This is a genomic window from Paenibacillus sp. FSL R7-0312, assembly GCF_038004445.1.
Taxonomy (GTDB): Bacteria; Bacillota; Bacilli; order Paenibacillales; family Paenibacillaceae; genus Paenibacillus_AQ.
The window spans coordinates 1267571-1325241 of sequence record NZ_JBBORE010000001.1; the positions used below are offsets into that span (position 1 = coordinate 1267571).

A 57671-nucleotide genomic window follows, 5' to 3' on the forward strand; every position below is an offset into this window, starting at 1 on the left:
CAGTCAAACTGCCCGCCTGACACGGTCCCCGTACCCGCTTAGGGTACTAGGTTAGAACCTAGATACGATCAGGGTGGTATCCCAACGGCGCCTCCGCAGAAGCTTGCGCTCCTGCCTCAACGGCTCCCACCTATCCTGTACAGATCGTACCCAAATTCAATATCAAGCTGCAGTAAAGCTCCATGGGGTCTTTCCGTCTTGTCGCGGGTAACCTGCATCTTCACAGGTATTAAAATTTCACCGGATCTCTCGTTGAGACAGCGCCCAAGTCGTTACGCCATTCGTGCGGGTCAGAATTTACCTGACAAGGAATTTCGCTACCTTAGGACCGTTATAGTTACGGCCGCCGTTTACTGGGGCTTCGGTTCACAGCTTCGGGTTGCCCCTAACCACTCCCCTTAACCTTCCAGCACCGGGCAGGCGTCAGCCCGTATACTTCGCCTTGCGGCTTCGCACAGACCTGTGTTTTTGCTAAACAGTCGCTTGGGCCTTTTCACTGCGGCCCCCTCGGGCTATTCACCCTACCGAGGCACCTCTTCTCCCGAAGTTACGAGGTCATTTTGCCGAGTTCCTTAACGAGAGTTCTTCCGCGCGCCTTAGAATTCTCTTCTCGCCTACCTGTGTCGGTTTGCGGTACGGGCACCTTCTCCTGGCTAGAGGCTTTTCTTGGCAGTGTGAGATCATGACCTTCGCTACTACAATTTTCGCTCCCCATCACAGCCCAGCCTTATTGATGTGCGGATTTGCCTACACATCAGCCTCACTGCTTAGACGGACACATCCATCAGTCCGCGTCACTACCCTCCTGCGTCACCCCATCGCTCATAGCGGATTACGGTGGTACAGTAATTTCAAACTGTTGTCCTTCGACTACGCCTTTCGGCCTCGCCTTAGGTCCCGACTTACCCTGAGCGGACGAGCCTTCCTCAGGAAACCTTGGGCTTTCGGCGGATCAGATTCTCACTGATCTTTTCGTTACTCATACCGGCATTCTCACTTGTATGCTGTCCAGCGCTCCTTACGGTACACCTTCAACCCACATACAACGCTCCCCTACCCCAGATACAAAGTATCTAGCCATAGCTTCGGTGGTGTGTTTAGCCCCGTTACATTTTCGGCGCAGAGTCACTCGACCAGTGAGCTATTACGCACTCTTTCAATGGTGGCTGCTTCTAAGCCAACATCCTGGTTGTCTGTGCAACTCCACATCCTTTCCCACTTAACACACACTTGGGGACCTTAGCTGATGGTCTGGGCTGTTTCCCTTTTGACAATGGATCTTAGCACTCACTGTCTGACTCCCGGCAAGAAGTTAATGGCATTCGGAGTTTGACTGAGCTTGGTAACCCTTGCGGGCCCCGCACCCAATCAGTGCTCTACCTCCACCACTCCATTCACCGAGGCTAGCCCTAAAGCTATTTCGGGGAGAACCAGCTATCTCCGAGTTCGATTGGAATTTCTCCGCTACCCCCACCTCATCCCCGCATTTTTCAACATGCGTGGGTTCGGGCCTCCAGTGCGTGTTACCGCACCTTCACCCTGGACAGGGGTAGATCACACGGTTTCGGGTCTACGTCCACATACTCATTCGCCCTATTCAGACTCGCTTTCGCTGCGGCTCCGTCTTCTCGACTTAACCTTGCATGTTAAACGTAACTCGCCGGTTCATTCTACAAAAGGCACGCCATCACCCAGTAATAGGGCTCTGACTTTTTGTAAGCACACGGTTTCAGGTTCTATTTCACTCCCCTTCCGGGGTGCTTTTCACCTTTCCCTCACGGTACTGTTTCACTATCGGTCGCCAGGTAGTATTTAGCCTTAGCAGATGGTCCTGCTGGATTCATACGGGGTTTCACGTGCCCCGCACTACTCGGGATCCGTCTCGGAGAGAACACAGTTTAGGCTACAGGGCTTTTACCTCTATCGCGGGCCTTTCCAGACCTCTTCACCTACCATATTCCTTTGTAACTCCATGTGAGACGTCCCACAACCCCAAGAGGCAAGCCCCTTGGTTTAGGCTGTTCCGCGTTCGCTCGCCGCTACTGACGGAATCACTATTGTTTTCTCTTCCTCAGGGTACTTAGATGTTTCAGTTCCCCTGGTCTGCCTCTGCGTATCCTATGTATTCAGATACGAGTAACTGCGAATTACCACAGCTGGGTTTCCCCATTCGGACACCCCCGGATCAAAGCTTGCTTACAGCTCCCCGAGGCAGTTTCGTTGTTCGCCACGTCCTTCGTCGGCTCCTGGCGCCTAGGCATCCTCCGTGTGCTCTTATTAGCTTAACCAATCGCTCCGGTATTGGCTCATTCGCTCATCTTGTTTTAAACAGCGCTTCCGGATGAATCCGTCCGCTAGTCTGTTTAAAGCCAAAAGTCGCTCATAATCCAAAACCATCGCTCAGCATGACTAATAACTATTTCAACTTGCTTATACAAGTTTCAGCTAAAAGATGTTCTAAAACGCAAATTCGTTTCGGTATCCAGTTTTCAAGGATCAAGGTAAAGATGAGAGCTTAAACTCTCAAAACTGACCAACGAGTGAGTGTTTGAACCCTAAGGTTCGTTGTGGAAGCTTTAGCTTCCGATTTGAATGTTTCCGTTGCAGGAAACGATTCTCCATAGAAAGGAGGTGATCCAGCCGCACCTTCCGATACGGCTACCTTGTTACGACTTCACCCCAATCATCTACCCCACCTTCGGCGGCTGGCTCCCTTGCGGGTTACCCCACCGACTTCGGGTGTTGTAAACTCTCGTGGTGTGACGGGCGGTGTGTACAAGACCCGGGAACGTATTCACCGCGGCATGCTGATCCGCGATTACTAGCAATTCCGACTTCATGCAGGCGAGTTGCAGCCTGCAATCCGAACTGAGACCGGCTTTGCTGGGATTGGCTCCACCTCGCGGTTTCGCTTCCCGTTGTACCGGCCATTGTAGTACGTGTGTAGCCCAGGTCATAAGGGGCATGATGATTTGACGTCATCCCCACCTTCCTCCGGTTTGTCACCGGCAGTCACTCTAGAGTGCCCAGCCTTACCTGCTGGCAACTAAAGTCAAGGGTTGCGCTCGTTGCGGGACTTAACCCAACATCTCACGACACGAGCTGACGACAACCATGCACCACCTGTCTCCGATGCTCCGAAGAGGGGCACTATCTCTAATGCTTTCATCGGGATGTCAAGACCTGGTAAGGTTCTTCGCGTTGCTTCGAATTAAACCACATACTCCACTGCTTGTGCGGGTCCCCGTCAATTCCTTTGAGTTTCAGTCTTGCGACCGTACTCCCCAGGCGGAGTGCTTACTGTGTTAACTTCGGCACCAAGGGTATCGAAACCCCTAACACCTAGCACTCATCGTTTACGGCGTGGACTACCAGGGTATCTAATCCTGTTTGCTCCCCACGCTTTCGCGCCTCAGCGTCAGTTACAGCCCAGAAAGTCGCCTTCGCCACTGGTGTTCCTCCACATATCTACGCATTTCACCGCTACACGTGGAATTCCACTTTCCTCTTCTGTACTCAAGTCACCCAGTTTCCAGTGCGACCCCAGGTTGAGCCCAAGGTTTAAACACCAGACTTAAATGACCGCCTGCGCGCGCTTTACGCCCAATAATTCCGGACAACGCTTGCCCCCTACGTATTACCGCGGCTGCTGGCACGTAGTTAGCCGGGGCTTTCTTCTCAGGTACCGTCACTCCGGTAGCAGTTACTCTACCGGACGTTCTTCCCTGGCAACAGAGCTTTACGATCCGAAAACCTTCATCACTCACGCGGCATTGCTCCGTCAGGCTTTCGCCCATTGCGGAAGATTCCCTACTGCTGCCTCCCGTAGGAGTCTGGGCCGTGTCTCAGTCCCAGTGTGGCCGTTCACCCTCTCAGGTCGGCTACGCATCGTCGCCTTGGTGAGCCGTTACCCCACCAACTAGCTAATGCGCCGCAGGCCCATCCCCAAGTGGCAGATTGCTCCGCCTTTCATTCTCTCTTCAGGAGAGGAAAGAAATTATCCGGTATTAGCTACCGTTTCCGGTAGTTATCCCAGTCTTGAGGGCAGGTTGCCTACGTGTTACTCACCCGTCCGCCGCTAAATTCATTTGAAAGCAAGCTTTCAAATGAACTCCGCTCGACTTGCATGTATTAGGCATGCCGCCAGCGTTCGTCCTGAGCCAGGATCAAACTCTCCAAATTGGTTTTAGAAAGAGCGATTGCTCATTTTGAAACATCTGACGAGAATTTTCATTCTCTTTTTTGGATCTCGCCGAAGCGATCTCCCACTCACTCGTTGTTCAGTTTTCAAAGATCAAGCTCGTTGTCAGCGACGACTACCGCGTCACCAGCAACTCTTATAATATATCACATCCAACCGATCAATGCAAGCTCTTTTTTTTAACTTCTTTTCGAGCTCGGCGTTGATGTTTCGCGGCCGGAAATAGAATATATCATGTATAGATTCTTTTTGCAAGCATTTATTTCAATTAACCCTTCAACCATTGTTCCAAGGAAACTGCTTGTGCAGCTCCCTTGGATATTATGGTTAAGAATCAGATAATTATTCAGTCTTTGTTGCGCATATGAGGGAACAGTAGTACATCGCGGATAGACGCGGCATTCGTAAGCAGCATGATGAGACGGTCTACGCCGATTCCCAGTCCGCCTGTAGGCGGCATGCCATATTCCAGTGCACGGATGAAATCATCATCCATCTCATGCGCTTCGTCATTCCCCTGCTCTTTCTCGTGAATCTGTGCCTCGAAGCGCTGACGCTGGTCAATCGGGTCGTTCAGCTCACTGAACGCATTCGCATGCTCACGGGCTACAATAAACAGCTCGAAGCGGTCAGTAAAGCGTGGATCCTGATCATTCTTTTTGGCCAGCGGTGATATTTCTACTGGGTGTCCCATTACGAACGTCGGCTGAATCAATGTTTCCTCTACAAACTGCTCGAAGAATGCGTTAAGAATATGTCCGAAGGTCATATGCTTCTCAACCGGTACACGATGCTCCTTAGCCAGAGCCTGTGCCTCTTCATTCGTCATGTGGACCCCGAAGTCTACGCCTGTTACTTCTTTGACAGCGTCCACCATAGTCACACGGCGCCAGCCTGGAGACAAATCTACTTCTTGCCCCTGGTAGTTAATCACCTGGTTGCCAAGAACCTCCTGAGCGATATGAGCGATCATATTCTCTGTCAGCTGCATGATATCCTTGTAGTCGGCATATGCTTCGTACAGCTCAATCATCGTGAATTCCGGATTGTGGCGTGTAGAGATCCCTTCGTTACGGTATACGCGGCCGATTTCATATACTTTTTCCAAACCGCCTACGATCAGACGTTTCAGGTGAAGCTCGATTGCGATACGCATATACAGCTGCATGTCCAGCGTGTTGTGGTGTGTAATAAACGGACGGGCGGCGGCTCCCCCGGCAATCGTATGCAGTGTTGGAGTCTCTACTTCGAGATAGCCCAATGAGTCCAGATAACGGCGCATCGACTGGATAATCCGTGAACGCGCAATAAATGTCTGCTGTACTTCCGGATTAATAATCAGGTCAACGTAACGCTGACGGTAGCGGAGTTCTACATCCTTCAGTCCATGATATTTCTCTGGAAGCGGAAGCAGGGATTTAGACAGCACCTCAAGGTTATGCACTTTAATAGAGGTTTCACCGGTCTTGGTCTTGAACAGGGTACCGCGGATTCCGATAATATCGCCCAGGTCCAGAATGGTGAAAGCTGCGTACTGGGATTCAGAAATGCTGTCCTGGCGGACATAAATCTGAATTTTACCGCTGAGATCCTGGATGTGCGAGAAGCTCGCTTTGCCCATTACCCGCTTAGCCATAATACGTCCTGCTACACTAACCTCAAGTGCCAGCTCGTCCAGTTCCTCATGGGTTAGTCCGTCATACTTGGCCAGAAGATCGCCAGCCGCTGCTGTACGCTCATATTTCTTGCCGAACGGGTCGATTCCCAGCGCGCGGAGCTCGTCCAGCTTACCCCGGCGGATCTGCAGCAACTCACTTAGTTCACTCTCTGTAGTTTCCACGTTGTTGATTTCTTCCGTCATGTTCTTCATCCTCTCTTACTCACGGTATACAAAAGAAGAAACGGCTCCGCCCTCATACCAAGGGGACAGTCCGTTCCAGTACAAAATATAAGCTGTATGTGTTCACCCATATTTTTCGGTTGTTATACGTTGCGCGAAGCCTATAAATTCTTAACTTTTGAAAAAAGCTCCCCTAAGGAAGCTTTCGGATCCATCTTACTTCATTTTGATATCAAGAATTTTATATTGAATGACGCCTGCAGGGACACTTACATCCACAATGGTACCAATCTTCTTACCAATGATGGCTCTGCCAACCGGGCTCTCATTGGAGATTTTATTATTCAGCGGATCGGATTCGGCGGTTCCGACGATTGTATATTCCATAACGTCTCCGTACTCCATATCCTCAACGTTCACTGTAACCCCGATGCTTACTACATCTGTCACAATCTCATCACTATTAATGATACGCGCGTTGCGTAGCATCTTCTCCAAAGTCAGAACACGTCCTTCGATAAAGGCCTGCTCATTCTTCGCGTCTTCATATTCCGAGTTTTCACTGATATCTCCGTAGCCGATGGCCACTTTAATACGTTCCGCTACCTCGCGGCGTTTTACGGATTTGAGGGTCTCCAGTTCTTCTTCCAGACGCTTAAGTCCGTCCGGTGTAAGGATGACTTCTTTATCGCTCATCTCAACCGATTCTCCTGTCGTATACATTTATTGAAAACACCATACTATATGCGAATCCGGAGGGAACAGAACCCTCCTTCTCCATTGCTCCTGCTGTAACGGCGATTTTATACTGTGAAATTATATTGGAACCGCTACAAAATGTCAATGACGCCCCATATAATGTTTAGCGATATTCAATAATGCAGGCAGGGACGGGTCTGACAACGCGGCAAATCAGGGAATTAAACGGCCGAAAGAGCGATATCTGCGCCTTCTTGCACTTCTTCGTCCTTAAGCTGAACGACAAAATCACTCAAAATCCGCACCATCTCGTCACGTTTCGTTTCTTCCATAATAATGTCCTTCACCCGTGCGGCTGACTTAAGGCCCTTCAAATACCAAGCCAGATGCTTGCGCATTTCGCGGACCGCCACCGCCTCACCCTTAAGGGCGATCAGACGGTCCATGTGAAGAATGGCCACCTTGATTTTCTCTTCAGCGTCCGGTTCAGGTATCAGCTCTCCGGTACTCAAGTACTGAATGGTCCGGTACAGCATCCACGGGTTGCCCAGCGCCCCCCGCCCGATCATTACGCCGTCGCAGCCGGTCTGATCCAGCATCGCCCGCGCATCTTCAGGCGTATTCACATCACCATTGCCGATGACCGGAATGGACACAGCTTCTTTGGCCATCCGGATATACTTCCAGTCGGCATGCCCTGTATAGAGCTGCTCGCGGGTGCGGCCATGAACACTGACTGCCTTGCCTCCGGCACGCTCCACTGCACGTGCATTCTCTTCGACAAAGATATGCTCGCTGTCCCAGCCGATGCGCATCTTCACCGTCACAGGTTTATCCACGGCATCCACAACGGCAGATACCATTTCATAAATCTTGTCCGGATTCAGCAGCCAGCGCGCTCCGGCATCACATTTCGTCACCTTCGGCACCGGACAGCCCATATTAATGTCAATGATATCAGCGTTCGTTTCTTGATCCACGATTCTGGCTGCATCAACCAGCGACTCGCGGTCTCCCCCAAAAATCTGCAGACTCAGCGGTTTCTCGCGCTCATCCACAAACAGCATCTCACGGGTACGCGCATTGCCATGCACAATAGCTTTGCCGCTCACCATTTCGGCACAGACTAGACCCGTCCCGAATTCCTTGGCAATCAGACGAAACGCAGGATTACACACGCCGGCCATAGGGGCCAATACCACCTGGTTCTTCATCTCAATATCACCAATCTTCAACATACGAATCACTTCCTTATATTGTGGATCAGCTTGAGGAGCTCACGTAGCCGGGTTGGCTAGTTCATCGACCGTAACTCCCAGGAAATCCGCAATTTTATTTAAAATTTGATCTTCCAAACGTCTATTACCCCGCTCGACCGCACCAAGCACGGCCAAGGATATTCCGACAGAATCCGCCAACTCCTGCTGAGTGTAGCCCTTCAGCTTTCGGAACGCCCTAACCCGCCGTCCCATACGTTTGTTGTCCACAAGCGAATTCCTTCCTTTCCGTCTATGTCTTGAAGCGCTGTTGTAATTAAGCCGCGGAATCCGGAAGACTCTTCATTCTGCGAAACGATATCACTAAGCGGTAAGAGCACAAACGCACGCTCCAGCATCCGGGGATGCGGCAGCGTTAAGTCCGGTGTATCCAGGCTCAACCCCTCTACCCAAAGCAAATCCAAATCCACCGTTCTCGGCCCATAGCGGATATCACGTACACGGCCTAACCGGGTTTCTGTCTCCAGCATCACATGAAGCAGAGCCTCCGGAGCAAGCGTAGTACGCAGAGCCGCAGCCATATTAAGAAACTGGGGCTGATCCAGATAACCCACCGGCTCGGTCTCGTATACCGATGAGGTGCGTAGAACTTCAATCTCTTCATGCCGGTCCAGCTGGTTCAAAGCTTCTCTCAGCGTTCCTTCGCGGTCGCCCAAATTAGCCCCTAAAGCAATATAAGCCTCTGATGCCTCAGAGGTAGAATGTATATTCATGACTCTGTCTCACTTTCTCGTCCGGCGCAGTTCTACGGTCACTCCCTGAAAATGAATATCGAATGGCGGATGCGGTTTCGTCACCTTGACGGTTACTGCATTGATAACAGTATAAGTGTCCAGTACTGCGGATGCAATATATTCTGCCAAAGCCTCAATCAGCTTGAAGGACTTTGTTTCGACAATTTTTTTGACCAAGAAATGTACTTCGGCATAATTCACGGTTAGCTCCAGATCATCAGAGAGACCCGCTCCCTGCAAATCAAGCTCGAGCTCCAAATCCACATAATAACGCTGGCCCAGCTTGCGCTCCTCTTCAAACACACCGTGATATCCATAGTATTCCATGCGGTGCAGCTTCATTTTATCCATCTAGGGTACCTGCCTTCTCTTGAAAATAGTCTATTCACGCACCACAGGTGCTGCGGCATACAACATGGCATCGCACATATCTACCGTACGTTTGATTAAAGAGACATCATGCACCCGCACGATCTGGCAGCCCTGGGCAATTCCGAAAGCGACCGTAGCAGCGGTCCCTTCCACAACATCATCCGCCGGCAAATCGAGTGCGGTACGGATGAATTTTTTGCGCGAAGTGGCCAGCAGCAGCGGATACCCAAGCTCCCCCAGTACATCCAGGCCCATCATTGCCTGTAGATTCTCCGTATAATCCTTGGCAAAGCCGATTCCGGGATCGAGAATGATATTCTGCGGCTCTACTCCGGCTGTCAGGGCAAGGTTAATACTCGCGGTTAAATCCTCCGTCATATCGCTGATCAATTCCTGATAATTGCGGTCATGGCGGTTATGCATCAGGATAATCGGACAACCCGCCTGTGCGGCAACTGCCGCCATCTGCGGATCTGCTTTGGCTCCCCAGACATCGTTAATGATATGGGCACCTGCCTGAATCGCACGGCGCGCTACTTCCGCTTTGTAGGTGTCTATAGATAGCGGCAGATGAGGCGCGGCACGGTGGATGCTCTCGATAACGGGCAGTACGCGTTCCAACTCATCCTCAACTCCTACCGGCTGATGACCGGGACGCGTTGACTCTCCGCCTATATCAATAATATCGGCACCTTCGGCTGCCATTCGCAGTGCATGCTCTACCGCTCTATCCGGGTCTGTCCATAATCCCCCATCGGAAAAAGAGTCCGGCGTCACATTGAGGATACCCATGATCAGGGTCCGTTCGCCTAAAATCAGCCTGCCGCTTCCGCATCGGTAGGTCCGTTTATATATTACCGGCTTCATTCCAGCCCCCCCGCCCTTTCTCTGTAAAGCTTCAGGATTGCATTTGTCCGTTCTCCGCAGCGCCCGCTGCCTATCTTTATCCGCCGGTCCCCGTTCCAGAGAGCCGTTACCGGTACAATCTCCTGCACCGAATTGGTTAGGAAAATTTCGTCAGCAGCCTCAAGCTGCTCCCAGCGGTAAAAGCCTTGTTCTGGATGGAGCCCTGCGGATGCTGCCAGCTCCAGCACCATTTCCCGGGTAATTCCGGGGAGAATGCCTGTAGCTATATCGGGGGTATAGAGCCGGTTATCTGCGGCGAAAAAGATGTTGCTCACGATTCCCTCGGATATGTCGCCCGCTGCCGTCAGCATCAACCCCTCTGCTCCTCTAGACGAAGACGGGTATCCGGCCAGCTCACGCTTGGCCAGAATGTTGTTCATATAATGCAGCGACTTCAGCCGTACAGGGCCTTCCGGGGTATTCCGCCGGTGATGCAGCAGTTGCAGTTCTTTGCCTTCGCTATACAGGCTGTCCGGCAGTTCCGGCAGCGCTTTGATATACAGCAGCTGATTAGGCTGCTTGTAATCTCCTGCCGGCAGCCCGAGGATATCTTCACCGGCTGTAACTGTATAGCGGACATAAGCCTCGCTAAGCTCATTCTTGTCCATTATAAGCCGAATCCATTCCAGCAGCTGCTGCACATCCGGCGCAAAGGGAATACCCAGCTGCCGGCAGCCCTCTGCCATCCGGTCAAGATGCCTCTGCAGCAGAAAGGGCTCCCCCCCGTAGGTGCGGAAGGTCTCAAACAGACCCATTCCGTACAAAAAGCCGTGATCCAGGGCGGAGACCACGGCGTCTTTGGCGTCGACTGCTTTATTGTTAAGTCCTATATATTTCATGCCGGTTCTCCGGCTCTCCGTTTCAGGAAATTGCGCAGCATCGTATGTCCATGATCGGTAATGATCGACTCGGGATGGAACTGCACGCCTTCGATTGGGTATTCCTTATGGCGCAGGGCCATAATCTCGCCTTCGGCCGTTTCTGCAGTAATCTCCAGGCAATCCGGCAGACTCTCACGTTCTACAATCAAGGAATGATATCGTGTTGCTGTAAACGGGGACTCCAGTCCTTCGAAGACAGAGGTGCCCTTATGGTGAATCGGCGAGGTTTTGCCGTGCATCAGGCGTTCTGCCCGGATCACATTACCGCCGAAGGCTTGTCCGATGGCCTGATGGCCGAGGCATACACCAAAGATCGGGATGACTCCTTTGAAATGCTGCAGCAGCTCCAGACTGATGCCTGCCTCATTGGGTGTACAGGGTCCCGGAGAGATCAAAATATGATCCGGTGCCAGGGCTTCAATCTCCTGAATACTGATCTCATCGTTACGGGATACCTTAACGTCCTCCCCCAGCTCCCCCAGATATTGCACCAGGTTATACGTAAAGGAATCATAATTATCGATGACCAAGATCATTAAAAGCTTCCTCCTTCTGTGCCGGAGGTAGTCCGCAATTCCTGCTCGCGTTCACTGCAGAGAATCGCTTTCACTACCGCTTTGGCTTTGTTGTGGCATTCCCGGTACTCCCGGTAAGGATCCGAATCGATCACAATACCCGCTCCTGTCTGAATGTAGCCGATTCCGTCCTTCACGGCCAGTGTACGTATAATTATATTTAATTCCATATTGCCGTTATAGTCAATCCAGCCCATGGATCCAGTATATGGACCCCGGCGGACCGGCTCCAGCTCTTCAATGATTTCCATGGTGCGCACCTTGGGCGCTCCGGTAATCGTGCCGCCGGGGAATAAGGCGGCAATGACATCGTAAGCATCCTTGCCGGGTGCGGCGATGCCCTCCACCTGCGAGACGAGATGCATCACATGCGAGTATCGCTCCACGGTCAGCAGCTCCGGCACGCTGACCGTCCCATACGCAGCGACACGGCCGATGTCGTTGCGCTCGAGATCGACAAGCATAACATGCTCGGCGATCTCCTTCTCGCTCCCGCGCAGCTCCGCCTCCATGGCGGCATCCTCCGCGGGAGTGTGGCCCCGGCGCCGGGTACCGGCTATGGGGCGGGCGCTGACCTTGTCCCCGTGCAGCTTCACGAGCAGCTCCGGCGAAGCGCTGGAGAGGGCGAAGCCGGGCGTGCGGAGCAGCCCCATGTACGGGGACGGGTTGAGTCTGCGCAGCCACTCGTAGACATCCTCCGGCGAGGACTGCAGCTGCGCCTGCTGGCGCAGCGATAGGTTCACCTGGAAGACATCGCCGGCACGGATGTATTCCTGAACATCCAGCACGGCCTGCTGGAATTGCTCCGGCGAGAAATCCGAGCTCATGCCCGGCCATTCTCCGGTGATACTAGCTTCAGTATCAATCAGGCCGGAAATGTCAGCATACTGGGAGGCAGCAGCTGCTTCAGAAGAAGCAGGTGCCATGATACGCTGCCACTCCTCCAGCATTCGCTCCGCACGGCTCACAGCATCAAGATACATGGCGTGCAGCTCAGCCCTGTTAGCGGATATCACAGCCGGAACAGGTACATGGACTGCACAATACACAATATCCTCGTGATGGTCATAGATCCACAGCTCTTCCAGCCTCATGAACAGATAATCCGGGAAATCGGGATCCCTCTTGGCACAGGACGGCAGCTTCTCCAGAGAGCGGACTACATCATAGCCGAGAAATCCGATACAACCTCCGGTAAAGGGCGGCTGCCCGTCGAACGGTACGCGGGGTGAGACATAATCCTTCATCCACTCCTGCAGCACTTTCAGCGGCTGTCCTTGAAGCAGCTCCGTAGCTTCAGGTTCAGCTTGGGCCTGTCCCACAGCCGCATCAAATAGACTGTAGAGCTCCGCAGTATCTCCAATGCCCTTTATGACTGAAACCGGACGCAAGCCCAGATACGTATACCGTCCGCCCTTACCGCTCTCCAGGACCACGGAATATGGTGAAGCCATCTCCCAGGCTCTCTGCCAGCTGCCCGGCAGTCCCGCTTTCTCCTGCCGTGACTGAAGGACCAGCGGAAGAACGCTCCAGGCTTCGTCCGCCCATTGTTCCCACTCCTGCCAAGCCGTTAAGATCCCCACATTTATCCCCCTAAAGTTTTGTGAAGCCTTTGCTTCTCTAGAATTACTTCGCAACAAAACTCGCTTCGGAAGCATGTGCTAAGTTTTGTGAAGCATAGCCTCGAAAGCATACGCTGGCTTCTACGATAGTTTATTGCCTGTCAGTATACTGTACATCCGGTTACTTTGAAAAGCCTTTAGACCTCATAAATGCTTATTATTCAGAAAAAGAGCCTGCGATATCCCTATGGAAGCGGATCACAGGCTCTTCTGAATTGCTGGTTCTCAGCAATTATACTTCAAAGTTATACAGCGGTGTGCTCAGATAACGTTCGCCGTTACTTGGGATAATAACAACGATCTTTTTACCTGCGCCCAGTTCCTTAGCTACTTTGAGGGCAGCAAATACAGCAGCGCCGGAAGAAATACCGGACAGAACGCCTTCCTCTTTGGCTACGCGGCGGGCTGTTTCAAAGGCTTCGTCATTCTCTACATGAATGATTTCATCATAGATATCCTGGTTCAGGATGTCAGGAACGAAGTTGGCGCCAATCCCCTGGATTTTGTGGGGACCCGGCTTGCCTCCGGCCAGGATTGGGGAAGCTGCAGGTTCTACAGCATAGATCTTCACATCAGGATACTGGCTCTTCAACACTTCACCCGCGCCGCTGATCGTTCCGCCTGTACCGACACCTGCGATGAACGCATCCAGGGGCCCACCAATGGATTCGATTGCTTCCACGATCTCCGGTCCAGTGGTCTCGCGGTGAATCTTCACATTGGCTTTGTTCTTAAACTGCTCTGCAAGGAAGTAATCCGGATTCTCACTGAGGATTTGCTCAGCTTTCTTAACTGCCCCGTTCATCCCCTCGGATCCTGGAGTCAATACCAGCTCAGCACCATAAGCACGCAGCAGGTTGCGGCGCTCAAGGCTCATCGTTTCAGGCATAACAATAATCGCCTTGTAGCCTTTGGCAGCAGCAACAAGCGCCAGGCCAATCCCTGTATTACCGCTGGTCGCTTCTACAATGGTGCCTCCAGGTTTCAGGGAACCGTCCTTCTCAGCTTCTTCCACAATGCTGATAGCGATGCGGTCTTTCACACTCGAACCCGGATTTTGATATTCCAGCTTCAAGTAAATTTCTGCTGAACCTTCCGGAACAATCCGACCCAGACGAACGAGCGGTGTGCCACCGATCAAATCTGTTACACTGTTGACGACTTTAGCCATGAGCAAAAACCTCCTTGGGATGATAGATGAATTGGGTGCGGAACCTGTGACAGTTATGATTCGCATATGTTGTGCCGCTTATTATTTCCGACTAAATCAGTAGGTTTTACATAATTTCATATTATCAATCTTGCAGGCTGTTGTCAATATATATTGCTGTAGCATATTTGGCACGCAAATCGCTTTCCACCTGTTGCAGGGGCGCTGCTTGTTCAAGCGCCAGCTCCTGGCGTATCAGCCCTCGGAGCTCATCCTGATCCGGCTTCCCGGGATCAATAAGCTTCTCCAGCCGGATCACGGCATAGCCGCCTTCGACCTGCAGCGGCCCTGCGATGTCTCCCGCCTCAAGGCCCGCTGCTGTCTTCAGCAGTTCCTCCGGCCAGAACGGATCATTCTCCTCCACTGTTCCGATATTACCGCCATGCTGGCGGCTCTCCTCATCAATGGATACCTCTCTGGCCAGGCCGGCGAAATCCTCTCCCTGCTCCAGGCGGTCCATAACCTGATTAGCCCCGTTATAGGTTGCCAGCTTAATCATAGAGAGCTGCATTTGCTTCCTGGGAGTAAATCTCTCGGCATTTTGGGTCAAATAATCATCAATTTCAATTTCACTAACCGTGATACCGGCGGTGGCTACCGCTTGAAGCGTCAGCCGATACGCGGTCTCGTCGTGCAGCTCCTGGCGGGAAAGACCAAGCTCAGACTGCATCTGATCATAATACTGCTCCTCTGAACCGTAGCCGGACATGCCGCGCTTCAATTCCTGCTCAATCTCCTCATCGGTCACGGTAATACCGAGAGCTTTGGCTTCCTTGCCAACAACGATATGATTAAGCATGCCCAGCAGCACTTCAGCTCCATGCTTTTTTTTGAGTTCATCTATCCATTCCCGGTCCGTGACCGGCTGGCCTCCAGCGGCAGCAATATCCGAAGCCTCCCCGTCTGCAGCCTCTCCCTTAAGCAGGGCCATTGCACGCAGGCTCCAGAATAAAAGACCTCCAAGCATTAAGGTCGCGACGGCGAGTAATATAACGGTATTGCGCAGCGCGCGCTCCTGTCTTGTCATCATCTCATAGCCCTACGATTTCGCTTGATCGAGGATTACCTGCAGTTCATCCTTGTTAAACACATAAGCTTCATTACAGTAATGACATATGACTTCAGCCTGATCATCTTCTTCGATCAGCTGCTCCAGTTCGTGCTGGCCCAGACTGACCAGTGTCTCTTCTATCCGCTCACGCGAGCATTGACAGACAAAAGAGATCTCGAGTTCATCAAGGACTACAGCATCCGGCAGCAGCAAACGAAGCATCTCTTCAGGCTCAAGGCCCTGGTCCAGGATCGCCGTCACTGAAGGCATCGCTCCGACGGCATGCTCAATCTCGGTGATCTCTTCATCTGTCAGGCCGGGAAGCAGTTGAATGATGAACCCTCCGGCAACTCTTACCGAATTATCTGTCTCCACCAATACACCCAGCCCTACAGCAGCAGGTGTTTGTTCCGAAACGGCAAAATAATAAGTGAAATCCTCGCCCAGTTCTCCTGAGACAATAGGCACACTGCCGCGATACGGCTCTTTCATCCCCAGATCCTTGCTGATATCAATGAATCCTTCCGTACCCACAGCACCTGCGACATCCAGCTTGCCAAGGCTATTGCTCGGCAGATGAACATGCGGATTACTCACATAACCGCGAACCTCGCCCAGGGCGTTGGATTCGGCCGTAATCTGTCCGATCGGTCCATTCCCTTTGACCATAATCGCCAGCTTCTCCTGACCCTTGAGCATAGCGCCCATGATGGCTGCGGCGGTTACAGTACGGCCAAGCGCAGCTGTAGCTGTCGGATAGGTATCATGTCTGCGCCGCAATTCGTCGACAAGTTCTGTTGTCCGGACTGCGAACGCTCTGACCTTCCCGTTCATGGCAGTTCCCCGGATAAGCCGATCCTTCTTTTTTTCCATTGGGTGCATACTCCTCCTATCTGTCTGTATAAGGTTTCATTTCATGATTATTTGTTACGATTGTAAATAATACGCAGTCCTTCCAGCGTGAGCATCGGATTAACCTCATCAATGCAATCTGTCTCGCCGGCAATCAGCGGAGCAAGCCCCCCTGTAGCAATAACCTTGAGAACGGGCGCATTCATCTCCAGCTTAATGCGTCTTACAATTCCCTCTACCTGGCCGGCATAGCCAAAAATAATTCCTGCCTGCATCGCGTGAACAGTATTGCGTCCGATCACCTTCTTGGGCTTCTCCAGCTCAATCCGCGGCAGCTTGGATGCCCGTTGATATAAGGCCTCTGTAGAGATTCCGAGACCCGGCACGATTGCCCCGCCAAGATAGTTCGCTCCGGCATCAATACAGTCAAACGTAGTTGCCGTACCAAAATCAACGACCACGAGCGGGCATTTATACTGCTCGATAGCCGCAACGGCATTAACAATCCGGTCTGCCCCCACTTCGCGCGGATTCTCATAACGCAGATTAAGCCCGGTTTTGATTCCGGGGCCTACGAGCAGCGGGTCTTTGCCGATATATTTCACGCACATTTCCACGATAACCTGAACCAGCGGCGGAACAACTGAGGAGATGATGACGCCCTCTACATCTTTAAACGATATATTCGACATGTGGAACAGATTATGAATCAGGACACCATATTCATCCACAGTCGATTGACGCGCTGTGCTAAGCCGGAAATGATGAAGCAGCTCAGGCCCCCGGTAGACTCCAAGCACGATGTTCGTATTCCCGATATCAACGACAAGTATCATTAGAGATTTCCGCCTTTCTTGCCATTCAGATCCAGACTGATATCAAGACTGGCGAAGGAATAGGTAAGCCGGCCTACAGAAATAACATCTACACCCGATTCTGCAATCCCGCGTACCGTTTCCAGAGATACATTGCCTGAAGCCTCGATTTTGACATGCCGCGCTTTGGTTCTGATTCTTCTTACCGCTTCCGTCATCAGCTCAGGAGACATATTATCAAGCATGATAATGTCCGCCCCCGCAGCGAGTGCTTCCTCTACCTGCTCCAGGCTTTCCGTTTCCACTTCGATCGTCATGGTGTGAGGGATATTGGCCCGGGCGCGTCCTACCGCCTGACGAATGCCTCCGGCGCCCTTGATATGATTATCCTTAATCATTACCGCGTCATATAAGCCGAAGCGGTGATTGGCTCCGCCGCCTATGCGCACAGCATACTTCTCCAGCATCCGGTGACCTGGTGTTGTCTTGCGGGTATCCACCAGCCGGGTTGGCAGACCTTGAAGCTCTTGCACGAATGACGCCGTCCGCGAGGCCACACCGGACAACCGTTGCATCAGATTAAGGGCAAGCCGTTCGCCTGTAAGAATGGCATGCGTGCTGCCCTCGACTTCTGCGATGACCGTGCCTTTGGACACAGGCTGGCCCTCTTGAACCAATGCCGTAAATACGAGTGTCGGGTCTACCACCTCAAAAACCAGTTCAGCCACGGGAATTCCGCAGATTACTCCGTCCTCTTTGGCATGGATAATCCCTTTGGATTCATGTCCCTGGGGTATAGTGGTACGTGTTGTGATATCCCCTGATCCGACATCCTCCTGCAGCCATCCCTTAATAGACTGGAGCAGTTCTTCATTATAGCCATTAAACATCATCACTTAATTCCTCCACTATTCCCAGTTCGCGAATCTGGAGCAGATGCTTCTGCCACTCTGCATCATTCCGCAGCGGATAATCCTCGCGATAATGAGCGCCGCGGCTCTCCTCCCGTGCCAGCGCTGATTCGGTAATCAGCAGGCAGCACGTAAGCATATTAGCGAACTCGTATTCTTCACGTTTGGTAAGTGCCGCATTAAAAATCGGCAGCTGACGCTTTAATTCATCCAGTCCTTTAATCAGCATTTCCTGGTTCCGCCGTAGTCCGGCGTAGCGTACCATAACCTTTTGCAGCTTCAGACGACGTTCCACAATTGCCTGGGTAGGCGACTCCACCCGGCCATGGTCACAGCTTGCTGATACTGTATCTTGCCCAAGCGGCAGGAGCTGACGGATGCGCTCTACGATCCGTCGGCCAAAGACAATCGCTTCCGATAAGGAATTACTGGCCAGCCGGTTGGCTCCCTGTACCCCTGTAGAAGAAACCTCGCCACAGGCAAACAGGCGGGAAACGGTGCTCTCCCCGTTCAGATCGGTCTTGACGCCCCCCATCATATAATGCGCAGCAGGAGCCACTGGAATCCAGTCACTTGTAATATCCAGTCCATAACTCATACAGGTCTCATAGATCGTCGGGAAGCGGTGTTTGACCATATCGGCTGATTCATGTGTAATATCAAGGTAGACAAAGGTGGATTTGGTCAGCTCCATCTCGCTCACAATCGCCCGGGCCACAATATCGCGCGGGGCCAGTTCCAGCAGCTCATGGTACCGTTCCATAAAACGGTCTCCGTTGATATTGCGCAGCACAGCGCCTTCACCGCGTACCGCTTCCGAGATCAGGAAGCGCGGCGCTCCGGGATAACTGAGTGCTGTCGGGTGGAACTGGATGAATTCCATATCCCGTACATGGGCTCCAGCCCGATAAGCAATGGCGACACCGTCACCGGTTGCCACTTCAGGATTGGTCGTATAGCGGTATAATTGCCCTGCTCCGCCTGAGCACAGGATGGTTGCATCGGCTTGCAGGAACAAACGTCCGCCGCCCGGCCGCTGTACCAGTGCCCCCACGCATTCCCCGTCTACGGTAATCAGATCAATGACATAATGGTCATCCCATACCTCGATATTCTTATGCTGCTCTGCCTGCTCAGCCAAGGCGCGGACAATTTCATAGCCTGTAGCATCCCCATTCGCATGCAGAATACGACGGTGACTATGTGCTGCCTCTTGTGTTAACGCAAGCTCGCCATTCTCCTTGTCGAACTTCGTCCCGAGCCGAATGAGTTCGCGGACACCTTCCGGACCTTCATTCACCAGTACATCAACAGCCACAGAGGAGTTTAGCCCCGCACCGGCCATCAGGGTATCCTGACGATGGTACACCGGAGAATCATCGTCTGAGAACACAGCGGCTATCCCCCCTTGGGCATACCGTGTATTGCTCTCCATCACTGTCTTCTTCGTAATCATAATGACCTTCCGGTCTTCACTGGCTTTGATCGCTGTGAACAAACCGGCAATGCCCGAACCAATCACAATACAGTCTGTTTTAATTACAGGAAGCCCCAGAAGATCGAAATCAACCAAATATTTTGGAATCATGACCGCTTTTCACCTGTTTCAACGAAAGAGTAGCGCATGCTACCGGACTTGTAGCATGCGCTCTAGGGAAGTTCTGGCTTTGTCGGCGACAGCGGGCGGTACATAAATCTGCGGCTTCATCGTCTCCAGGCATTTTACCAGTTTCTTTAAATTGTTAACCTTCATATTGGGACAGACCAGAAATTTGGTGGCAAAATGGAATTCTTTATCCGGACTGTCCAAACGCAGCTGATATCCGGTTCCATCCTCAGTTCCCACGATAAACTGCCGGCGGTCCGATTTCCGGCAATACTCTATAATCGAGGTTGTGCTGCCCACATAATCACCCATGGCCACCACTTCAGGACGGCATTCCGGATGTACCACAAATTCTGCTTCCGGATATTTGGCTCTCATCTCCACTACATCCTTGACGGTAAGCATATCGTGAGTATTACAGTAGCCCTCCCATATAATCAGCTTCTTGCCGGTCTTATCCTGAACATATTGGCCCAGGTTCTTATCGGGTACCCAGATAATCTCTTCCGCATCAAGCGATTCAATCACCTTCACCGCATTGGCAGAGGTACAGCAAATATCAGTTTCTGCTTTGATCTCAGCGGAGGAGTTGATATAGGTTACTACTTTGGCATTAGGATGCTGCGCCTTCAGCTTCCGGAGTCCGTCCACGTTGACCATATCCGCCATAGGACAGCCGGCGCGTTCATCAGGAATTATTACAGTTTTGTTAGGCGCAAGAATCTTGGCGCTTTCCCCCATAAAGTGAACCCCGCAGAATACAATCACATCTGCCTCTGTCTCCGCAGCCTTCTGAGCCAGTAAAAAAGAGTCGCCACGGAAATCCGCTACTTCCTGAATTTCATCCCGCTGATAATAATGAGCCAGAATTATTGCATTCCGTTCTTTCTTAAGCTGTTCGAGGCGCACACGAAGTTCACGATTCTGTTCCTGCTTGCGCTCAAGCGCCAGAGCTTCCACGGTCATTCTCCCCCTTATGTCTTCATGGCTTATAGCCAGTACATTCTATTAAGTTAACTTATTTAATATTTAATCACTAATGTACACAACGTTCCACCCCCTGTCAATGCGGGCAAGCCGGGTGTAGCTCTATGTCTTGATGTACGTATAGACAGAAAAATCCGGAGAACCTCAGGTTCTCCGGATAAAATTACGATGTTTTGTTCAAAAAGTGATTAAACCAGACTTCCGCCGCCTTTGTTGCCCTCATCCGAACCGTTTCCTTCTTCAGGATCCGGTTTATTCGGAATATCCTTGGACAGATCGCCAAGGAATGGCGGTTCTTCACCGGATTTGCCTTGAATGCGTACACGTACATCACCGATAGAATCAATTACTGGCTCGCCCGCTTCGTGCGTAACTGCCTCTGTTTCTTCCGGTTTGCCATCCTCTGTCAGGTAGCCTTGCTCAATCAATTCTGTGATCTGATCAAGTTCCAGCGTTTCCTTCTCCAGAAGGGTGTTCGCAATCAGGTGCATTTCTTTGGAATGCTTAGTCAGCAGCTCTCTGCAGCGCTCATAGCTGCTGCGGATAAGGTTCTGCATTTCCTGATCAATCTCGTAAGCAATGGAGTCACTGTAGTTCTGTTCATGTCCGATATCACGGCCAAGGAAGACTTGGCCTTGGGATGTCCCGAACTGCAATGGCCCAAGCTTATCGCTCATTCCATATTCCATAATCATCGCACGCACAATGCGCGTAGCCTGCTGGAAGTCACTATAAGCGCCTGTGCCGATTTCGCCAATGAACAATTCTTCAGCAACACGTCCGCCCAGGAGTCCGGTAACCTTATCCAAGAGTTCCTGCTTGGTAACGATCATCCGGTCTTCCTTAGGAAGCATAATGACATATCCGCCTGCGCGGCCGCGCGGGATAATGGTAACCTTATGCACCACATCGGCATGCTCGAGGAAGTAGCCGGCAATGGTATGACCTGCTTCGTGGTAAGCTACAATACGTTTCTCGCGGTCACTGATTACGCGGCTGCGTTTCTCTGTGCCGACAATTACACGGTCAATCGCTTCATCCACTTCACGCATGGTAATGTCCTTACGGTTGCGGCGTGCAGCAAGCAGTGCCGCTTCGTTAAGCAGGTTCTCCAGATCCGCACCGGTGAAGCCAGTTGTACGCTTGGCAATTACGTCAAGCCGAACATCCTTGGTAAGCGGTTTGTTGCGGGAGTGAACCTTCAGTACAGCTTCACGGCCCTTCACGTCTGGACGGTCAACCGTAATCTGACGGTCAAACCGGCCTGGACGGAGCAATGCCGGATCCAGTATGTCGGCGCGGTTAGTAGCCGCGACAATGATAATGCCTTCGTTGCCGCCAAAGCCGTCCATTTCAACGAGCAATTGGTTAAGGGTTTGTTCGCGTTCGTCATGTCCGCCGCCAAGTCCTGCGCCACGCTGACGTCCCACAGCATCGATTTCGTCGATAAAGATGATACAAGGAGCATTCTTCTTCGCATTCTCGAACAAATCACGTACCCGGGATGCGCCGACACCGACGAACATTTCCACAAAGTCGGAACCGGAGATACTGAAGAATGGAACACCGGCTTCACCTGCTACCGCACGGGCCAGCAAGGTTTTACCTGTTCCCGGAGGTCCCACAAGGAGTACCCCTTTAGGAATACGTGCACCTACAGCTGCGAATTTACGCGGATCCTTGAGGAATTCCACGACCTCCACCAGCTCTTGCTTCTCTTCATCAGCTCCTGCAACATCCTCGAAGCTGATTTTCTTCTTCTCTTCATTATATAACCGGGCTTTGCTCTTGCCGAAATTCATGACCTTGCCGCCGCCGCCCTGTGCATTGTTAAACAGGAAGAAGAACAGGATGAACATGATAACTAATGGAATGATGGAAGAAAGGAATGTCAGCCAGATGCTGTCGCCTTCCATTTTCTTCTGAGTCAGCTCCACGCCATTATCTTCACTGGCAGCTATAAGTTCATCAAGGGCCCGATCTGTAGGAGGAACATAAGTGGAGAAATTCTTAGATTTAGTTTCAGGTGGCAATTCTTTGTATTCGCCTGTAACCAGAAATGCGTTACCCTCAAACTGAACCGTCAGGCTCTTCACGTTATTGTCCTTGATCTCCTGTCTTAACTCATCATATCTAGGGAAATCGGCGGATTCATTTCCATTGCTTACAAACTGGACAATGCCCACCACGACTAAAAATAAAATCAAATAAAAACCAGAATTCCGGATGAACCGATTCATCCCCTACCTCCTCTCACAACGCTCAAGTTATTGTACCATAGCCTGACCAGACTCCTCAAATTGTCAGGAAATCCAGAAAAGTGATCCTTGAATCTAAGGCTGTCGATTGGTTCATTTGGAATAAATTTCAGGCTTCAGTACACCTACGTATGGGAGGTTCCGATACAGTTCGGCATAGTCGAGTCCATAGCCTACCAGGAAAGCATCAGGAATCACAAAACCGGTATATTCGGCTTCAAGATTAACTGCACGGCCTGAAGGTTTATCGAACAGGGTGACTACGTTGACGGAAGCAGCATTCCGGCCCTGCAGCATCTCAATCAGATAGCTGAGGGTAAGACCACTGTCGATAATGTCCTCGACAATCAGAACATCGCGGCCTTCAACCGATGTGTCCAGATCCTTGATGATTTTGACTACACCGGAGGATTTGGTCGTACCACCGTAGCTGGATACTGCCATGAAGTCCATCTCAACGGGTACTGTAATCACTTTAACCAGATCCGCCATAAAGATAAACGCACCTTTGAGTACACAGATGACTAAAGGTGTGCGGCCTGCATATTCCTTGCTCAGCTGGGCGCCAAGCTCCCTGATTCTTTGTTGGATTTCTTCTTCGCTGATCAAGATTTCTTGAATATCATTCTGCAACTTGCGAACCTCCTAAGTTATACTATGAAAGACTTACTTCGACCATTACGTTTCTTCGCCCTGTTCCATGTCTTCCATGGACAGGAGAAGCACCGAGGCCGTGTGCCGCCCTACTGCGGCATGCATCGAGCGCCTAACGCCCGGAATCCAGACGATATTGCCCAAACCATCACAAACGAGGGGAATCGCAGAGCGTTCGGAAGAAGGTATTTTATCATCAATGTAAATATCTTTTACCTTTTTGCTTCCGTTTAATCCCATAACCCTTATGGTATCTCCAGGCAATCGGGAACGGATGGTGAGTGGTAAGACGAGCTCATCGCCATCAAACCAAGCCGACATCTTCCCAGAGTCCTCCTCCTGTGCAAAAAAATCTTCTCTCTCCAGCACCTTCATCGTCATAACTTTTCCTATCTCCTTCAGGTGAATCCGGGGATGAGGCAAAGACAGAGGGTATGTATAGCTCACCTGCCGAAGCAAGGGCTTGGACGAGAATAAAAGGGTATCATATTGCCGCATACAGACGAAACCCCTGCCCAAATCCAAAGTCCATACGGTGGGGTGCTCCTGCAGCGTTCCCCGGCGCACAGCTTCAATCTTGGGGAAATCCATCACAGATGAATCCGCTGACAGATAATTTAATATTAGTTTAATCAAACGCCGTTGTAAAGCGGAGGGTAGGGCCGCAAATGAAGCTCTCTTCAAGGTGTATTTTCCATGCTCGATAAAAACAAGCTCTTCGAAGCATTTTGCCGCATTCGCCTCCATATATTCATCTTCCGCACCGGCAATTTCAGACAGCTGCAGAAGTGATTGTCTCACTCTCGGATTATGCTGTTCAAGCAGGGGCAATACTTCCAGCCTGACCGCGTTCCGCTTATACTTCATAAGCAGATTGCTGGCATCCTCCGCGTAAGCAAACCCCTCTTCCCGGCATAAGCCGACAAGAGCTGTTTTGTTAATACGCAGGAAGGGGCGGATGAGTTCCACCTTTTTTTCAGTCCGTTTCCAGCGCATGCCTGCAAGGCCTGAAGGACCACTCCCCCGCAGCAGCCGCATCAGCACAGTCTCAGCCTGATCATCGGCATGATGGGCCAGTGCGACAGAACGTGCATGGTAACGGTGCGCGGTTTCAATCAGAAATTGATAGCGTTTCTCCCTTGCCGCTCCTTCCGGACCCAGTCCTATTTCCTTGACCATGGATGGAATATCAAACTCCGCGAGCTCAAAAGGGATTCCCAGCTCAGCAGCCATATTCCTGACAAACTCCGCCTCTTCCGCTGATTCGGCTCTGAAGCCATGATTCACATGGGCACAGACCAGAGTTAATGGCATCCGGTTTACGGCAATCTCGTGCAAAATACGCAAAAGAGCCACAGAGTCCGGCCCTCCGGAAACTGCGACTACAATGGTGTCATGGGGCTGCCACAGTTCATGCTCAGCCGCAGCCTCCAGTACGGATTCCACCAGTTCTTTCATTTGTTCCATATGCGGCATCCTTTCTTGCAGATCACTTGCCTGTCTTGCTCCGGAATTCCAGCACGCTGGTATTATGTATAATTTCAAAAACGGAATACCCAGTAGATCGTAAAGGCCAGCAGAAATAAAGACAGCGCAAACGCATTTTTGAGCCAGCGGGGAGTTGCCATCGTATCTTTTCCCGTCTTCCGTGCTCTGTATATCTGACTTCTCCAGATCTCCGCAGCTTGTGCGGAACCGGGAAAACCGCCTTTGAGCGCCAGACACAGCCAGGAGGCCAGCTTTTTGTCAGGCAGATTTCTGGCCAGCTTCAGCAGTTCATCCACACTCCGGGTCTGCGGCAGCTGCTGGGCTGCGGACTTCAGACCTTCTTCATTAAGCAGGCGTAGGCACAGTACGGCAAAAGAAAACAGATCATAGTTCTCGTCTCCCGTCCGGCTGCCGGCGTTCCAGAACCCGCGGTCATGCCATTCGGTAAACTGCTTCACGCTGCGTCCCAGGGGACTCGCGCCTCCGTAGTCAATCAGCTCGGCTTCCCCGTAATTGGATACCATGACATTCTCCGGCTTAAGGTCTCCGAACACAAAGCCGCACTCATGCAGGGTCTGCAGCTTCTCCAGGAGCTTCATGCCGACAAGCCCCAGCCAGGACGCCCCGTTCCTGGACAAAAAATGATGAAGCGGCCTGCCTTCCACATAACGCATCACGTAGAAAGGAGTATGGTCCCTATCCTTGAAATCATCCGATTCCAGCAGGTAAGAGGACAACGGTGACTCCTTGCGTGCCCGGTGCTCGCTGCGTTTACGGCAGGATTGCAGAGAAGTCAGTACATTGATTTCTGACTGCAGCTCCAGCGTATCGTATCCGATTTTGAGCGCATACCGCTCCCGCCGGCCTTCCCGCTGCACAAGATATACGGTTCCGTTTGCCCCTTTCCCCAGCATCCGCTCCACAACATAACGGTTCCCCCGCCATTTGCCGGTAATTACAGTGCCTGCCGGAAAGGGTGGATTAGACGACATACCCACCAATCATCCCTTCTCTTGCCTCGTCATCCCCATTCACAAGATAGTCACGAGGTTCATCCAGTTTATCATAACGGTAATGTTCGAGCACCTTGAAAATAGCCGGTCCTGTCGGAGTAGCCCCCCGCATCTTCAGCCTGGAGAACAGTGAGCGGACTTCCGATACATTCCGCGTCCAGTCCATATCCAGCACGATATCTTCACTGCTGGTACGCCCGGGGAAATGGAACACGGCAAGCTCGCTCCGCCCTTCCCGTGCCTCCAGACTGAGAGCCAAATCACGGATGGCATCCTCCACGGCACCCAGCTTGGGCTTCATGCTCGCACTTGCATCAATTAATAGGGCAATACGCAGCGGAGAAGTCTCGGTCAGCTCATCGACAACCGTAACCACCTGTGACCGCTGCTGCGGAGGCAGTTCTTCGAGGGAACCCTCGCCGAGAATTTTTTTTACCTCTTTATTAACCGCCTGCTGGATCGTCTGAACCACGGTCTTGCGGGTCATCATCTGAATGGTCTGTGCCAGCTGCGACGTTGAGGCAATCCGGCTGAGTCCGCCTCCCGCTTTGGCAATATCAGCGATCTCCCGGCTTCCGAGTTCACCGATCGTTCCATAGTCCACGACTCCTACGACATTGACCGTAATACCCTCCTGCCGGGCATGCGCCGCCGCAAGTACCGGACTTTCCCCCACATTCGAACAACCGTCAGTAATGAGTAGGATCTGCTTCATGACCGTTCACTCCCCTTTGCCTTGTATCTAGTTCTAGCATATCCAAGGTAGAGAGATTTCAAACGCCGCTTAGCGGGAAAAACTTGAATCGAATGGCTTCGTGAAATAAGGGCCACTGCGAGAAAGTTTTGGCCCTCCGATCGCTGTTGTCCTCTGATTTCCTGATTTGAGTAACGCAGTTTGCGGTTGAAATCAGAGGACAAAGGCGAACACTGCCGCTTCTGCGGCTCCAAAATTCCTCTCCGTTCCATATACTTCACTTTCCATCAATACAAGTTTACGCCGCTGAGTCAGCGGCGGTTGAAACGGGGCGGGCAGAAACGGGCCAGTGGATGGAATGCACTTGCCGGTTAACGCAAGATTGAGAACACAGGCCTCAGCCAGCAGAATATTTGGAACCTCCAGTGGTGATCAACTTGGTTAACCACTTAGCTAGTTGGTGGGAATCTGGTGACTGCTGCAGCTAAATTGATAAGTTATCATGCAGATAACTATTAAGTGCCCGCTATCGCTCCTCCAGTCTGAGGTCTTAAATCCTGCACCAAATACAACAATTCCCTCATACCAATCACCCTTAAACGGATATTGTTGTACGAAATGCAGGATTTCTCAGCTTCCAGCCACTTTGCGGAGCAATTCTTGTATTTCGTACAACAATTTTTCCAAACACCCTGGTTTCTTCATATCAAAGCTGCACTCAGTACAACATTTAATGTCTGCACAGAGACGAACCGGTATTGCCTGCCTAAGTTCCCTGAATCCCATTGCTGCATACCGGGCAGAAGACAGAGTGGACCTAAGAATCCAACTTACTGCATGGAGGAATCCTTACCCTGCAGGGGAATCTTTTATCGGCTGCCGGCTGTCATTCTTAAGTTTTGCTAATCTTATATAGAAGATAATGAAAGAACAGTGTCAGGTAAATGATAGGTTACCTAACTAACTGTGCGCGGTCTCTCCATCCGGCCCACTCCCGGCATATGCAGGCTTGACCACTCGGGATGGAAATGATCGACACGGCTGACGACAATCGTCATATCATCATGGATCTCATTGCCCTGGTAACGGATTACTTTATCCAGCAGGCTGTCGGCCATATCCTGAGGATCATCGCCTTCCAGCTCCTGAATCAGTCGTTTCATCCATATCTCTTTATTAACGGCATATCCGGGCGCATCATAAATACCATCGGTCATCATAATGAGAATATCTCCGGGACGCAGCTGCATGGTGACCAGGTCCACTTCAATATCTTTAATAATTCCAATCGGCAGATTGCTGGCTGTCACCGGAATAACCTCGCTGCCCCGCCGGATAAAGCTTGGTGCTGACGCAATCTTCATGAAGATGGTCTGCGCCGAATATTGATCGATCAGCGCCATATCCACGGTCGCATAGAATTCATCCGGGGAACGCAGCAGCAGAATCGAATTGACAGATTTGACCGCCAGCTTCTCATCCATCCCTGATTGCAGCAGCTTCTCCAGCATGGATAGCGCAGCACTGCTCTCCATCCGGGCCCGCTCGCCGTTGCCCATTCCATCACTGATCGACACAGCAAAGGTGCCATTTCCGAGCTCCACCGTACTGAAGCTGTCGCCGGACATTATATCGCCTCCTTTGGCAGCACCGGCTACACCTGTGTTAATTTCATAAGCCTTGGCTGAACCAAAAGTCACCATAGATAAGCCTTCGCGCGGGTGCACCGCTGTTTCACTTACCACCGCAATATTCTCCTCCAGGATATCGGAGAGCAACGGGGCAATCATTTTGCGGCATTCGTCGAAGCCCCGGGTATAAGCATGCACCACTTCAATCTCTACCCGGCCGGGATCAAGGCTTAGAATTTCTATGGTATGAATTGACAGGCCCAGCTTCTCCAGTGCCTCGCGGATCTGTCCCTCCTGGCGGTACATCGCCTGGCCTTCCCGCTTGATCTCCTTCGCCAGATCCTCCATAACCTGAGAGACCCCGGATAATTGTTCGGCAACAAATTGGCGGCTGTCGTATATTTGCCGCTTCCAGCGCATATCATGCTGATAGAGTTCATATTGGCCCTTCATTACTTCGAGTACTTCGCCCGTCTTGCCGCAGATCCGGTTCCATTCCGGAGGCAGCTGGGCCGCTGTAATGTCGGGGCATTCTTCCACAGTAGTCATCATATCGGTCATATATCTGTATGTCTGATAGAACTTGGCATCCCAGCAGTGGGTACGCCGGATGCAGCCGGCGCAGGCTCCTTCCGTTACCGTTTTCATAAAGTCCTCCATTTCACGGTCGCTTTTACCGGCTTCCGTGGCACGGGGAATTTGACCAAAGCTGCTGGAGAGCTGACGGAATACCTGAGAGAATTGAGTAACCCGGTCTGCTGTAATATCCCGTACTCTGCGGGCATATTCATGTTGAGAGCGGCTATGATCAGCAGTGCCCGGTACATATTTGGCAATGGCAGAAATAATGCCTTTAGGTGTCAAAAGAAACAACACTACGGCGGCGCAGGTCTCCCAGGTGGAATTCATCACATCGCCTGGTCCCATGAAATATACCGACAATATGGTTGAACCCAGCAGCATCCCGATTGAGACGGCCCCTTTGCGTCCGGACTGCATCATTCCCGCCAGCATACCGGAGAAGGCCAGCAGACTCATCTGATAAATGGCACTTACATCAGCCAGACTAAGGATCAGACCGGTGACGACACCGACGGCTGCCCCGAGCGGGGCTCCACCGGCAAGGGCAAAGAGCAGAATGAGGAAACGCGATAAAATATGCTCCAGAGAAAGGCCATTTACCGTCCACCCGACCAGGCCTGTCATCACGGAGGCCAGCAGAATAATCAGGCAGAGGACCTCTTCATTGCGAAGCGCCCTGCTTTTTTGCTTATAAGTGAACACTGGAAGCGCCTGCAGGAATACGAGCGTCAGCACAAACCCAAGCAAGGCATCAATCGTTGCCATCATCAGCGGATACCAGGCCAGCGTCGGCCCGATTACCACCCGGAACAGTCCCACCATAAAAGAAGCGACGAATACCATGAGCGGCGCATAGGACAGATCCACCCGCTGGAAGTTCTCCATTCCTTTGTAAATCAGATAAAAGATAATCAGCTCTGCGGCAACCACTATAGCACCGGGAAACGGGGTAAACAGACTTCCGAGAAGAATAGCCGCAGCCACAGGCAGCGTAGAGTCCCTGCGCATAAATACAATGACGGCGAAATAAGCGGCAGCAAAGGGAGTTAGCTCGTCCAAAATCATGGCACGGCCTAGTAAAAAGCCCATCAGACTCAGCAGCAGTGCCCACTTCTTGACCGCGATGAACTGGAGGACCGGCTGTCTCATACTCCACGCCTTCAGACGTGTACTCCAAGCTTCCTTCTGAACCTTGTCTTTGCTTCCTGCTCTTGTCCACTCCGGCAAATTCACCACATTGCTTTTACTCATTCCCCTGCACCACCCGTATATGAATTTATGGTTCTCATTATATAGCGGGGGTCTTATGAAAGTTTGTCAGAAACAGAGAGCAGGCTGCAAAAATATTCCGACAAAAAAGCCTCTGCCGACATTTTATGGAAAAACCTTTCTAACCCTTACGGAGCAAAAGGTTAGCCCATGCTGGGGCTGGCCTTGACGGCGGACGTTGCCGGTGCCCCCGCAGACATTCGTCAGCGATTGCCCTAGAGTTATGTGAGAATGGCTTGGATGCTGTCGGCAATTTGTTTGTGGCCGACAAAAAACAGCCCGGCTGCGAATCCTACACTGGAGGTATTGCAGAGCTTCCTGCCACCCGCGGGCAAATGCCAGAAATTGAACAATTACCAGGACAAACAAAAAAACCGCGAAGGGCATGAAGCCCCAGCGGTTATTTATGATGTGCAAGACTCAGATTATACGCGCTTGGCTCCACGGCCGCCGCGCTTTCCTTCTGTGTTCTTCTTGATCGAAGATATCCGTTCTTCGCTGTCTTTCAGGAAGCGTGACATTTTATCCTCGAATGAAGGTTTACCGGCTGCAGGCTTGAATGGACGCCCACCCCGTTCACGATTGAATCCACCACCGCCGCCTCCGCCACTGCCGCCACCACCGCCGAAACGGTCTCCACCGCTTGGACGTTCTGGTCTTGGAGCTCTGGGGGGACGTACTTCCGACGCCGGCTTATCAACGGCCTGCTTAATGGAAAGTCCGATCTTGCCGTCCTTGTCAACATTGATCACCTTGACGGTTACTACATCCGCAATCTTCAAATGATCGTTAACATCTTTGACGTAGTTATCGGCGATCTCCGAGATGTGAACGAGACCTGTGACACCTCCTGACAGATCCACAAATGCTCCGAAATGCGTGATGCCTGTCACCTTGCCCTCTAACTTGGTGCCCACTTCAATTGCCATAGAATAAAATGATCCTCCCTTAAAAATATACAGACGAATATTAGTTCATCCTGTCTGCGGTGATTTGATTATACAGTAAAGAACAAAGCAAGGCAACAGAGCGAAAGCCCCTTTTAGCCTGCTTTTATTACTCAGATTGCTCTGTGCGGATAGGTGATTCACCTTCTGGATACATATTATACCATTTACGCGCTAATTGTCCGATATACTCATCATTATTCAGCCGCGAGACTTCATATTTCAGTTGGTTGAGCGAAGCTGTGACGCTTTCATTGCTCTGCTGCTTCTTCGCAAGCTGTTCAGTCTTGTCGGCAATAGCTGAACTCTGGGCAAAGAAAGTAAACCCGGCCCAGCCGAAGAATACCGCCACTACAAAAATCCATATAAACTTTCTTCTCTTCGCGCCTGCGGCCGAAGCCTTATTGTTATTATTCTTCTCTTCCGCAGAGAATCTGTTCATACAGCGTACCCCCAGTTCAAGATCAGCGTTTCCGCCATCCCGATATCCATTTAGTGATCCTCACTACCCTGGGACTATGATAGAACCGGGAAAGATGCGGAGAGACCCACCTTACAGGAAGTACCCAGATTGGCTTGGTTAGACGCAGCAGCAGCTTGAAAATATAGAGTAGGATCCGGCCGAGCAGCAGCAGCGTTCCCTTTACAAGGCGCCACAGCCAGAGAAGCGGCCATCCGATCACGATCTCAATACATCTCCATAGCAGCCTGCACGTATACTGAACCGACTGAATTAACATTAACACAAAACGCCGCACCGTAACACTGAAGATCAAAAAATAGATCCATACACCTAGAAAGAGTCCGAGAAAGACATAAAACCTCAATTGTCCCTGATTTCCGGCATAAAGCATGCGAAAGACGAACAGGGCAGCTGCTATCCAGTACAGCAAATCCAGCAGCGCATTCAGCCATTTGGGAAAGCTCAGCTTCAGCGACAGCACCCGGTAGCTGTCATAGGCCAGTCCCATGGTTGTGCCGGCCAGCACCATATAGAGCAGGGTGATCCATTGGACCGCGGGATTCATTTGAACAGCTTACGGAGAATCCCTTTATTTTTGCCCTGCGTACCGGGATCCAGATAAATCAGGGAATGAACATTGCCTTCAAGTGACAACAATCCATTCTCCAGACTCAAATTTTTGATATGTAAATGACTTCCCCGAATGGTGAGATGGCCGAGTTCCGTACGTAGCAGAAACTCCTCGCTGTCAAAGCTCTCTACATTCTGCACGCCCGTAAGTTCGACCTGTTTACGGCTGTGCATGTGCAGATCATGTTGTTTATTGACTTTGGCTGGCTCGATCATAGCATGTACCCCTCCTTCTTGGTTCTAATCTATGACGGAAGGACAGGGTATAGAACATGAAGGCGTGCCATGCATCGTAAAAAAGCGTAACTTCACATAGAGTAAAGTTACGCTTTCGATTACTGACTGAAATCTGCCTTACCAGTCGAGTCCGGTGCTTTTGGCCACAGGCTCTTCACGGAGCAGGGTATACATTCCGGCGGCCTCGTCCTTGCGGGTGGTCTCCACCAGCTTTTCGACTTTGACCGTCACAAGCTTTTGGCCGAACTGCACGGTAATCTCGTCACCGATCTTCACAGTGCTGCTCGGTTTGGATTCCCGTCCATTGATCAGTACCCGGCCCTGTTCGGACACATCCTTGGCCACGGTGCGGCGCTTGATCAGACGGGAAACTTTCAGGAACTTGTCCAGACGCATTAGTTAACGGCTTCTTTAAGCTTGTTACCTGCCTTGAAGGCCGGTACAGTCGATTCAGGGATTTCAATAGGTGTGCCCGATTGCGGGTTACGGCCGGTACGGCCGGAACGTTTGCGGGTTTCAAAAGTGCCGAATCCGATCAGCTGCACTTTATCTCCGCTTGCCAGAGCTTCTGTAATTTCGCCCAGAACCCCATTGAGTACCGCTTCTACATCTTTTTTGGCCAATCCGCTTTTTTCGGAAATGTTGTTTACCAGATCTGTCTTGTTCATAATTTGAAGTTCCTCCTAGGATACAAAAAAATAAATGAAATTCCGGCTCGCTGGCAAAAAATGCCGCAAATCGTCATTTCGTCTTTATGATATTCTTGATGCTGCCTTCAATTCCTGCCATGATCCGCCCTTTTTTTAAAAAAGTAACCGCTGGCAGAGAACCGGGGCTTATAGCACTATAACATTATAAACCTCTATTTGCATTTTAAATCAGAGATTTAAGGTCCTGTTCACAGCATTACCGTTTCTCCGGCACTGTATACCCTACTGGCTCCGCTCTTCTGTCTTGGCTTCCTGCCAGAGAGCCTCCATCTCTTCCAGACTACTGTCTTGAACACTAGTACCTCTATCAAGCAGCCGCTGCTCAATGTACTGGAACCGGGAGATAAACTTGCGGTTTGTGCGGGTCAGCGCTTCCTCCGGATCGGCATCGATGAAGCGGGCTACATTAGTTGCCGCGAACAGCAGATCACCCAGCTCCAGCATCTGCTCCTCGGCAGACAGCCCCGTTTCAATCGCTTCCTGCAGTTCGTCGACCTCTTCACGGATTTTGGCTAGGACATCTCCGGTATTATCCCAATCGAATCCCACCTTGGAGGCCTTCTTCTGCAGCTTGTAAGCCTTCATCAGTGCAGGCAGGTCACGGGGAACCCCGCTGAGCGCGGATAGCGCTTCAGGCTTCACGCCTTTGCGCCGCTTCTCTTCGGCCTTCATGCCGTCCCAGTTCTGCAGCGCCTCCTCGGCATTGCCGGCAACACGGTCGCCGAAGACATGCGGATGGCGGAAGATCAGCTTCTCATTCAGGCCTTCAATCACATCATAGACGCTAAATGTACCGAGCTCCTCTTCCATCTGGGCATGAAGCATAATCTGGAGCAGCAGGTCGCCCAGCTCTTCCTTCATATGGTCCGGGTCATCCTCGTCGATCGTTTCCAGCACCTCATAGGTCTCTTCGATCAGGTTCTTGCGCAAGGATTCATGGGTCTGCTCACGGTCCCAGGGACAGCCTTCCGGACTCCGCAAAATATCGACAATCTCATGCAGCCGGGCAAACGTACGCTTTCGCGCATCCTCTGCAGGGTTGATTGGAACATACACCAGCGAGAGGTTGCCGTATCCGTCCAGCCGGTCCAGCTCATACAGCGGCACACGCAGAATCTGCTCCTCACCCTCTACACCGAGAGCATGTCCGACAACTACTTCATACTCCGGCGGATACAGCTCCATCAGGCAGAGCTTGGTTTCTGACGCAGTGAAGCTGTCATAGACCTGCCCGATCAGTGTGTGCAGCTCCGGGTGGAGCTGGGAGCTGCGGATGCCCGAAGCATCCAGCAGCTGAAATCCTTCAATCGGATCAAAGCCCAGACGGACGAATGCCTCATCGAGGAAGCTTTCCCCGCCGAGGATATTCAGCTCAATGCGGGCCTCCGGGCAGCGTTGTCGCAGCAGGGATACAGCGGATTCAGCAACCATGGGATGTCCCGGCACGGCATAGACGATTTCTGTGCCTTGCGGAGCCGCCGCTGCCTTCTCAATCAGGGTTGCCGTAATGGCTTCGTAGACCTCAGGGAAGGAGGATAACGATTCATACAGCCCGTCGAAAGACTCCGAAGAAATCTCAAGCTCAGCCAGTGCAGCCATGGCGGGATGCTCTGCGGTCCGCACGTAAACGGCGGATGCCGCTTTGAGCTTCTTGATAATGCCCAGTGTCAGCCGGTCCGGATTACCGGACCCGAGGCCGACCACCGTTAGTATTGCGCTCATGCCTGTCTACTCCTTTGAGGGCATCTGCCTGCTGCTTGTGCAGCCGGTGGCCCTATGTAAATTATTAGTAAGCCTTAAGGGAACAGGCGCAGCTTCTTCAGCTTGTCCGCCAGCCGGGGGCCGAAGCCCGGAAGCTGGCGCAGCTCGTTCTCGCTGAGCAGCCGCAGCGCCACTGCGCCGAGTGCGAAGACGGCGCAGCCTGCGAGCACGCCGAGCAGGCTCTGCGCCAGCGCTGCGGTCCGCCCGCCGCCGAAGCCGGCCGCGTCCGCCGCTCTGCCCGCGGCGAGGCTCACGGCCGCGGCAACCAGCCCCAGGCCCGCGAGCAGCGCCGCGGGCTTCAGCAGGGCATCTGCGAAGCGCAGCCGCAGATAGCCCTGGCGGTAGAGCAGCAGCACGTTCAGCGCTGCTGCGAAGAGATGTGCGGCCACGCCGGCGATGGCCGCACCGGTAATGCCCTGCTGCGGGACCAGCAGCAGGTTCAGGGCCGCCTTAAGCGCAGCGGCGGCCAGAAGGTGCAGCGCCGGCGCACGCACGGCGCCAAGGCCCTGCAGCAGCGCGGCGGAGATGATGCTGACCGTGCCGCCGGCGGCGGTGAAGGCCAGCCAGGTCATCGCGCCGCTGCCGGCAGCGTCCCCGTACAGAGCCGTGTTAACGGGCTCTGCAAGGACGGCCAGGCCTACGGACGCGGCCAAGCCGAGGAGCCAGAACCAGCGCAGCGACAACGTGATGCGTGTGCGGATAAGTTCCTCGTTCCGCTGGAATTTCGCTTCCGCCAGGGCCGGAATGAATACTACCGACAATGAGGTGGCCAGCATGGTTACGATCTGGACGAGCGGCAGTCCGCGGTTATAGATGCCGAACTGGGCCATAGCGGCCGTCTCACTGCTGCCGCTTCCCGTCAGCAGACGGGGAACCGTGAACACATCCACCAGGCCGATCAGCGGCATAGCCAGAGCGCCCAGCATCACCGGCAGTCCGTAAGCCAGCAGCTTACGGACATTCGTCTCGCGTTCCGGGTGGACTTCAGCTGCGGCTGGCTTCCCTCTGGCGGGAACCTGAAGCATAGCGGCCTTCAGCCCGCGGCGGCGGTAAGTGCGCCAATAGAGGAGCATAACGGCCAGACCTGCCAATCCTCCGCCCGCAGGACCGAGCAATGCGCCGGCGGCAATACCTGCCGCATCGGCACCGGCCGCTGTCAGATAGAGCAGCAGTGCGATCATGACTGCCACACGCACCGACTGCTCTACGACCTGTGACACAGCGGTTGGCATCATATTATGCAGCCCCTGGAAGTAACCGCGCAGTGCGGCCATCAGCGGTACTACTGCCAGTCCCCAGGCACTGCTGCGCAGAGCGGAGGTAATATGGGAATTGCCGACCCACACAGCAATAACCGGTGCTCCGGTATAGACCAGAATCCCGAGAATCAGTCCGGAGACTGCTGTAATGCCCGCTGACAGGCGCAGCACCCGCCGTCCTTCCTGGTCATCCTGCGCAGCAGATGCCTCTGCCACGAACCGGGAGATGGCTGCAGGCAATCCCAGCATGGCTACCGTGACCAGGATCGTATATAGCGGATAGACCGTATTGTAGATACCGAATGCTGCGTCACCGCCCAGGTTCTGCAGCGGAATCTTCTGCAGGGTACCGATCAGTTTTGAGAAAATAGCTGCCGCGCTAAGAATAAATGCACCTTGCAGCAGCTTCGAGCCTTGGGTGTCCGATTTCATGATATACCTGCTTCTACAGCGTGACTGCCATATTATTGAACGTGAACTTAAGCATGTTACAATGAGGTCCCCATTCTTAAGCTCATCATATTAGAATGAATTTCTATATTATAGCTTAAGTATGCCTGTAAGTGGAAATGGCTTCACTTCATACAACAAAACCCCGCCATTTCCTGTGGAGTCATACCCGGGACTGACCCCATAACGTGAGACAAATCAAAACACCTACAAGAAAATGAAACCCTGTCGTAAGATAGGGAGATAATCTTGGAGGTGTTTTTGCGTTGGCAACGAGAGTGAGTTACCCGGTAGAAATCAAAATGAAAGCCATTGAGATGAGGTTGGCAGGAGTTCCGGTCAGAGAGGTTATGGAGGAGCTAGGGATACGGAATAACACACAGTTAAAGACATGGATGAGGTGGTATCGAAAAGGCGAAGTGCATCGTCTGGAGCAGCCCGTGGGCAAACAGTACAGCTACGGAAAAGGTCCAGAACACTCTACGGAGCTGGAAAGAGTAAAGGCGGAGAATCGTTTCTTAAAGCAGCAACTAGACGTGCTAAAAAAGTACAGGGAACTGGAAAGGAGGTGGAACCGCAAGTCGTTATTACCTGGATCGAGTCCATTCGAGAAGAAGTAACGGTGAAAGAGGCTTGCGCATGGCTTGGGATTGCAAGAGCCACATACTACCGCTGGAAAGCCGCAGTAGAAACCGAGCCTTCAGAGTCTATAGCGGAGAAGATAAGGCAGCTTTGCGTACAGCATAAATTCCGATATGGGTACCGGAAAATCACCGCACTCCTTCGGGCAGAAGAACCCATAAACCACAAACGAGTTCAACAGATTATGCAGCGTGAAGGGCTACAATGCCGTGTAAGGAGGAAGAAACGTAAGGCCCCGGGGCAGCCAGCACATCCAGCAGAAAATCTGCTGAAGCGGCAATTTCATGCAGAGGGGCATCTGCAAAAGCTCGTCACGGACATTACCTATTTACCGTTTGGAGGGAAGATGTTGTATCTCTCGAGCATTCTGGACCTATACAATGGGGAGATTGTAGCTTACAGTATAGCGGACAAGCAAGACACATCTTTAGTGTTGCATACACTGAATCAACTTCCAAAACGGGCAAATATGCTGCTTCATAGCGACCAGGGCAGTGTATATACGTCTCAGATGTACCAGACTGCAGTCAAAGGAAAAGGCATTACCATGAGCATGTCCCGCAAGGGAACGCCCGCCGATAATGCCCCCATCGAATCGTTTCATTCCACCCTAAAGTCTGAAACGTTCTACCTCGAAGATCTCATGTGTACAACGACGGCAATCGTTGAACAGACCGTTCGAGACTACATCACTTACTATAACTCAATTCGGATTCAGGCGAAACTAAATAACCAGTCACCGGTGGATTTCCGGCGACTGGCTGCTTGAACTTGCAGGGTGTTTTGATCCCTGTCTCACGAACGGGGGGCAGTCCCCCCAGAGGATAAGCGGGGTTCTATAGGCCAATCTCTTACTGCTCCATCTGCTTGCCCAGGAAGGCTGCGGCTGTTTCAGCCATCTTCACTTCCATCTGCGCCATTTTCACCGTGTCATCCTTATTCAGCAGTACTACACAGCCGATTGGATCTCCGCCGGAGATAATGGGTGCTGCCACATAGCTGGATAGCAGCTCCGTGTGGTCTTTGCTGATGTCGTAGCTGCCCCCATTCGTCTCAAGCACCGTTTTACGGCTTTCCATTACCTTCTCCAGCAGCACGCCAACCTGCTTCTCCAAATAATCCTTCTTGGAGCCGCCGGCGAGTGCGATGAAGGTGTCCCGGTCCGTAATCATCGTAATATGCCCTGTTCCCTCAAACAGTGACTCCGCGTATTCTTTCGCGAAATCACCCAGCTCGCCAATCGGAGAATACTTTTTCAATATAACTTCACCATCACGGTCGACGAAGATTTCCAGAGGGTCTCCTTCCCGAATGCGCAAGGTGCGTCTAATCTCTTTAGGGATAACAACTCGTCCGAGGTCATCAATACGGCGTACAATTCCAGTAGCTTTCATTTCACATGTTGCCCCGCTTTCTTAAGAAGTATGGTCCAACTACTGTCCATTATGGGAATGGTTAATCCCAGTGATTTATCGTAATATCTGACCATAGTATTCATCTCTTCCCAGTTCCTTATACATTCAAGCCGCCTGTTTAAAATAGTTCATGCAAAATCACAAACACAACAGGCGCATCATTCCAGTTATGTTCTTAAATTCACCATTCTATACCTGCTCCAGCCTGTTCAAAAAAAGCCGCCTGATGCTTGGCGCATCAGACGGCTTGTCCACCTATAAAATTATTTGGCTGCTTCTGTAGCGGCCGGAGCTGGTGTGGCATCAGCCGGGGCTGGAGTAGCTGCTGTTCCCGGTTCATCGGCTGCGGCGGTGCTCTTCGGCAGGTTGATCTCAATCTTCAGGCTATCCAGATCCTTTTCGAGGAACGACTCCAGGCTGGTGGAAGCTGCTGAGCTCTTAACAGTCTCCAGCTGCTCTGCCGTCAGCGTGTCGAAGGTTGTCTCCTTGCGGGCTTCAACTTTAATGACGTGATATCCGTAGCTGCTCTTCACCGGATCACTAATCGTATTAAGCGGCAGCGTCTGGGCTGCGGCTTTGAACTCTTCTACGTACTTGGACAGCGGCTCATCCTTATATAAGCCCCCGGTATCCTTCGTACTGGTATCATCCGAATATTCCTTGGCAACGGCTGCAAAGTCTGCACCGCCGTCCAGCTTTGCTTTCGCTTCATTGGCACGCTTCAGCGCATCTGCATCCGCACGCTCCTTGCCGTCACCATCCGTCAAGCCAACCAGCACATGACGCAGTGTAGCCACGGTGAAATCAGCTTTAATCGCTTCGTACTCTGTCTTCACCTGCTCGTCCGTTACTTTGAGCAGCATGTCCTGATAAACGGTAAGCACCCGCTGCATATAAGAACGCAGGTCCGATTCGCTTAGATCCTGCTCCTTCAGAGAGCTTTTATAGGAGTCGCCCAGACTGCTCTTGATCGTCTCAATCTGTGTATCGACCTCTTTCTCTGCTGCCTTCTTCGCCTCATCCGTTGCCTGGCCAGCCAGATGTTCAAACGCGACCTCCTGCTTCAGGATAGACTCCTTGAACATATCAATCTCCAGATACTGCGCCTGCTGCGGAGACAGGAATTTCATTACGCGGGTATCCAGATCGAATTCCTTCGCAGTAATCGTTCCGCCATTATAAGTTGCCACCGCTGTATCATCGCCGCTGTTGCTGCTGCAGGCAGCAAGCATTGAGAAGGAAACTGCTGCAACCAGTGAGACCAGCAGCACTTTCCATGGTTTTTTATTTAACGACATTGTGTAATTCTCCCTTCGATTTTAAAGACTGTTTAGCTGCCGCGAGGAATTGCTCCAGCAGTTCAAGCAGCTCTTTGTCGCCCAAGTCTTTGGACTTGATGCGGATCGTTGCTTTCGCATCCTTATCAAATTGTACACGTCTTTCGAAGCTATTTCCAACTTTGGCCAGCTTCGCCGTATCTAACGCCCCGATAGTTCCTTCATGGAAATTGAGTGAGACCTCATCGCCCCGCCGGACCATGGATTCCATACCATACAGTTTGCCGTATACCTTCAGCCGGGCCACAGAGAGCAGATTGATGACTGCTTCCGGCAATTCGCCGAACCGGTCAAGCAGCTCATCCTCAAGCTCCGAGGCATCCTCAAAAGTCGCCACTGCAGCAACTTTTTTATAGATTTCAATTTTTTGGATACTGTCGTAAATATACTCGGATGGAAGATATGCGTCAATCGACAAATCAATCACGGTATTGCCCTGTTTCAGCGAAGTATCCTCTTCACCTAGCACGCTGACCTTACGCTTGCGGATTTCCTCCGCCAGCATCTGCGAATACAGATCGAACCCAACAGAAGCAATGAATCCGTGCTGCTCCGCACCGAGCAGATTGCCTGCTCCGCGGATAGAGAGATCGCGCATAGCGATTTTGAAGCCTGAACCAAGCTCCGTGAATTCCTTAATTGACTGCAGACGTTTCTCGGCCACTTCTGTCAGCACCTTATCCCGCTGGTACGTGAAATAGGCATAAGCTATCCGGTTAGAACGTCCTACACGTCCGCGCAGCTGATAGAGCTGGGAAAGTCCCATTTTATCGGCATCATGCACAATGAGCGTATTGACGTTTGGAATATCCACACCAGTTTCTATAATGCTTGTGCTGACCAGCACATCGTATTCTCCATCAAGGAAATCGAGAATAGTCTTCTCCAGCTCCGACTCTGACATCTGTCCATGGCCGATGCCTACTCTTGCCTCCGGCACCAGCATGGAGATTTGTGCAGCCATCTCCTGAATCCCCTGGACGCGGTTATAGAGGTAATAGACCTGGCCGCCACGGGCAAGCTCCCGCTCTACCGCTTCACGGGTAAGGGTCTGGCTATGCTCAACAACATACGTCTGTACGGGAAAGCGGTTCTCTGGCGGCGTCTCAATAACTGACAAGTCCCGCACACCAAGCATCGACATATGCAGAGTGCGTGGAATCGGCGTTGCCGTCAGGGTCAGCACATCGACATTGGTCTTCAGCTTCTTCAGCTTCTCTTTGTGGGTCACGCCGAAACGCTGCTCTTCATCGACAATCAGGAGACCCAGATCCTTGAACACCAGATCCTGCGACAGCAGTCGGTGTGTGCCTATAACCACATCCACGGTACCCTGTCTTACTCCCTTAATGGTGTCATTCTGCTCCTTACGGCTGCGGAAACGGCTCAGCACCTGAATATTCAGCGGATAATTAGCGAAGCGCTCACGGAAGGTCTCATAGTGCTGCTGTGCCAGAATCGTCGTTGGCACGAGGACTGCCACCTGCTTGCCTTCAATCGCTGATTTAAAAGCAGCCCGGATCGCCACTTCTGTCTTGCCGTAGCCCACATCTCCGCAAAGCAGGCGGTCCATCGGACGGTTCTGCTCCATATCCTTCTTGATCTCTTCGATCGCGCGAAGCTGGTCACGGGTCTCCTCATACGGGAACATCTCTTCGAATTCACGCTGCTCCTGCGTATCCTTATCGAAGCCGTAACCAAGCGCGCTCTGGCGTTCGGCGTAGAGCTTGATCAGATCATCGGCGATATCCTGGACCGAGCTCCGTACTTTGCTGGTAACTCTCGTCCACTCGTTGCCGCCAAGCTTATATACCTTCGGCTCCTTGTCTTCAGAACCGACATACTTCTGGATGAGATCGATCTGATCAATCGGAACCGAGAGCTTGTCGCCGCCGGCATAGAGAATATGCATATAGTCGCGGTGAATCCCGCTGACCTCAAGCGTGCCGATGCCCATGTACTTGCCGATCCCGTGGTTCTGGTGAACCACATAATCGCCAATCTTCAGCTCCGTATAACTCTTGATCCGTTCGGCATTGTCAATTCCCTTGGAGACCTTCCGCGCCTTGCGCTGCTTCTGCGAGAACATCTCACCTTCGGTGATGACAGCCAAATGAATCGAAGGAAGCTCAAAACCGGAGCCCAGGTTGCCCTGAAGGATGGTCGGGGCTTCAATCCCGTAGTCGTCAAGCACCCGGCGGACACGCTCCATCCGCTCCTCGCCATTGGCCAGCATAATAACCTTCACGCCGGACTTATGCCAGCGTTCCATCTCGGATTTCAGCACGTTCATCTGCCCATGGAAATCCTGCATTCCCCGGCTGATGAAGCCCAGGATATTCTGCGGCTGAATATGCGGAACCTGACGCAGGAAAATCGACATGAACAAGCTCTGGAACGGACGGTGATACATAATCACATCGCTCTCGACAGAAAGATGCAGGTCAGGCAGCGTTTTGCCGTTCTGCAGCAGGTGCAGGTTCCATTCCGACTCATCGCGCTCCAGCTGCTTCGCAGTTTCAAGCAATCGGGCCGGTTCATCCAGCACAAGCAACGTATCCTGTGCCATGTAATCATACAGATGAGAGCGTTCAGGATATAAGAGACTGATATATTTATAGAGTTCCGGAAAATAAGTGCCTTCGCGCAGCATTTCCAGCTCCCGGCCCATTTCCTCACGCAGACGCAGCTTGGCCTGACGGTCGCTCATTTTCTCGAGCTGCCGCTCCAGTAGTGCTGACGCAGCTGTAGAGGCCGCATCCTGGCGCAGCTGATCGGCAATAATCTCCTTGGCCGGAGTAATCTTCACAGTGCGGACCTTATCAATAGACCGCTGGTCTATGGGATCAAAGGTACGAATGGAGTCTACTTCATCATCAAACAGCTCCACCCGGTAAGCTAGTGGAGAAGTCATAGGATAGAAATCAATAATACCGCCGCGCACGCTGAGTTCACCGCGGTTCTCCACCCGCTCGACACGCTCGTAGCCCATTTCAATCATGGACATGAGGAATTCATCGAGCGAAAGGGTACCGTCCTGCGAAACGGTCAGCTGGGCTCCAGCCATCACATGTGGGGCGGGGAGCAGCCGCCGGACACCGGAGTAGGGAACAACTACAACTCCACGGAAGCCCTTGGCACATTTCGTAAGCACATCAATACGCTGTGCGAGTGTCTCGGGGCTGGAGACTGCAGCTTCAGCAGCTACCAGCTCATTAGCCGGATACAGCAGCACACGGTCCGGAGAAAGCGCTTCCTGCAAATCCTCGGCCATCTTCTGTGCCGAGAACATATTATGAGTGACTACCAGCAGCGGACGCTCCGTCTCTTCATGCAGCGCAGCCAGCATAATTTGTCTGGCCGAGCCGGATAAGCCGGAGATAAGCTGCTCCTTCATACCTGCAGCGATACCGCTGGTGACGGACTGAAAATCGGGATCCTTCGAAAAAGCTTCTATAAGACCTTGTAACAACAGGTGCACCTCTCTTACTAAATAGGCTGACAGCAGCGTTGCCGCTGCCACCTATTATAATTAGAATCGAAAACAAGCCTCAGCGGATAAGGCCAAGGCTTGCGGATGACGATAGAGACAGGCGCTTCCACCTACTGAAGCGGACTGGCCAGCAGGCTAAGTTCCGGATTGTTATCCAGGGCCTGCTTACAGTAACCGCAGGTAACCTTCACCGTAATCTCACCTTCTGAATCATACGCTATTATATCTCTGCGTTCCGCAGGGGTCAAGGAATGTAGGCCCAGCTGCATCTCTGTGATATCACTTCTGTCGATGCTTCCTAAGAATGTCCGGCAGTGCCTGCATACATAGTTTATTGCCATCTATATGCCTCCTGAAGGTAGTATATACCTCCAGTATGCCCCGCCCCGGATAGCTTTAGCCTTAAATTACTGCACCCTATACCTTGTAATCAGCCATTGAACTTGGCCATAGTCTGCTCAAATGTGTGCTGCAGGCCAAATTCCACTGCATCACAAGTATCCATAATCATCGTTTCCAGCTTGGGTCCGTCTTTCTTGGCGAATGTAGACAGCACATAATCGACAATTGCAAATCCCGGCTCCGGACGTGAGATTCCCATCCGCACCCGGTTGAAGCTCTGGGTGCCTGTGTGCTGAATGATCGACTTGATTCCGTTATGTCCACCGGCACTGCCTTGATAGCGCAGCCGGATTTTGCCCAGCTCCGTATCCAGATCATCATAGACAACAATCATATCTTCCAGCTGCACCTTGTAATAATCCATATAAGCGCGGACCGCCTCACCGGACAGGTTCATGAAGGTCATCGGTTTAATCAGTACGGTCTTTACTCCGCCAATGACCCCTTCGCCGATCACCGATTTGCATTTATTCTGGTTAAAGACAATGCCGTGTCTGGACGCAAGCTCATCCAGCGCCATAAAACCAACATTATGCTTGGTCTTCGCATATTGCGTTCCGGGATTTCCGAGTCCAACAATCCATTTCATAACTAAAGTCTATCCTTTCCGCCCGGTACTCCCAGCAGAAGAGTTCCGTTTTTGGTACAATAAGTTTATACTCCGAAGACAGGTGATGAACAATGCCACATCAGGGCGATATTTTAACATTACCGCGCCATTTCCAGTACCATATTCAATATGCTGTGCCTGTTGAAGTATTTAGGGGTAGCGCTCATGTAGACATCGGTGTGATTACAGCGGTGGATGAAGGCTTTGTGGAGCTTCAGGGGACGCTATACAACCGCAGCCTGTTCACCTTCATTTCCCGCCCGGGATACTGAGACGTACGAGCTGCTCTGTTTCCCGCATCACGCCGACAAGGGTTACATCTTCCGCTTCACGGAGGTGTAACCCTTTTTCTAATATAAGCAGCTTATTCGATCTCGAACAGTTTGCTGATCGACAGCTCTTCATGCACACGAATAATAGCTTCGCCCATAAGCGGAGCTACGGACAGCACCTTGAGCTTACTTGTCGGATTACTGCTGCGAATTGGAATGGTATCCGTCACGATAATTTCTTTGATTGGAGAGTTCTCCAGGCGTTCATGCGCAGGCCCGGACAATACCGGATGTGTACAGCAAGCGTAGACTTCCTTCACGCCGCCTTCCATCAGAGCATTGGCCCCCAGCACGATGGTTCCTGCCGTATCAATGATATCATCAATCAGAATCGCTGTTTTACCTTCAATGTTACCGATAATGTTCATAACCTCACTAACGTTCGGCTCCGGACGGCGCTTGTCGATGATCGCCAGTGGAGCGTTGAGGAAGTCAGCAAGCTTTCTTGCCCGCACAACACCGCCATGGTCCGGTGAGACGACAACCGGGTTCTGAATTTGCTTGGAGCGGAAATATTGGGCCAGAATCGGAACACCCAGCAGATGATCTACAGGAATATCGAAGAAGCCTTGAATCTGCATCGCATGAAGGTCCATGGTAATGACGCGATGTGCACCCGCTTTTTCAATCAGGTTGGCTACCAGCTTGGCCGTAATCGGATCACGGGAACGGGCCTTACGGTCTTGGCGCGCATAACCGTAGTAAGGAATCACGACATTGATGCTCTTCGCAGACGCACGCTTAAGCGCATCCACCATAACGAGAAGCTCCATCAGATTGTCGTTAACCGGTCCACAGGTGGACTGTACAATATAGACATGACAGCCCCGGACGCTTTCCGACAGCTTAACCTGAATCTCTCCGTCACTGAAGCTAGTAGTATGGGACTCGCCCATCGGAATACCGATATAATCGGCAATCTGACTAGCCAGCTTAGGATTGGAGTTGCAGGTGAAAATCTTTAGTTTGGAATCGCAATAAGTCATAAAATATAAACCCTCCGTGACGGAATTTAACTTCCAAGTAGCGCCGGCGCGGATTTGCAGAGTCCGTCCGGCGCTTTGGCCTTGAGCGCTTTACGATGGACTCTTCGACTGGTCTTTCTTCGCTTTGGCACGGGAGCGGATCTTGTCCGCATAACCCGGCTTGTTCTCCTGTCTTACTCTGGCAACTGCCAGATCATTCTCTGGTACAGAACGCGTGATGGTGGATCCGGCGACAACGAATGCGCCTTTGCCCACAGTTACCGGAGCGACAAGATTCACATTGCTGCCGATAAAAGCATCATCACCGATCTCTGTTCTTGACTTGTTATAGCCATCATAGTTAACGGTGATGGCACCACAGCCGATATTCACATTCTTACCGACCTCAGCATCACCGACATAGCTTAAATGGGATACTTTGGAGCCGTGACCGATTGTAGCATTCTTGATCTCCACGAAATCGCCGATCTTGACCTCTTCGCCAAGCACGGCACCCGGACGCAAATACGCAAAAGGCCCAACGGAAGCCCGTGCGCCGACCTCAGCCTGATTCAGTACGGAATGCTTCACTACAGCACCGTCCATAATCACGCAGTCTTCAATTTCGCTCGCTGGTCCGATCACACAATCTTCGCCGATTACCGTCTTGCCTTTGAGCACAGTGCCCGGATACAGCACAGTGTCTGCTCCAATGACAACATCTGCTCCAATATAGGTAGAGGCAGGATCGATTAAAGTTACACCGTTCAGCATATGCCCGCGGTTGATACGCTCACGCATATAGCCTTCCGCTTCGGACAACGCCAGGCGGTCATTCACACCAATAGACTCTGCAGCATCATGGGCCTGATATCCAAGAACGATATCTCCCTGTGCCCGGAGTATACCGATAACATCAGTCAAATAATATTCCTGCTGGTTATTGGTATTGGTAACCTTCTCCAGAGCGGCAAATAGCTTAACGTTATCAAAACAATAAGTGCCTGTATTGATTTCGCTGACAGCGGCTTCGCTCTCTGTGCAGTCCTTCTGTTCTACAATCCTCTGCACTCCGCCGTCTTCGCCCCGGATGATCCGGCCATATCCGGCAGGCTGCTCCATAATAGCAGTTAGGACGGTTGCGGCAGCTTTCTGCGCTTCATGCAGCGCCATCAGCCCTTCCAGTGTCTCGGTCATTACCAGCGGTGTATCCCCGCAGATCACGATCGTAGTTCCTTCTTCACCGCCAAGCAGATCTTTGGCTTGTTTGACGGCATGCCCGGTTCCAAGCTGGATATCCTGCAGCACATATTCGGCATTGTCGCCTACATAAGCTTTAACTTTCTCAGCGCCGTGGCCTACGACGACTACTGTACGCTCGCATCCGGTCGCCTTTACTGTATCAAGCACGTGCCCTACCATCGGTTTGCCACAGACGGGGTGCAGCACTTTGTATAATTTAGATTTCATACGCTTGCCTTGGCCTGCAGCAAGTACAACAGCCATTCTTTTCAAGAATGCCAACCTCCTACTTCTTGAACTCACTACTGAATATATCTCATTCCGGGCAAAAAGAAAAGAGAACCATGAAGGCATGGTTCCCTTTTCTTCGAACCCCAATAAAATCCCCCCACAAAGTGGGGCTTTGGCTTCGAGGCTGACCCAGGTACTTTTGCGGGGACCCCGAAACATAAAAAAGTCTTATCTTAAAAAACGGCATGGCTTTACGCCGCCCGGGAGGGCAGCAATCCTTGAGAGTCAGCGCTTCACAGCTTAAGCTCCCTCTTCAATGACTTCTTCTTCTTCCGTAGCGGCGCGTTCGTACTCGGCCAGAACCGCAGATTGAATCTTTTCGCGCGTTCCCGAAGAAATCGGGTGAGCGATATCGCGGAATTCACCGTCAGGTGTACGCTTGCTGGGCATTGCAACGAACATCCCGTTATTACCATCGATGACGCGTATGTCATGAACAACAAACTCGTTATCGATTGTAATGGATGCGATTGCTTTCATTCTCCCCTCAGAGTTGACGCGGCGGAGTCTGACATCCGTAATTTGCATGTGTGTGTTCACCACCTTTTTCCATCAGAGACTTGGTGTATAATTCCACACAGCAAAGCGAATTCCTTCTTTTTCATTCCATAAAATGCCTGATAAAGAAGATTATTTTCGCAGAACCTTTGATTTCGACACATTTCGTGCTGTTATCTTAAGATTCCTCACGGTTTCGACATTATGCCCGGGTTTTTAACTTTGGAAATCCAGCTCACTCAGGAGGAGAAATAATTGCCGGGATACGCGGAAATGCGCCGTACCTTGGAATCTACCTCCGTCAGCTTTACGAGCGATACGTAATCATGCAGCAGGCGTTCTTCCTTCTCCACCGCTCCGGATTCTACAAGTACGCCTACACCGGCGACCTCGGCATTGAACTCGCCCAGCAGATCAACCATCCCGCGTACGGTACCGCCCGCCTTCATGAAGTCATCCACGATCAGCACCCGTGATTTCTCACGCAATGCCCGTCTGGACAGCGACATCGTATGTATACTCTTGTGCGAACCCGAGACGTAGTTAATGCTTACCGCCGAACCCTCGGTCACTTGATGGTCGCGGCGCACCAGTACTACAGGCAGCCCAAGCTGTGCAGCCGTCGCATAAGCGAGCGGAATCCCCTTGGTCTCCACTGTCATCACGACATCAATCTCTACTCCGTAAAAAGCCGTAGCAATAATCTTACCGGCTTGCTCCATCAGGGACGGCAGTCCCAGCAGATCGGACATGTACAAATAACCGCCGGGCAGAATCCGGTCACTCTGCTCCAGCTGTCCGCACAGCCGGTTCACGAAAGCAAGTGCCATGTCCATCGGCATCCGCGGAATATACCTGACTCCGCCTGCAGCACCCGCAAGGGTTTGCAGTTCGCCCATGCCTTCGCCTTCAAATACCTCTTTTATAATAGCCAGATCTTCACTGACCGATGACTTCGCTGCACCGTACCGCTCTGCGAAGGTCGAGAGCGGCAGCAGATCATGCGGCTTCTCAAGTAAAAATTGGGTCATATCAACCAATCGCTGGCTTCGTTTAAGTTTCTTCACGGAATGCTCCTCGCCAAAACCGAATATTATTATGAATAATATCATTTTTGTACGGATTTACACAAGCGAAAACGGTTATACCGTCCTTCAGAAGAAGGCTTGCGCTTCGGCTCAAGAAGAAACGGCTAAGCCGCCAGGGCAGCGCTAACCGTTTCTGTGTGCCTTCTGGATCAGCTCAGCGAACGCACGGCATAGACTTCCTTGCAGAATCCGCGAAGTCCGTTATAGATTCTCGCCACCTTGGACTGCTTCGACACCAGGCCGAACACTGTCGGTCCGCTGCCGGACATCAGTACCCCGTCTGCTCCCAGCTTCACCATCGCTTCTTTGAGCTGCTGTACCTCCGGGTGCAGCTTCAGGGTCACATCCTCCAGCACATTGCCCAGGCCCGCGCAGACCGCCGCGAAATCGCCGGCCTCAATCGCCTGCTGCATCCGGAGTGCGGACGGATGAACCGCGATGTTATTCGCGCGTACGCGTCCGTACACCTCAGCCGTCGATACATTAATCGGCGGCTTGGCCAGGACGACCCAGCATTGCGGCGGACTCGCTATTTGCGTCAGCCGTTCTCCCCTGCCCGTAGCGAGGGCAGTGCCTCCTGTGACGCAGAACGGGACGTCCGAGCCCAGCTCGGCACCCAGTTCCTGCAGCTCCTGCGCCGGGATCCCGAGGCGCCAGAGCCGGTTCAGGCCGCGCAGCGTAGCCGCGGCGTCACTGCTGCCGCCGGCGAGGCCGGCAGCGACCGGAATTCTTTTGTCCAGGTGAATATGTACACCGCTTCTCACGTTATAGCGGTCTTTAATCAGTCTTGCGGCCTGGAAGGCCAGATTCTTCTCATCCAGCGGAATATACCCGGCCTGGCTAGAGATAATAATGGAATCACGCTTCAGCTCGGAGAGCTCCAGACGGTCGGCCAGATCGACCATAGTCATAATCATTTCCACTTCATGAAATCCGTCAGCGCGTTTATTCAGCACATCCAGCATCAAATTAATCTTGGCCGGCGCTTTCTCATACATTTTCAAGGCGTTCACCCACCCTCAGCTTTTCCCGTAAAAACAACTTAACATATTATATGAGAAACTGGCAGTGAAGTCCATTAACAAAAGTTGAGCAAGCTTCTACGGACCCCTGTATTTGGAAAAAGGTACCGCCGGCAGGCGATACCAAGGTTACAACTGCAGACCCCAGCTTACGGCGTTACGATTTCCGTGCTGCCTGTTCAGCAAGCTGAATGGCTCTCTTGACCATGTTCCCGGCATCAACTGCCCGAATCCCGCCCCAGCCTTCCTGCTCTACCGTTTCATAAAATCCAAGCTCCTTGGCCAGCTCTGTCTTCAGTTCCTCCGACATCATGCCCCGTCTTCTGCGGCTCATTACGGATTCCTCCCTTTATGCTATTGGATGATGAGCTACTGCTTATGTAGTATGCGGCCAAGGGACACAGGTCATGCAGCGGAAAAACAAAAAACAGCCCCCCTGCAGGGAGACTGTCCGTGACGCTAAGCTTTAATATACATAATCCGCATCTGCCCATCGTCTTCGGTAACTGTGATTTCCACAGATTCAGTAAGTATATCGGCATAGCTATAGGAGACTCGCTTAAAGGTTTGCTGCTCCTGATCCAGTTTGACAATAAATACAGAAGGGTACGTTTCTTCCAGGACACCGGTACGTTCAACGGTTTTGCGACGACCACCGTTAGCCCGCAACGTGATCTTATGACCGACGTGAGCTTCGAGACTGCGTTTGATTTCCAACAGCGCGTTATTAGCCATTGCCTGACGACCACCTCTTTCCTTGTCCATTATACAACTTTTCACAATCATTGTCAAATCAAATAAATAATTATAGATGATGCCAAAAAAGTTGTCAACGGAATTTTTTTAGCATCACGAAGTCCCGGCTTAAGCTCCTTGTTAGCGGTAATGCTGAACGCAAATCTGCCAAGTAGAAACGGCTTTGCCGTCCTTTTAAGGGACGGTGTTGTTTCAGCGAGAAATAGAAGGATAAGTTATCGTGTGAAACATATAAATTCTTATATTTCCACGAAAAAAGGAAGGATAAGCCGGATCGCTTATCCTTCCTTCTCTATATCTGCCACTACATCACCGAAGGCGCCACCTTCAGGGTAGCAAGATTTTGCAGCCGGGGCATCCCGATACGGAAGCTCCCGCGGGTCTCAATTCCGCCCATTCCCTGGTTGCCACTAATGGTATGGTTCAATACATCGCTCAAATTGACCGTATCGCGGATCGAAGTGAACGAAGCCTTGGCCGCAATATAGACGGGGTCCAGGGCATGAATGAGTATTCTTCCCGGTGAGCTGGCAAAATTCGCCCCTGTGCCCAGCAGCGCCTCGAAATGCGATTGGCAGGCCCCTGCAACAATCGTCAGAGCATCGAAATTCCGCTCATACTCCCGGGCCACCTGGATGGCCGCAACAAAATTCTGTGAATTTTTGTAGCTGCTCAAGCTGTAGAGATCATAAGCCTGCTGTTGCTTAAGTACTCCGTCATGACCGGTAATCACCACAATATCCGGGCGCACACGGGGCAGCAGCCGGTATAAGGTCTCCGCCATTTTGGACTCATGAATGTGATGCCCTTCGGCGGGTATGCGCAACTGCTCATACAGACTCAGGCTTTTCTTCAGGTAAAGCGCGTCGCCGTCCAGATGGAGCACCTTACCCGGCACTTCAAAATAAGCAGCTTCCTTCGGAGATTGGGTCCATGTCCCGGACACACTCTCTCCGCTGCGCTGGCTCTGCTCCTGGCGGTTCTTGCGCAGCCAGCTTAGGGATTCTATAGCTTTGATCTGTGCCTGCTGCCCCCGCTCGGTAATCCGGGTAGGCGGCACCTGCACCAAATCGTCCAGCGGAGAATCCGCCAGCAGACGGAATTCAGTCCCCTTGATGACGGCCCGATTCTGAAATATATTATCCACCCGGAAGGTCACATCGCCGCCATAAGATTTACGAACGACCAAGTCTCCTAAATTCATTTCAACACCACCTCTACCCCATGTTATGGGCAAAGGTCCCGGATGGTTCATCACACAGCGCGTTTTCTATTGATTAAGCAATTCCTGCTGCCAGCAGGACAGCACTGAGACGCGCATATTCCTCCAGGCTAAGCGTCTCACCACGGCGGGAGGGCTCAATCCCTGCTTCCGCCAGCAGAGCCTCCAGACGTTCACGTCCTTCTTCAGGGAAGAAGCGGGCCTTCAGGTTATTGGCAATTGTCTTGCGCCGCTGGGTGAAGGATGCCTGGACGACATCAAAGAAATGCTTCTCATCAGCTACTTCAACCGGCGGGCGCTCTCTGACCTTCAGCCGGATGACGGCTGACTCCACATTCGGCTGCGGAATAAACACCGTGCGGGGTACCATGCAGACCAGTTCAGGCTCGCTGTAATACTGGACGGCAATGCTGAGGCTTCCGTACTCTTTACCGCCCGGAGAAGCCGCCATACGTTCTGCAACTTCCTTCTGGATCATAACGACGATGTTATCAAGCGGCAGCTTCTCTTCCAGCAGCTTCATGAGAATAGGGGTCGTTACATAATACGGGAGGTTGGCCACTACACTGACCCGGTCCACACCGGCGAAATCCTCGGCAAACAGCTCCTGCATATTGACCTTCAGTACATCATCATTGCGGATCTTTACATGGGGATAGGGTGAGAGGACATCCCTTAGGATCGGAATCAGTCTGCGGTCAATCTCCACCGCTGTGACTGCTCCCGCTGTCATCGCCAGCCTTTCCGTCAGGGCTCCGATACCCGGGCCAATCTCCAGTGCGCCTGCGGCAGTATCCAGGCCTGCAGCATCGACAATTTTGTCCAGAATATTCTGGTCGATCAAGAAGTTCTGGCCCAGGCTTTTTTTGAACGAAAACCCGTACCGCTGTATTATTGCTTTGGTTCTGGTTGGTGATGAGATATTCAGAGTTTCGCTCATGAAGTAATGCCTCCCTGATCAATTTGGGCGAGCGCGCGCGCGAACTCTTCGCGTGTAATACCGAACATCGCCAGACGCTTGTACAGCTGCTTGCCGTTGCAATAACCGATACCGAGCAGATTGCCAAGCTGCATTCTTCGCTCTGCTGCCTGTGCGTGTACCATCATGCCTGCGGCCATAAGATCATCCAGCCCGATTACAGCCGGCGCCCCCTCAAAAGACGTGTGAACATGCTCCAGCGCATGGCGGATGGCCTCAGGCGAAGCATTCTCCACACCTATATCCCCTTTGCGGGTAGCGTCCTTCTCCGGAATGAACGCATGCTTGCATCCGGGCACCTTGGAGGAGACAATTTTACGAATCCGTTCTCCGGCATGATCGGGATCCGTGAGGATGATAACCCCTCTGCGCTCCATGGCTAATGTAATCTTCGCAATGACCTTGCGGTCCACTGCGGATCCGCCTGTTTCAATCGTATCCGCTTCTACGGCCCGCTTAACGGCTACGGTATCGCTTTTACCTTCGACGACAATTAATTCTTTAATCATAAATAATTTACTCCCCTACTCTAAAACGCAAAAAGAAGAGGATTCGCTCCTCTTCTTTTTGGCTAAAGAATGTATAAGTGATGAGCGGTAGCTCTCTAAATTCCGTAAGTGCTACCCCCACTATATCTTATAAACCGCTAATTTGCAAAAGACTTGGCGCTTAGTTAAGCTCCGGCTTCACAGGTCCAATCACATAGATGGTCCGCGACTTCCGGCCGAAATTACGGGCATGGCTTAGTGAATCGTAGTAAACATCCACCTTGTTGCCTTTGATGGCACCGCCGGTATCCTCTGCTCGGCGAAACCCTAATCCCTCAATGTACACCCACCAGCCAATTGGTATTACATTCGGATCCACTGCAATAGTGCGGCCTTCCGTTACGCGTGTGCCGGAGGCGGTACGTGTTCCAATTCCCGGTTCTTCCGAGGAATACGCCGTCATAGATACGTTTTTGATCATTTTTTTGTATTCAAAATCTACGCCTGCCTTGCTCGTGACGTTGTTGCTCTTCGCGCTGACTTTGGATAATTTGGAGGTTGTTGTTGCTTTGGATGTAGTTGCAGCAGCTACAACAGGCTTCGGAACCGCTTTGGTGCCGACGGCAATAACCTTGTCTTTGGTTACCGTCTGAACTTCCTTGCCGACCATATTCATGGAGACTAGCTCCCCATCCTGATATATCTTCTCGATATGCTGGATGATCGCGCCCGGCTTGCCTGCCTGTGCAACTCTTACGTCTCCCTTATACAGAGAGGGGTCTGCGGTTTTGATGACCTTAAAAGGCAAGTTTACTGTCCGCTGTACGGTCTGCTTGGTAATACGGACAATCTTGACTTCCATGTCGGGTGTGACTGCGGTATCAAGCGAAGGGAAAATCTTATCATTGCCCTCCAGGCTGTAACCCAGCTTGGTAATGGCATCTCCGAGCGAATCCTCGGTGGTGTATAGGGTCTTGGTTGCACCGTCTGCAGTAAGCAAAAGCTTCTGCGCACGGGTGATTACGACACGGTCGCCGTCTTGTATTTCATCACTAAGGCCAATAGATAGCTTATCATACGGCTGCAGCGAAATTTGTTCCTTTGCCAGCACATCACTGAGCAGCGTTTCCCGCGTTTCCAGTGTCTGCACCTGTCCGTCTATAACTAAAATTATTTCTTTATTGCTCTGACCGTGTACGTACAGCAGAATTAACAGTCCGATAACAATTGATATCACACCTGCAAGTGAAAGTACGCGAGGATTCACTTGCTTCAGCCGTAATGCGAAAGACCTGCTGGATGATTGCGAATCATGGGATACCTCTGGTTGGAATACGCCCACTCTCTCCATCCTCCTTACATAGCCCCGTCGTCCAAGTTATATCATGGTGACTGCATCATTTCTGACGAAACTAGGTTTGAGATTGCAACAGGATACGCCCGCATTGCTCCAGCGTTTCCTGCTCATGGATCGCCTGCTCGGCATAGCTACTCCGGATATCTGTTGTATAACAGTATGCCGGGAACATCCGCATTATTCATAACAAAAAAAGCCCAAAAAAGAGTTCACAGAGGACTCTTTCGTGGCTTCTCCGGTGTCGAATACGCGGGAATGTTTATGCACGAGGTTTCCTCTCTTACTTGCGCTTACGGGGTTAGCTGTCGGGTTCGGGCATAAGAGAGACGCCCTATCTCAGGTCACCCGCTCACGGCGGTTGCCCTCAAATTCACCCCAAAGACCACGTGAAGAAATCAAATAAATTCTGCGGCAATTCTGTGTTGTACTCTATGTACGGGCATGCGGCAGGGCATTTATTGGTTCCCCCGTTCTCCATACGGAGACTCAGCGAGACGATCCATGAAATAGTGACTGTCACAGTAACAACAGCTCACTGCACTGAAAAGATGATATCCTGTTTTGATGCATGTTGTAAAGGACGATTCAACCACGTTTACGTAAAAAAATGATTAAAATATTGTAATATTCAGCCGTTTTTGGACTATAAAAGTTTAATATATCGGCTATACTTCATTTTTCACCGCTTTTTCTCCCGTTTTCAGACAATCCCAAATCGTTCCAGTGCGTTCGCATACGTAATTTCAGCCAATTCCTGTAAATCAATCCCTTTTATTGCCGCAGCTGCCTCCGCTACAAGTCTTACGTGTGCGGTCTCATTCCGCTTGCCGCGGAAGGGGTGCGGAGTCAAATATGGGGAGTCCGTTTCGATCAGTAGCCGGTCCAGCGGAGTCTGGGCGAGCACCTCTTTGGGCACCCTGGCATTCTTAAACGTAATCGGTCCCCCGAAGGACAAATGGAAGCCGAGATCCAGACACATTTTGGCGCTTTCCCAGCTGCCGGAGAACGAATGCATCACCCCTCCAACCTCACCCGCTTTTTCCTCCCGCAGAATCCGGATTACATCCTCGTGGGCATCGCGGTTATGGATACAGATGGGCATCTTCAGTTCACGCGCCAGGCCGATTTGCTTGCGGAATACCTCATGCTGTACATCCTTAGGAGAGGTGTCCCAATAATAGTCAAGTCCGATTTCGCCGATGGCCACTACCTTGGGATGGCTGCAAAGCGAAGCGATCCATTCGAGGTCGCCCTCCTTCATACTGAATGCATCCTGGGGATGCCAGCCCACCGCTGCATAAATATAATCATATTTCTCTGCGAGCTCCATCGTTGTCGGTATCGTCTCCCGGTTGAAGCCAATATTGATCATTTTACTGACTCCGGACTCCAGCGCCCGGGCGATTACCTCCTCGCGGTCCTCGTCGAATTGCGGAGCATCCAGATGGGTATGTGTGTCGAATAACTGCATTATATTACATCCTTTCCGCCTTGATTTCTATGAAGAATTACAAGTATTTTAGGTTATTTTGCAAAAATATCTGCAATGGAGGACGGCAGCCGTGGAAGGGCTTTCTGCAGCCTGTCCTGCGGGAAATAGAGATGGTATCTGCCTCGGTGAATCCCGCTGATCGAGCGTACAATATCTGATACCTCAGAGATCTCCCGCAGCTTATCATGACGGTCAAGAAGCAGAATCTGTTTACTGTCAAAAGCATCCCCTGGACGAAATACATCATAAGGAAGGTCTGTCGGAAAATCGATTTCCAGATCATAATCCGCTCGCAGTCCGGCACCCGCAAAGCTGCGGCGGATTTCGTCAATCGTCTCTGTATCCAGATGCTCCATCTCCACATATTTATACAGTTTACGATGAATAAAACGGCTGCACAAGTCGCTTAAAATTTCATCTTTCTCCAGCGTCCACTGCATGAAGGCTGTCTGCATCAAAGCCTCGTCCAGCAGCAGGTACTGCTGCACCGTTATATCCCCGCGGAACAAATCACTAAGCGGCTCAATCATGAACCGGAAACCATAATCCTCCTGCACCAGCTCCTTGGCTCTGCGGAGAATCTGGCGCAGAATAATCTCCGAGCTGCGTGTTACCGGATGGAAATAGACCTGCCAGTACATCTGATAACGTGACATCAGGTAATCCTCAATCGCATGCATGCCGGATTCTTTAACAACTACCCGGCCGTCATAGGGGCGCAGCATCCGCAGAATACGGTCAATGTCAATGGTTCCGTAATTCACCCCTGTATAATAGGCATCTCGCAAAAGGTAATCCATCCGGTCTGCATCCAGCGGCCCCGACACCAAATTGACAACAATTTCATGCTCATACGTTTTGGAGATCACAGAGGCTACTTTATTAGGGAAATCCTCAGCTACATCACGCAGAATAGCGGTAATTTCCGTATCCTCCAGAATGATCCGGCAGGTCCAGTCCTCATGATCCATCTCAAAAGCTTCTTCTATAGAATGGGAAAACGGACCATGTCCCAGATCATGCAGCAGTGCCGCACACAGGGTAAGCAGACTCTCCTCAGGCATCCAATCCTTATATCCGCTTCTTTCAAACTGCGATATAATCCGCCGGGTAATTTCATAAACACCAAGCGAATGGGAAAACCGGCTGTGTTCTGCTCCATGGAAAGTCAGATAAGAGGTGCCAAGCTGGCGGATGCGCCGCAGACGCTGGAACTCCTTGGTGTTAATCAGTCGCCAGATAATGGTGTCCTGGACGTGAATGTAGTTATGAACCGGATCCTTAAATACCTTCTCTTCTGTCAACGGTTGCTTCATGAGATCAACTCCTTTGAAAATATCCATAGAAATAGGATGAAATTACAGTTATAATAATAAATATTGTCGTACTTTGTCGAATTATGACAATTTAACAACTTACAAATCGACAAATATTTTCGAGGTTCTTTTTAGGATA

General features: G+C 51.6%; 51 protein-coding genes, 2 rRNA genes and 1 riboswitch (1 of these 54 cut by a window edge). Of the genes, 2 read left to right on the forward strand and 51 right to left on the reverse strand.

The window, feature by feature from the left end:
- The 33 genes from MKX70_RS05385 to MKX70_RS05545 form a co-directional block, all read right to left on the reverse strand.
- Positions 1–2288, reverse strand: a 23S ribosomal RNA gene (locus MKX70_RS05385) (it extends 641 nt beyond the left edge of the window).
- Positions 2289–2624: 336 nt separating this feature from the next.
- Positions 2625–4182: ribosomal RNA gene (locus MKX70_RS05390) — 16S ribosomal RNA — on the reverse strand.
- Together the 16S and 23S rRNA genes form the textbook arrangement of a ribosomal RNA operon.
- Before the next feature lie 365 nt (positions 4183–4547).
- Positions 4548–6062 carry a lysine--tRNA ligase gene (gene lysS, locus MKX70_RS05395; RefSeq protein WP_039309542.1) on the reverse strand — a complete coding sequence of 505 codons (1515 nt, stop codon included), beginning with the start codon at positions 6060–6062 and terminating at the stop codon, positions 4548–4550.
- Between the two features lie 195 nt (positions 6063–6257).
- On the reverse strand, positions 6258–6737 hold the full coding sequence (gene greA, locus MKX70_RS05400; protein WP_039309541.1) for a transcription elongation factor GreA: 480 nt from the start codon (positions 6735–6737) through the stop codon (positions 6258–6260).
- A 224-nt stretch (positions 6738–6961) separates the two neighbouring features.
- Entirely contained in the window at positions 6962–7978 is a 1017-nt protein-coding gene (gene dusB / locus MKX70_RS05405; protein WP_042231467.1) for a tRNA dihydrouridine synthase DusB, read from the reverse strand.
- Between the two features lie 39 nt (positions 7979–8017).
- Complete coding sequence (locus MKX70_RS05410; RefSeq protein ID WP_331281922.1) at positions 8018–8212, reverse strand: helix-turn-helix domain-containing protein; 195 nt, start codon at positions 8210–8212, stop codon at positions 8018–8020.
- Positions 8179–8730, reverse strand: a complete 552-nt coding sequence (folK, locus tag MKX70_RS05415; RefSeq protein ID WP_042231465.1) for a 2-amino-4-hydroxy-6-hydroxymethyldihydropteridine diphosphokinase — start codon at positions 8728–8730, stop codon at positions 8179–8181. The genes MKX70_RS05410 and folK overlap by 34 nt, the downstream gene beginning before the upstream one ends.
- A 9-nt stretch (positions 8731–8739) precedes the next feature.
- Complete coding sequence (gene folB, locus MKX70_RS05420) at positions 8740–9102, reverse strand: dihydroneopterin aldolase (RefSeq protein ID WP_042231463.1); 363 nt, start codon at positions 9100–9102, stop codon at positions 8740–8742.
- Between the two features lie 30 nt (positions 9103–9132).
- Positions 9133–9990, reverse strand: a complete 858-nt coding sequence (folP, locus tag MKX70_RS05425; RefSeq protein WP_042231461.1) for a dihydropteroate synthase — start codon at positions 9988–9990, stop codon at positions 9133–9135.
- Positions 9987–10868, reverse strand: coding sequence for an aminotransferase class IV (locus tag MKX70_RS05430; protein ID WP_042231459.1), 882 nt, complete (start codon positions 10866–10868; stop codon positions 9987–9989). Before MKX70_RS05430 ends, folP begins: the two co-directional genes overlap by 4 nt.
- Positions 10865–11446 carry an aminodeoxychorismate/anthranilate synthase component II gene (gene pabA / locus MKX70_RS05435; protein WP_042231456.1) on the reverse strand — a complete coding sequence of 194 codons (582 nt, stop codon included), beginning with the start codon at positions 11444–11446 and terminating at the stop codon, positions 10865–10867. The genes MKX70_RS05430 and pabA overlap by 4 nt, the downstream gene beginning before the upstream one ends.
- Entirely contained in the window at positions 11446–13068 is a 1623-nt protein-coding gene (locus MKX70_RS05440) for an anthranilate synthase component I family protein (RefSeq protein WP_042231453.1), read from the reverse strand. The genes pabA and MKX70_RS05440 overlap by 1 nt, the downstream gene beginning before the upstream one ends.
- Positions 13069–13339: 271 nt before the next feature.
- Positions 13340–14278, reverse strand: a complete 939-nt coding sequence (cysK, locus tag MKX70_RS05445) for a cysteine synthase A (RefSeq protein ID WP_039309530.1) — start codon at positions 14276–14278, stop codon at positions 13340–13342.
- A gap of 124 nt (positions 14279–14402) precedes the next feature.
- Positions 14403–15347: a peptidylprolyl isomerase gene (locus MKX70_RS05450; RefSeq protein WP_340839647.1), complete on the reverse strand. Its 945-nt coding sequence runs from the start codon at positions 15345–15347 to the stop codon at positions 14403–14405.
- A 9-nt stretch (positions 15348–15356) separates the two neighbouring features.
- The gene (hslO, locus tag MKX70_RS05455) at positions 15357–16241 is read right to left on the reverse strand and encodes an Hsp33 family molecular chaperone HslO (protein ID WP_042231450.1); all 885 of its coding nucleotides are present in this window, start codon (positions 16239–16241) and stop codon (positions 15357–15359) included.
- Between the two features lie 47 nt (positions 16242–16288).
- A complete protein-coding gene (locus MKX70_RS05460) occupies positions 16289–17056 on the reverse strand; it encodes a type III pantothenate kinase (protein WP_039309527.1) in 768 nt (255 codons plus the stop codon).
- Complete coding sequence (gene nadC, locus MKX70_RS05465; RefSeq protein ID WP_042231443.1) at positions 17056–17928, reverse strand: carboxylating nicotinate-nucleotide diphosphorylase; 873 nt, start codon at positions 17926–17928, stop codon at positions 17056–17058. Before nadC ends, MKX70_RS05460 begins: the two co-directional genes overlap by 1 nt.
- A complete protein-coding gene (gene nadB / locus MKX70_RS05470) occupies positions 17918–19534 on the reverse strand; it encodes an L-aspartate oxidase (RefSeq protein ID WP_340839648.1) in 1617 nt (538 codons plus the stop codon). The genes nadC and nadB overlap by 11 nt, the downstream gene beginning before the upstream one ends.
- Before the next feature lie 39 nt (positions 19535–19573).
- Complete coding sequence (gene nadA / locus MKX70_RS05475; protein WP_039309543.1) at positions 19574–20512, reverse strand: quinolinate synthase NadA; 939 nt, start codon at positions 20510–20512, stop codon at positions 19574–19576.
- Positions 20513–20727: 215 nt separating this feature from the next.
- Complete coding sequence (ftsH, locus tag MKX70_RS05480; RefSeq protein ID WP_042231440.1) at positions 20728–22779, reverse strand: ATP-dependent zinc metalloprotease FtsH; 2052 nt, start codon at positions 22777–22779, stop codon at positions 20728–20730.
- A gap of 111 nt (positions 22780–22890) precedes the next feature.
- Positions 22891–23430 (reverse strand): hypoxanthine phosphoribosyltransferase, encoded by a 540-nt coding sequence (gene hpt, locus MKX70_RS05485; RefSeq protein WP_039309523.1) that lies wholly within the window; start codon positions 23428–23430, stop codon positions 22891–22893.
- Between the two features lie 45 nt (positions 23431–23475).
- A complete protein-coding gene (gene tilS / locus MKX70_RS05490; RefSeq protein ID WP_042231437.1) occupies positions 23476–24918 on the reverse strand; it encodes a tRNA lysidine(34) synthetase TilS in 1443 nt (480 codons plus the stop codon).
- A 74-nt stretch (positions 24919–24992) separates the two neighbouring features.
- Positions 24993–25931, reverse strand: a complete 939-nt coding sequence (locus MKX70_RS05495; RefSeq protein WP_340839649.1) for a serine/threonine protein kinase — start codon at positions 25929–25931, stop codon at positions 24993–24995.
- Positions 25921–26667 carry a VWA domain-containing protein gene (locus tag MKX70_RS05500; protein WP_340781440.1) on the reverse strand — a complete coding sequence of 249 codons (747 nt, stop codon included), beginning with the start codon at positions 26665–26667 and terminating at the stop codon, positions 25921–25923. The genes MKX70_RS05495 and MKX70_RS05500 overlap by 11 nt, the downstream gene beginning before the upstream one ends.
- A 935-nt stretch (positions 26668–27602) precedes the next feature.
- On the reverse strand, positions 27603–30110 hold the full coding sequence (gene spoIIE, locus MKX70_RS05505) for a stage II sporulation protein E (protein ID WP_042231433.1): 2508 nt from the start codon (positions 30108–30110) through the stop codon (positions 27603–27605).
- Between the two features lie 443 nt (positions 30111–30553).
- Positions 30554–31057 (reverse strand): S1 domain-containing RNA-binding protein, encoded by a 504-nt coding sequence (locus MKX70_RS05510; RefSeq protein ID WP_042132690.1) that lies wholly within the window; start codon positions 31055–31057, stop codon positions 30554–30556.
- A 127-nt stretch (positions 31058–31184) separates the two neighbouring features.
- The gene (locus MKX70_RS05515; RefSeq protein WP_042231432.1) at positions 31185–31517 is read right to left on the reverse strand and encodes an FtsB family cell division protein; all 333 of its coding nucleotides are present in this window, start codon (positions 31515–31517) and stop codon (positions 31185–31187) included.
- A gap of 22 nt (positions 31518–31539) precedes the next feature.
- Positions 31540–32103 carry a spore cortex biosynthesis protein YabQ gene (gene yabQ / locus MKX70_RS05520; protein ID WP_340839650.1) on the reverse strand — a complete coding sequence of 188 codons (564 nt, stop codon included), beginning with the start codon at positions 32101–32103 and terminating at the stop codon, positions 31540–31542.
- Positions 32100–32384, reverse strand: coding sequence for a sporulation protein YabP (gene yabP, locus MKX70_RS05525; RefSeq protein WP_039309510.1), 285 nt, complete (start codon positions 32382–32384; stop codon positions 32100–32102). The genes yabQ and yabP overlap by 4 nt, the downstream gene beginning before the upstream one ends.
- A gap of 138 nt (positions 32385–32522) precedes the next feature.
- The gene (locus MKX70_RS05530; protein ID WP_036723951.1) at positions 32523–32801 is read right to left on the reverse strand and encodes an RNA-binding S4 domain-containing protein; all 279 of its coding nucleotides are present in this window, start codon (positions 32799–32801) and stop codon (positions 32523–32525) included.
- Positions 32801–33073, reverse strand: a complete 273-nt coding sequence (locus MKX70_RS05535) for an HU family DNA-binding protein (protein WP_039309509.1) — start codon at positions 33071–33073, stop codon at positions 32801–32803. The genes MKX70_RS05530 and MKX70_RS05535 overlap by 1 nt, the downstream gene beginning before the upstream one ends.
- 264 nt (positions 33074–33337) lie before the next feature.
- On the reverse strand, positions 33338–34837 hold the full coding sequence (gene mazG / locus MKX70_RS05540; protein WP_340839651.1) for a nucleoside triphosphate pyrophosphohydrolase: 1500 nt from the start codon (positions 34835–34837) through the stop codon (positions 33338–33340).
- Between the two features lie 74 nt (positions 34838–34911).
- Positions 34912–36567, reverse strand: a complete 1656-nt coding sequence (locus MKX70_RS05545) for a putative polysaccharide biosynthesis protein (protein WP_340839652.1) — start codon at positions 36565–36567, stop codon at positions 34912–34914.
- 284 nt (positions 36568–36851) lie between these two features.
- Between MKX70_RS05545 and MKX70_RS05550 the strand changes: the two genes are divergently transcribed.
- Positions 36852–37996, forward strand: a protein-coding gene (locus MKX70_RS05550) for an IS3 family transposase (protein WP_156123389.1) whose coding sequence is annotated in 2 segments (ribosomal slippage) — positions 36852–37125 and positions 37125–37996 — 1146 coding nt in all. Because the reading frame shifts where the segments join, the coding sequence is not laid out codon by codon here.
- A gap of 82 nt (positions 37997–38078) precedes the next feature.
- On the opposite strand, the gene spoVT is transcribed toward MKX70_RS05550, so the two are convergent.
- The 5 genes from spoVT to pth form a co-directional block, all read right to left on the reverse strand.
- Entirely contained in the window at positions 38079–38621 is a 543-nt protein-coding gene (gene spoVT / locus MKX70_RS05555; protein WP_039305786.1) for a stage V sporulation protein T, read from the reverse strand.
- 284 nt (positions 38622–38905) lie between these two features.
- Entirely contained in the window at positions 38906–39940 is a 1035-nt protein-coding gene (locus tag MKX70_RS05560) for a peptidylprolyl isomerase (protein WP_042231422.1), read from the reverse strand.
- On the reverse strand, positions 39927–43451 hold the full coding sequence (gene mfd, locus MKX70_RS05565; RefSeq protein WP_340781454.1) for a transcription-repair coupling factor: 3525 nt from the start codon (positions 43449–43451) through the stop codon (positions 39927–39929). Before mfd ends, MKX70_RS05560 begins: the two co-directional genes overlap by 14 nt.
- 131 nt (positions 43452–43582) lie before the next feature.
- Positions 43583–43813: an anti-sigma-F factor Fin family protein gene (locus MKX70_RS05570; protein ID WP_042231418.1), complete on the reverse strand. Its 231-nt coding sequence runs from the start codon at positions 43811–43813 to the stop codon at positions 43583–43585.
- Positions 43814–43902: 89 nt separating this feature from the next.
- Positions 43903–44463, reverse strand: a complete 561-nt coding sequence (gene pth, locus MKX70_RS05575; protein WP_042231417.1) for an aminoacyl-tRNA hydrolase — start codon at positions 44461–44463, stop codon at positions 43903–43905.
- 92 nt (positions 44464–44555) lie between these two features.
- On the opposite strand from pth, the gene MKX70_RS05580 reads away from it, so the two are divergent.
- The gene (locus MKX70_RS05580) at positions 44556–44756 is read left to right on the forward strand and encodes a hypothetical protein (RefSeq protein ID WP_039305774.1); all 201 of its coding nucleotides are present in this window, start codon (positions 44556–44558) and stop codon (positions 44754–44756) included.
- Between the two features lie 92 nt (positions 44757–44848).
- On the opposite strand, the gene MKX70_RS05585 is transcribed toward MKX70_RS05580, so the two are convergent.
- The 13 genes from MKX70_RS05585 to MKX70_RS05645 form a co-directional block, all read right to left on the reverse strand.
- On the reverse strand, positions 44849–45802 hold the full coding sequence (locus tag MKX70_RS05585; RefSeq protein WP_019914487.1) for a ribose-phosphate diphosphokinase: 954 nt from the start codon (positions 45800–45802) through the stop codon (positions 44849–44851).
- A gap of 90 nt (positions 45803–45892) precedes the next feature.
- A complete protein-coding gene (glmU, locus tag MKX70_RS05590; RefSeq protein ID WP_340781455.1) occupies positions 45893–47296 on the reverse strand; it encodes a bifunctional UDP-N-acetylglucosamine diphosphorylase/glucosamine-1-phosphate N-acetyltransferase GlmU in 1404 nt (467 codons plus the stop codon).
- 258 nt (positions 47297–47554) lie between these two features.
- Positions 47555–47842, reverse strand: coding sequence for a septation regulator SpoVG (gene spoVG, locus MKX70_RS05595; protein ID WP_036696395.1), 288 nt, complete (start codon positions 47840–47842; stop codon positions 47555–47557).
- Between the two features lie 209 nt (positions 47843–48051).
- A complete protein-coding gene (purR, locus tag MKX70_RS05600) occupies positions 48052–48879 on the reverse strand; it encodes a pur operon repressor (RefSeq protein WP_042231413.1) in 828 nt (275 codons plus the stop codon).
- Between the two features lie 170 nt (positions 48880–49049).
- On the reverse strand, positions 49050–49904 hold the full coding sequence (ispE, locus tag MKX70_RS05605) for a 4-(cytidine 5'-diphospho)-2-C-methyl-D-erythritol kinase (RefSeq protein ID WP_042231412.1): 855 nt from the start codon (positions 49902–49904) through the stop codon (positions 49050–49052).
- Between the two features lie 175 nt (positions 49905–50079).
- Positions 50080–50256 (reverse strand): small, acid-soluble spore protein, alpha/beta type, encoded by a 177-nt coding sequence (locus MKX70_RS05610; RefSeq protein ID WP_039305760.1) that lies wholly within the window; start codon positions 50254–50256, stop codon positions 50080–50082.
- Positions 50257–50381: 125 nt separating this feature from the next.
- Positions 50382–50657, reverse strand: a complete 276-nt coding sequence (gene veg, locus MKX70_RS05615; protein ID WP_036696386.1) for a biofilm formation stimulator Veg — start codon at positions 50655–50657, stop codon at positions 50382–50384.
- Positions 50658–50982: 325 nt separating this feature from the next.
- Positions 50983–51882 (reverse strand): sporulation peptidase YabG, encoded by a 900-nt coding sequence (gene yabG, locus MKX70_RS05620; protein WP_042231411.1) that lies wholly within the window; start codon positions 51880–51882, stop codon positions 50983–50985.
- A gap of 73 nt (positions 51883–51955) precedes the next feature.
- A complete protein-coding gene (gene rsmA, locus MKX70_RS05625) occupies positions 51956–52840 on the reverse strand; it encodes a 16S rRNA (adenine(1518)-N(6)/adenine(1519)-N(6))-dimethyltransferase RsmA (protein WP_042231410.1) in 885 nt (294 codons plus the stop codon).
- Complete coding sequence (gene rnmV, locus MKX70_RS05630) at positions 52837–53388, reverse strand: ribonuclease M5 (RefSeq protein ID WP_039305750.1); 552 nt, start codon at positions 53386–53388, stop codon at positions 52837–52839. Before rnmV ends, rsmA begins: the two co-directional genes overlap by 4 nt.
- A 160-nt stretch (positions 53389–53548) precedes the next feature.
- Complete coding sequence (locus tag MKX70_RS05635) at positions 53549–54709, reverse strand: 3D domain-containing protein (RefSeq protein WP_340839654.1); 1161 nt, start codon at positions 54707–54709, stop codon at positions 53549–53551.
- A gap of 287 nt (positions 54710–54996) precedes the next feature.
- Positions 54997–55226: riboswitch (cyclic di-AMP (ydaO/yuaA leader) on the reverse strand.
- Between the two features lie 198 nt (positions 55227–55424).
- The gene (locus MKX70_RS05640; protein ID WP_039305744.1) at positions 55425–56195 is read right to left on the reverse strand and encodes a TatD family hydrolase; all 771 of its coding nucleotides are present in this window, start codon (positions 56193–56195) and stop codon (positions 55425–55427) included.
- Positions 56196–56248: 53 nt separating this feature from the next.
- Positions 56249–57532, reverse strand: a complete 1284-nt coding sequence (locus MKX70_RS05645; RefSeq protein WP_042231406.1) for an HD domain-containing protein — start codon at positions 57530–57532, stop codon at positions 56249–56251.
- Positions 57533–57671: the final 139 nt, after the last annotated feature.

Excerpts from the sequence above, each read along its gene's own strand:
- lysS (WP_039309542.1), bottom strand. The coding sequence starts at position 6,062 with ATGACGGAAGAAATCAACAACGTGGAAACTACAGAGAGTGAACTAAGT.
- greA (WP_039309541.1), bottom strand. The coding sequence starts at position 6,737 with ATGAGCGATAAAGAAGTCATCCTTACACCGGACGGACTTAAGCGTCTG.
- dusB (WP_042231467.1), bottom strand. The coding sequence starts at position 7,978 with ATGTTGAAGATTGGTGATATTGAGATGAAGAACCAGGTGGTATTGGCC.
- MKX70_RS05410 (WP_331281922.1), bottom strand. The coding sequence starts at position 8,212 with ATGGGACGGCGGGTTAGGGCGTTCCGAAAGCTGAAGGGCTACACTCAG.
- folK (WP_042231465.1), bottom strand. The coding sequence starts at position 8,730 with ATGAATATACATTCTACCTCTGAGGCATCAGAGGCTTATATTGCTTTA.
- folB (WP_042231463.1), bottom strand. The coding sequence starts at position 9,102 with ATGGATAAAATGAAGCTGCACCGCATGGAATACTATGGATATCACGGT.
- folP (WP_042231461.1), bottom strand. The coding sequence starts at position 9,990 with ATGAAGCCGGTAATATATAAACGGACCTACCGATGCGGAAGCGGCAGG.
- MKX70_RS05430 (WP_042231459.1), bottom strand. The coding sequence starts at position 10,868 with ATGAAATATATAGGACTTAACAATAAAGCAGTCGACGCCAAAGACGCC.
- pabA (WP_042231456.1), bottom strand. The coding sequence starts at position 11,446 with ATGATCTTGGTCATCGATAATTATGATTCCTTTACGTATAACCTGGTG.
- cysK (WP_039309530.1), bottom strand. The coding sequence starts at position 14,278 with ATGGCTAAAGTCGTCAACAGTGTAACAGATTTGATCGGTGGCACACCG.
- MKX70_RS05450 (WP_340839647.1), bottom strand. The coding sequence starts at position 15,347 with ATGATGACAAGACAGGAGCGCGCGCTGCGCAATACCGTTATATTACTC.
- hslO (WP_042231450.1), bottom strand. The coding sequence starts at position 16,241 with ATGGAAAAAAAGAAGGATCGGCTTATCCGGGGAACTGCCATGAACGGG.
- MKX70_RS05460 (WP_039309527.1), bottom strand. The coding sequence starts at position 17,056 with ATGATACTTGTCGTTGATATCGGGAATACGAACATCGTGCTTGGAGTC.
- nadC (WP_042231443.1), bottom strand. The coding sequence starts at position 17,928 with ATGATGTTTAATGGCTATAATGAAGAACTGCTCCAGTCTATTAAGGGA.
- nadB (WP_340839648.1), bottom strand. The coding sequence starts at position 19,534 with ATGATTCCAAAATATTTGGTTGATTTCGATCTTCTGGGGCTTCCTGTA.
- ftsH (WP_042231440.1), bottom strand. The coding sequence starts at position 22,779 with ATGAATCGGTTCATCCGGAATTCTGGTTTTTATTTGATTTTATTTTTA.
- tilS (WP_042231437.1), bottom strand. The coding sequence starts at position 24,918 with ATGGAACAAATGAAAGAACTGGTGGAATCCGTACTGGAGGCTGCGGCT.
- MKX70_RS05495 (WP_340839649.1), bottom strand. The coding sequence starts at position 25,931 with ATGTCGTCTAATCCACCCTTTCCGGCAGGCACTGTAATTACCGGCAAA.
- MKX70_RS05500 (WP_340781440.1), bottom strand. The coding sequence starts at position 26,667 with ATGAAGCAGATCCTACTCATTACTGACGGTTGTTCGAATGTGGGGGAA.
- spoIIE (WP_042231433.1), bottom strand. The coding sequence starts at position 30,110 with ATGAGTAAAAGCAATGTGGTGAATTTGCCGGAGTGGACAAGAGCAGGA.
- MKX70_RS05510 (WP_042132690.1), bottom strand. The coding sequence starts at position 31,057 with ATGGCAATTGAAGTGGGCACCAAGTTAGAGGGCAAGGTGACAGGCATC.
- MKX70_RS05515 (WP_042231432.1), bottom strand. The coding sequence starts at position 31,517 with ATGAACAGATTCTCTGCGGAAGAGAAGAATAATAACAATAAGGCTTCG.
- yabQ (WP_340839650.1), bottom strand. The coding sequence starts at position 32,103 with ATGAATCCCGCGGTCCAATGGATCACCCTGCTCTATATGGTGCTGGCC.
- yabP (WP_039309510.1), bottom strand. The coding sequence starts at position 32,384 with ATGATCGAGCCAGCCAAAGTCAATAAACAACATGATCTGCACATGCAC.
- MKX70_RS05530 (WP_036723951.1), bottom strand. The coding sequence starts at position 32,801 with ATGCGTCTGGACAAGTTCCTGAAAGTTTCCCGTCTGATCAAGCGCCGC.
- MKX70_RS05535 (WP_039309509.1), bottom strand. The coding sequence starts at position 33,073 with ATGAACAAGACAGATCTGGTAAACAACATTTCCGAAAAAAGCGGATTG.
- mazG (WP_340839651.1), bottom strand. The coding sequence starts at position 34,837 with ATGAGCGCAATACTAACGGTGGTCGGCCTCGGGTCCGGTAATCCGGAC.
- MKX70_RS05545 (WP_340839652.1), bottom strand. The coding sequence starts at position 36,567 with ATGAAATCGGACACCCAAGGCTCGAAGCTGCTGCAAGGTGCATTTATT.
- spoVT (WP_039305786.1), bottom strand. The coding sequence starts at position 38,621 with ATGAAAGCTACTGGAATTGTACGCCGTATTGATGACCTCGGACGAGTT.
- MKX70_RS05560 (WP_042231422.1), bottom strand. The coding sequence starts at position 39,940 with ATGTCGTTAAATAAAAAACCATGGAAAGTGCTGCTGGTCTCACTGGTT.
- MKX70_RS05570 (WP_042231418.1), bottom strand. The coding sequence starts at position 43,813 with ATGGCAATAAACTATGTATGCAGGCACTGCCGGACATTCTTAGGAAGC.
- pth (WP_042231417.1), bottom strand. The coding sequence starts at position 44,463 with ATGAAATGGATTGTTGGACTCGGAAATCCCGGAACGCAATATGCGAAG.
- MKX70_RS05580 (WP_039305774.1), top strand. The coding sequence starts at position 44,556 with ATGCCACATCAGGGCGATATTTTAACATTACCGCGCCATTTCCAGTAC.
- MKX70_RS05585 (WP_019914487.1), bottom strand. The coding sequence starts at position 45,802 with ATGACTTATTGCGATTCCAAACTAAAGATTTTCACCTGCAACTCCAAT.
- spoVG (WP_036696395.1), bottom strand. The coding sequence starts at position 47,842 with ATGCAAATTACGGATGTCAGACTCCGCCGCGTCAACTCTGAGGGGAGA.
- MKX70_RS05610 (WP_039305760.1), bottom strand. The coding sequence starts at position 50,256 with ATGAGCCGCAGAAGACGGGGCATGATGTCGGAGGAACTGAAGACAGAG.
- veg (WP_036696386.1), bottom strand. The coding sequence starts at position 50,657 with ATGGCTAATAACGCGCTGTTGGAAATCAAACGCAGTCTCGAAGCTCAC.
- yabG (WP_042231411.1), bottom strand. The coding sequence starts at position 51,882 with ATGAATTTAGGAGACTTGGTCGTTCGTAAATCTTATGGCGGCGATGTG.
- rsmA (WP_042231410.1), bottom strand. The coding sequence starts at position 52,840 with ATGAGCGAAACTCTGAATATCTCATCACCAACCAGAACCAAAGCAATA.
- rnmV (WP_039305750.1), bottom strand. The coding sequence starts at position 53,388 with ATGATTAAAGAATTAATTGTCGTCGAAGGTAAAAGCGATACCGTAGCC.
- MKX70_RS05640 (WP_039305744.1), bottom strand. The coding sequence starts at position 56,195 with ATGCAGTTATTCGACACACATACCCATCTGGATGCTCCGCAATTCGAC.
- MKX70_RS05645 (WP_042231406.1), bottom strand. The coding sequence starts at position 57,532 with ATGAAGCAACCGTTGACAGAAGAGAAGGTATTTAAGGATCCGGTTCAT.